The following is a 57,671-nucleotide window of genomic DNA, read 5'->3' as shown; positions in this document are numbered from 1 at the left end:
GGGCCGCATCGTCGAACGAGGCACGCATCAAGAACTACTGGCCCAGGATGGCCTCTACGCGCGCCTGTACAACCGCAATTTCGAAGACCTCACGAAGCTGGATGATGAGGTGGTAGACGCATTGGGTTAGCGTCGCCGCTCCTCCAGTTGTCGCCGGATAAAAGCGAGCTTATCGGGATTCATAACCAGGCGCAAGCCCTGTATATGCTCATCCACAACATCGAGCGTCAAGACCCATTCCAGATTCGACCCCATCCAGCCCAGCAGCGCCGGAGCGCCATTGATCTCATCGATAGTAGTAGTGATGTCGGGGGAGAGTTTGGGCGTGATGGCAATATAGAAGCGCGCGACAGACCGCTGGCCGAAGATGGGGCGTGGAACCGTCTGCACTTTGCCCCCTCCATCGGCCCAGGCCGTGACATCCCTGGCCAACAACTCGGTGAGGGCCGAGATATTGCCTGATCGACAGGCGGCAAGAAATCGATCTATCAGCCGGCGATGCGTTTCAGGTGAGGGATTGAAGCGATGTTGCCGCTCAGCAAGATGCTCGCTGGCGCGGTGAAAGATCTGGCGACAATTGGCCGGACTCTTATTGATGATCTCCGCAATCTCCTGGAACGAGTAATCAAAGACCTCGTGCAGCAAAAAGACGGCTCGCTCAGGCGGAGTGAGCGTCTCCAGCATTACCAGAAATGCCAGTGAAATAGATTCGTACTGCTCGACTTTTGCCAACGGCGCCAGGTCGTTGTCCTTCGTCAGCACCGGTTCGGGCAACCATTGACCGATGTACTGCTCGCGCTCAACACGCGCCGATTTGAGATAATCCAGGCACAGATGAACAACGATGGTGATGAGGAATGACTTCAAGGAGCGTACCTCGCTCGCTGCCGCATTGTGGTAACGCAAATATGCTTCCTGAACGATATCCTCGGCCTCGCTCGCGCTGCCCGTCATACGATAAGCAATCGAGAACAGCAGGGGCCGGTATGTTTCAAAGTTTTCCATAGTTCTCTTCCTCATTAGAACTCCATACCTATTGTAGCCCTTAAATAGCTTATGGTCAAAGGAAAGGGGCCTGGTGATTCTTCACAAGTTCGCGAGGGATTCTTCGCTTCGCTCAGCATGACATGCCGGGGAGGGGATTCTTCGCTTCACTCAGCATGACATGCTGGGGAGGGGATTCTTCGCTTCACTCAGCCGGATCGCTGCATCTGAGCTAACGGACTTCCAGGTAATCATCAGAAAAGTGTCACATTTACGAAAGTACACTCGTCTCCTTTCCGAAGCTCGATGAACAAGAAGAGCTTCTTCCTGTAACGATAAAAGACAGCAATAAAGAACATTGTTTAGAAAGGAAAAAACCATGAAGATCTTTGTTACCGGAGCTACACGCGTACTTGGGAATGCCGTCGTACCTCTATTGATTGCCAGAGGACACCATGTGCAGGCCTTGAGCCGCTCGCAGGAGAATAGGAGGGTACTGGAACGGATGGGGGCAGAGCCGGTAAGCGCCGATCTGTTCGATGTGGAGTCATTGAAACACGCTGTGGCCGGTTGTGACGCCATATTGCACCTGGCGACCAGGATTCCTCCAACTATGCAGATGGGTAAGCTATCGGCCTGGCAAGAAAATGATCGCATCCGGCGCGAGGGAACAAATAATCTGGTCGAGGCGGCGCTTGCGGTGGGCGGAGTGCATACCTTCATCTATCCCAGTTTTGCTTCCGTCTATCCAGATAGTGGTGATAGATGGATCGACGCCGAAACATCGCCTGTGCGGCCAACTCCCACACTGCGTTCTACGCTCGATGCCGAAGCCGCCGTCGCACGGTTCGCCGGAGAAGGACGTCGCGGCATCTCTTTGCGCATGGGAGGATTCTATGGTCTTGAATCGCCGACAACACTGGAACAGATCAACTATGCCCGCAAAGGGATCGCGACATTTCCAGGAAGCAGCGATGGCTACCTGTCACAAATATGGGTGCCGGATGCCGGCAGGGCCATCGTCGCAGCCCTCGAGCCATCCGTTCCTTCAGATGTTTACGATATCGTCGACGATGAACCGCTTACACGCAGCGAGGTTCTCACATTGATGGCCCAGGCCGTGGGACGCAAACGCCTGCTACATATTCCCGCCCCGATCATGCGAATGATGCTGGGCGTCATATATGACATGATGTGTCGCAGCCTGCGCATCTCAAATCGCCGCTTTAAAGAGGTAAGCGACTGGAAGCCTGAAGTGACTAACGCCAGGGAGGGGTGGGCAAGGATTGCGGGGGCCAAAAAGGAAGCCGCTCGTGTATGAGCGGCCTCAAAATCATTTTTCACCGGTGATTAACCCATAAGTCCGTCGGCTCAGATAAGATGTCTCAGATGAGTGAAGGGTGGTCGGGAGATTCTTCGCTGCGCTCAGCATGACAGGCCCGGAGACAGCTGGCTGTCTCCGGGCCTGTCATGCTGAGCGCAGCGAAGAATCTCTGGCACGCTCCCGAGCCGGCGCGAACTCACCTCGTCGTGGAGGCTTATGGGGAATCATCAGTTTCTGATCAGATCGCGTGAATGACAATCCTCCGTATATTTTCGTTCTGGAGGCTTATGGGAATCATCAGCTTCTTCTCTCTTGACAATTCTCTGACTTTCACGTAAAATTATGACTATCAAGTCAAATGGAATACTTGTCGTTCAAACTTTGTTATTATTGTCAGAAAATATCGTCTCGGTCAAAGATAGAAGATTACGGAGGCGCAATGATGCAACCCGTTACCGCACATCGCTCGCTCAAAGAGAAGCAACGCCAGGAACGCGAGGAGCTTATTCTTCAGGAGGCGGAAAAAGTATTGATGGAAAAAGGCTATTATGAAACGTCCATAGATGAAATCGCGGCCCGCGTGGGGATCGCCAAGGGAACAGTGTACCTGCACTTTCCCAGCAAAGAGGACCTGGTCGTCGCGATCTTTCAGCGCGATATGGAAAGGCTGCTGCAATTGATCAAAACGACGCTTGCCTCATCCTCTTTGACGCCTCGCGCAAAGGCTGAAGTTATCCTTGAACAATTATATGGCAGCCTCTTCACAAGGCGCATGCAGTTGTTCTACTCGATCACCAACTTTGCCGAACTCAAACAGAATATTCTAGAGAGGAAAGCCTGCGTGCGCGATTTATGGGAGGAAATCGGTGCTGATATGACCACGTTGTTTGAAGAGGGGAAGGCTGCGGGCGAGTTTGATAGCTCGATCCCAACGGCTGTTATGCTCAGCACATTCTTCAGTTTCATGTCGCCAAGAAGTTATTCACGCTTATTGAATGAGGAGCATATCCCGGCCAATGAACTGGCCAAACACCTTGCTCGCATCTACTTTAAAGGAATTACTGTCTAAGGAGATTACTTACTCATGAAAAATTCATCAGCGCAATCTGATGCCCTGGCTCTGACATCAAATAGCGCAAAGCAAGTAGAAGAATATGAGGCGCCACTCTTTTCCAGGCGCGATACGCTGCTGACCATGCTAGGTGTGCTGATGGTCATGCTGCTCGCCTCGCTGGATCAGACGATTGTCTCCACGGCTATGCCGCGAGTCATCGCTGATTTGCAAGGCTTTGATCGTTATACCTGGGTTTCAACGGCTTACCTGCTTACTTCAACTGTCGTCGTACCGATCTATGGTAAACTCTCTGATCTGATTGGTCGCAAACCCATTTTCCTGTTTGGCGTCGTCATCTTCCTGATCGGTTCAGCGCTTTCGGGCGCTTCCCAATCGATGAACGAGTTGATTGCGTTCCGTGCCTTCCAGGGTATCGGCGCGGGCGCTCTGATGCCGATTGCCATCGCCATTGTCGGCGACCTGTTCACTCCCCGCGAGCGCGGCAAATGGCAGGGCGTAACCGGCGGCGTCTGGGGACTGTCGGCAATTGTCGGCCCGACGCTTGGTGGCTGGATCACGCAGAACTCGACCTGGCGCTGGGTCTTCTACGTCAACCTGCCCATCGGCCTGGTAGCTCTACTGGTGCTGATCTTCCTGATGCCCACGCTGCGTGGCAAAGCGAAGCAGATCTCGATTGATTACACGGGTGCGGCTCTGCTCGTACTGGGAACAGTTCCGCTGCTGCTCAGCTTCACGTGGGCGGGAACGCAATACGACTGGCTCTCGCCGCAGATTATCGGCCTGTTCGCGGGTTCGGCGATTGTCCTGACCATCTTCGTCGTCTACCAGGCATGGCTGGAGAGACGCGGCGGGCAGCCGATTATCGAGCCAAGCCTGTTCAAAAACAGCATCTTCAGCGTCTCAACCGTGGTAACGATCATCTTTGGGATGGGACTGTTCGGCAGCATCTTCTTCATCCCGCTCTTCGTGCAGGGCGTGGTTGGTAGCTCCGCCACCAGCAGCGGCCTGATCCTGACGCCCTTGATGCTGACCTCAATTGTAGGCAGCATCATCTCCGGCCAGCTCGTTTCGCGCCTGGGCAAATACAAGTGGATCGCGATCTTCGGTATGGCGGTGAGCGTCATCGGCACGTATATGATGGTACGCCTGGATGTGCATTCGACGAACACGGACGTACTGGTCGCCATGCTGGTACTCGGTTTCGGCATGGGCTTCGGTATGGCGCTGTACACGTTGATTGTGCAGAATGCCCTGCCGAAGAAGATTGGCCAGGCGACCTCGGCGCTGGTCTTCTTCCGGCAGATCGGTGGCACGATTGGTCTCGCCGCCATGGGTTCGGTCATGACCTCTGCCTACCTGCCCGCGTTCCAGAACGCGCTGCCCGCGGCAGTCAAGCAGGCTGTCCCGGCAAAATTCCTGGCCGCGTTCAACAACCCGCAGATCTTGCTGTCGCCGGATGCACTGGCGCAGATGCAGTCCGCGGCGGCTAAGAGCGGTCCGCAGGCGGTGGCACTGCTCAACCAGGTAATCGAGGCAGTGAGAATCGGCCTGGCGCAGGGCATTCATAATGTCTTTGTGCTGAGCCTGGTCATCATGATCCTCGGCCTCATCTCAGTCTTCTTCATCAAGGAGATTGCGCTGAAAGGCAAGAAGAACGTCGCCAGCGACGTTGCCGAGGGCATGGAGAATACCGCTCCTGAGCCAGAGGGCGTCATAGCAACGATGGTGTGATCAATCGGTTGGATTGTACGAAATGGTGAGAAGAGGGTTGGTATGCCGTAGACTGGCATACCAACCCTCTTTTTTCATTGCAGTTTCGAAAAGCTCTCTCCACAAGACATTCCGCCGTTCACCTGCTACAATAGATTTAGCAGAAAATCTATTGTAGGAGTTCTTTGATGGGTCCCCTCGATTTCACGCGATTTCACAATGATGCCCGGCAGGGCGCAATACCTGGCATTCCTGCTTCCTGGTCTCGTTCCAGATATTTTACTTTTGCCAGGCCTGGTTGCTTTCTTGTCCTCGCTTGCATATTGATGATGCTTTTTGCAGCTTGCAACCTGGGAGGCTCCTCGTCGTCAAGCGGTACAAGCCAGAAAGCCTCTTTATCGACCAGCAATGGAACCATTACGTATAGCACCAGCTCTCAGGACGTGCTTATTCGCACATTTTACGGGGGGGGTAATCTTGGATCGCTTGAGATGAGTCCTGATATCAGCATCTATGGCGATGGTATGTTCATTCTTGGCCCCGGCTTGCAGATGCAGGAGGGCAGGATGGAGGCTACATCGCTGCAACAATTACTGAATACGGTGGTGGATAGCGATAACTTGCTTAAATTGAGCCAGCAGACGTTTTACGATGTACCTGATCAGAACGCGACTGTGCTTCTATTGTCTGTCAATGGGAAGCAATATCAATATATCTATGGCCCATTCGGAAATCTGCCGGAGAGTGAGAGCGCCCAGGCCCTGGCGGATTATAAGAGCCTGGGTAGTGCGATTACCAGTATTCAAAATGCCGTGCAGGGGCCGCTGCATCCCTACACCAGCCCGGATACGGCGCTGCTTGTTCACCAGGACTTCAGCCCAAACCTGTCACAGAATATTCCTACCTGGTCAATGAATGATTTTACGCTGTACCAGGCAGCTACATTTGAATGCGGCCTCATTCCGCAAGATATTACCAGTCCCAACGCCGATACGGGGTGTCTGATCTATACAGTGCCTCACAGCGCCATACTGCTAAGCGCGCAGCAGAGCGAGGCAATTTCCAGGCTCCTTAATGGCCAGCAAGAGGGAGATTTTCTGGAAAACGGACTCTACTATCAGATCATGCTACGGCCATTGCTGCCGGATGAGTTGCCGCAAGAACTGCTCGCGATGTATGGCAGCGGGACGCTGAACTACACCGGCGTGCCATTACATGAGGGGGCGGTTCCCACGCCGCCCCCAACGCCAACGCAGTGATGAGATAGGGTGTGCCTCACATATTCGCCCGCCAGCTTGCATGTGCAAAAATCTGAGGGATAACAGCCCTCGAACTCTGTCAGAGTTGCCTTTCACTGGCCCTCCTGCATCTCCCGCCTTGATCATTCTCCGGCCAGATTTGATATTACATTTCCCCAGGCGTGATATTCTGGTTGAGGTGAAGCTGCCTCTCCTGAATCGCCGCCGTCGCATCGCTGATTTGCGCGCGCTGGTTATGCTGAGGCACATCCTGAATATGCTGTGACATTAGTTATTTCTCTACCTATTTTGCTAGCTATCGCCGCTTTTGATAGAGATCCCTTTCCTTCTTCTCCTGGCATAGGATCAATCGGCCTGGGCGGCCTGCGGAACCTGTTCCGTCCCCTGGGTCTGTGCTGCCAGGCGGCGGGCGGCGATGTATTGCCAGACCAGCACGATGATGAGGACGACAAAGAGAACGAGCGCGCCATACTCATCCCCGCGGTCTTCGGGATCTTTGATTTCCAGCACCAGACCCAGGACTTTGATTGCCAGAGCGACAACGGCGAAGACAATGGGTATGACCGTGCGCGTATATTTGTTGCGCCCGATCAGGTACCAGACAAAGGCCACCAGCGCCAGCACTCCCAGCAGAACCTCGTCCACGATATGGGAAAGCTGATCGATTTCCGATGGCAGATCGGAGAAAAACGCCAGAGAACTGATGGCGACAACACCAACACCAAGCAGATTGTAGGCCCGATTGAGGGCATCTCGAACAGTGAGCATAGCATGTTCCTTTCTTCGATTGTGTGTTGTACAGTAAAGCACGCTAGAACCCTGCCTTACAACGAGGAGTTCTCTAATTGATGACGTTTTGCAAGCAAGATCGGTAACCAGTTTCGGATACGTAGCTGCTACGTTTGGGCAAGCTGCTGTTGGGTCCAGCCTCGCTCCTTGCGCGCCACCCGCTGTAGTTTATTCGGTGTGGCTTCCGCGGCTTTTCTGACCATGATTCCTCCATCAACTCACCCGTAGAAGGGTTCTACATGTTAAACGAAGCAGAGGGCCAAATTTTGCCTGCGAGTTCTGGGTAGCGAGCATGAAGAGGCTGAGGCCACCTACCGGCGCGCGCTGGCTCTGTCCGAACAGCACGCGGGACCAGATCACCCTGACGTCGCAGAAACCCTCGCCGATCTCACGGAGTTCTATATGGTACAGAGACGCTACGATGAGGCCGAGCCGCAGGGCAAAAGCCATGCCCTGCCCACAGAAGCCGCCGGCTAAAAATCATCAAAAGCTCAAAAGCACGCTTATTAGACACACCCTGAACGGTGTGCTATACTATACCCGGCGCACAATTTCCATTCAGGCCATCTAATCTCATGTATCGACGTGCGCTACAATCAGGAGCGGGTGCAGAATGACCGACGGATGCTGATAGGGAGCAGATCACGTCTACACGTCCTCCTCGCAAAAGTATACCTACCTCTATCCTTTATTCGCCCAATTTGGAAAGGACACATGACCAGAGATTTCAAGAAGCAGAGGCGAGACGACGTGCGACCGTCCTCTCGCAATTATTCCTCAGGCAGGTACGGAGATGAGCGGTCTCCTCGTCCTGCTCGACCTCGACTCAATCGCAGCGCGGTAGATCGTGGATGGGAGACTGGGGCACAACACAATCACGCGGACTACCGCCCACGCAGTAGAAACAACGACAATGCCGGGCAACCGGGCCGCGATTACGGGCGGCGCGACCGGCAATTTGATCGTTCTCCCGCTCAATATGGTCGCAACACGAATGGCCGCCGGCCATATGAAAACCGCCAGGGCAATTACCGGCAAGATGACCGCGCTCCCGAAAGCAATCGCGGTCCCCGTTCTCGCTCCTACGACTCTGGCAGGCGCAATTTTGACGAGCCTCGCTATGGCGAACGCCGCGGTTACCAGGACAGGACAGGCAGGCCGGGAGAACGCGGCGAGCGTCGCGATTACCGCGAGCATGCCGGGTACTCCGATAACCGGCCCAACTCGCGCGACCGGGACCATGACAGGGGCTACGAGCAACGAGGCTATCCCGGCGCTAACCGGCAGCGCAGGGAGTTTGACCGTAATGACCGCTCGCCACGTAGTTACGATAGGTATGATCGAAATTACCGGCCTGAGCATGGTGATTCGCGGCACGATACTCACAATCCACGCTGGCAGAGCCGCCCACAGGGGCAGCGCGAACATTACGCGCGGCAGCCGCGCAGGTATGCCAACGAGGCTACACCGGAAGACGAGCTGTATGAAGGCGATTACGAGTCCTTCAACACCTCTGAGGCCCCCAGGCATCGTGCCGAACAGCGGCGACCATATGAAGACAACACGGAGCAGGTGGAAGAGCAGCATGTGACACGCCTTCCCGATGGGCGCGTCTTGAAAGGGCCACGACGCATCCAGCGCAAGAACGCGGAATTCTGGACGGATGTCTCACAGGAAACGGGCGCCCTGGTCTCTCGTGTCGAGCCGAAAAGGACACAACCTGAGGTAGCGCGAGAAGAGGTTCCGCGCAAACGGGTAAAAGCGCTACCTGGAACACCTCCTAAAAAGAGCGCAAAGCCTAAAGCCGCGATGACTGCAAAACCACCTGCCCGTAAAGCGAGCCAGGTCGCGCGCGGCAGAAAATCCAGGGAAAAGAAGAGTTCTCCCATGGCAGGAGCGGACGTTCCAAAACCATCGCAGCGCGGCTTCAAGTGGCCGAAGTCGTAGTTGATAAGTAGTGCTTGCGGAATAGGGTTCGTGTTATGTCTCAGTCGGACAAAGCCAGGAACAACTCGATCATTAGAACGGTGCTAGGCCCTATTGCTCCCGACGAGCTCGGCATTACGCTGGGTCACGAGCATGTACTGATCGACCTGCGCGGCCTGTGGGATGATCCGCCCGCGAAACGAGCATACCTGGTCGATCAAGAGCCAACCCTGGAAAATCTGGGCGCGCTGCTGCGCAACCCATACGATTCGCGGCCCAACCTGTTGATCGACGATCCCGAGTTAAGCATACACGAACTACTCTATTACAAAGATGCAGGTGGAAATAGTCTCATCGATATGACCACCATCGGTATTAAGCCCGACCCGGAGGCGCTTTGTCGCATCGCTGAACGTACCGGCATCCACGTGATAGCGGGATGTGGCTACTACCGGCAGCCCTTGCTGCCAGAATCCTTGCATGAGCGCAGCACCGGGGAAATCGCGGATGATTTCCTGCGCTGGCTCAGCGAGGGCTTGTATGGCACAACGATACGCGCGGGACTGATGGGAGAATTAGGAACCAGTTCTCCCATCTATCCATTCGAGGAACGCCAGCTGCGGGCCGCGGCTCGCGTGCAGCGCCAGACAGGAGCCAGCATCAATGTTCATCCCTTGATATGGGGACACGAACACCTGCGCATCCTGGATATCCTGGAAGAGGAGGGCGCGGACCTGACCAGAGTCGCCATCAGTCATTGCGACGAGCTGGTCGAGCCGCAATGGCACGCGCGTATCGCCGAACGGGGGGCGGTACTCTCGTTCGACACATTTGGTTCGGAAACCTATTTTGATCGTAGCTTTGCGCAGGAGCCACGCGATACCCAGCGCATCGAGTGCCTGCTGCGCCTGCTGGAAAAAGGTTACGGGGCACAGGTGACACTGGCGCATGATATCTGCACGCGCATCCAGTTTCATCGCTATGGAGGTTGGGGCTGGGATCATTTGCTGCGCAATATTGTGCCACGCTTACGACACGCGGGCGTCTCCCAGCAAGAATTGGATATCATGCTGATCGAAACGCCGAAACGCTTGCTAACACTAGAGGTATAACTTCCATGCTCTATCCAGGCTATCTTCAACTATATGAAACGGGCGAACTGGCGGAACGGGCTGACACGGCCTGGGAGGTGCTGCGCCAGTGTACCATCTGCCCGCAAAATTGTCGCTGCAACCGTATCGCGGGCAAAACCGGCGTGTGCCGCTCAGGGACTGAAGCAATCGTGGCATCCTGGAATGTCCATCGCCGCGAGGAACCGCCGATCAGCGGCACGCGTGGCGCAGGCACCATTTTCTTCGGCTACTGCCAGGCGCGCTGTACGTATTGCCAGAATTTCTCATTGAGCCAGGGGGGATTAGGGCATCGCGTCGGACCCGAGCGACTGGCCGATATGATGATGTACCTGCAAAAGAAACGCTGCCACAACCTGGACCTGGTAACGCCGACGCATTTCGTGCCCCAGATACTTGCAGCCCTGGTCATCGCCTGCGGCAAGGGATTGCGCCTGCCGCTCGTCTACAACTGCGCCGGGTACGAGAACCTGGAGACACTGAAACTGCTGGATGGCGTAGTCGATATCTACCTGCCCGATTCCAAATATTCCGACAACAAACACGCGTTGCGCACCTCGAAAATGCCGCATTACGTCGAATCCAACCAGGCGACGTTGCGAGAGATGTATCGCCAGGTTGGCCCGTTGGAGGTTGATGAAGAGGGCATCGCGCGGCGCGGCCTGCTGATTCGCCACCTGGTGATGCCGGAAGACATTTCGGGCACGCGCGAGGTGTTGCGCTGGATAGCGGAAGAACTTGGTCCCGATACACCCGTCAGCCTGATGGATCAATACTTTCCCGCCTGGAAAGCCGTCAATGATCCCATTTTGAACCGCCGGCTCACCTGGGAAGAGTACCGGACAGCGATGGACGCGCTGGAAGAATTCAATTTGACGGAGGGATTCGTGCAGGAAGACCTGATGGAGCTGGATACCACGTCTATTGTATAAACAGGGCCACCACGTGCTATAATTTGAAGTGAATGAATATAAATAAATAGATAACGGTTCTTGAGAGGCGGCGTACGGTGTTGTACAGTCCGCTTTTCTTTCTCTTTTCGCCCTGTTCAAGCTCGCTGAATAGCTTTTCGGGTGGAGCACGCCCAACAGGACGGATAGATACATGTACCTGGGTGCCACAAGTTGCCCGGAATGGAGAGTAGTATTATGAATGACTCGGCCACTTTGAGCCGTCTTTTTGCCGGTATCGAGCCTGATCTTGAAAAGGTAGATCGCATGTTTGAGGAACGAGCTACCTCCGGACTCGATATTCTCAATTCTGCTTCGATGCATGCACTAGGCTCACCGGGCAAACGCCTGAGAACGGCCCTGACCCTGCTTTCAGGCAAATTGAATACCTACCATTTCGATAAACTGTTGCCTCTGAGCGTTGCCTTCGAGATGGTCCATTTAGCAACCCTCATTCATGACGATATCGTCGATAATGCGATGACACGGCGGGGCAAGCCCACCGTCAATTCCTTGTTTGGGAATAATATCGCGATCCTGCTTGGCGACTATTACTTTGCCAAAACAGCGGGCCTGATCGCCGATATCAATGATAACCGTATCGATCACCTCTTTTCTGATACGGTCGCGACCGTCTGCGAAGGCACAATTCTAGAGATGATGACCGCGGGCCGTATCGACCTGACGTTAGAAACATATTACGAGAAGATCAGTCACAAAACCGCGCGCCTGATTGCCGCCTGCTGCAAAGGCGGCGCCATCGTTAGCGAGGCGACCCTCGAAGAGATCCAACTGCTTGAAGACTATGGCATGAACCTCGGCATTGCCTTTCAGATCATCGACGACGTGCTGGACTATACGCAGGATCAATCAACCATTGGCAAACCCGCCGGTAATGATCTGCGACAGGGCATGGTTACGCTACCTTTGATTTACGCCCTGCAGGAACACCCCTACAACGGACATCATCAGACGGTCACGCGATTGCTTAACGGGCAGGTACACGATGAAGATGATATTCGCGCGGTCGTGAACTGGGTCGTTGAAGGCGGTAGCGTCGATCATGCCATCGCAGAGGCAGAATCTTACGCTGCTAAAGCGCGCGCCGCGCTCTATCATTTCCCACCCTCGCCCAATCGGCAGGTACTGGACGAGCTAATTGACTTCGTCGTGACGCGCCAGCATTAGCTTTATGCCGGAGGGCTCGCTACCGCCTCAAGTTCTAACAGAGTATCATTTTTTGAAGATAGCAAACAAGCCAAATCTTTTCCTGAACCCATTGAGGGATTGAAATCAGGCATTCCTAATATGCCAGTTGAGAAAGGCAATCAGGGATATCCGGGTTTGCTAGAATCTGAACCAGAGAGAATAAAAGCCCCGCAGAGCAGAAACTGAAAGGCAAGCATGACCACTGTGGATTTCGAGGAAAAATTTCGTGAAACGGGCGGCAAACGTCGCTATGTCCAGCGCCTTTTTGGGCGCATCGCGCATATCTATGACCTGATGAACCGGCTGATGAGTTTTGGGTTGGATAGGTATTGGCGCGCGCGTGCTGCCAGGTACCTGGCTCTTGGAACGGGACAATTAGGGCTGGACCTCGGTACGGGTACGGCTGATCTTGCCATCGCCGTCATTCGCCGCTCCGGGCCGGGTACGCGCATGATCGGCATGGATATCACACCCGAAATGCTCGAAGTGGGACGAAAGAAGCTGGCACGCCTGGGCTTGCAGGATCGCATCGAATTGCGCATTGGCGATGCCGAACATATTGATCTGCCCGATAACAGCGTGGATGGCTGCTGTTCCGCGTTTATGGTGCGGAACCTGAGCGATAGAGAGCAGGGATTTCGCGAGATGTTGCGCGTTGTACGTCCAGGCGGGCGCGTTGTATGCCTGGAAATCAGCCATCCTCCCGGCAAGCTCTTTGGTCGCCTGTTTCGCTTCTATTTTTACAGGCTCGCGCCCCTGTTCGGCACCATTATCGGAAAGGCTGTCGAGGAATATAACTACCTGCCGAATTCGCTTACCAATTTTCCCGACGCCCCGGCACTCAAGAGCATTATGGAGCAGGCCGGTTGGAGCGATGTACGCTTCTACCGGCTCACGCGAGGAATTGTGGCTATCCATGTAGGCACGAAGCTATAATCCACCTCTAAGGGTGCATGATCTGGCTGAGCACAGCAGCTATGATAAGGGCCACGATGAACAGAGCGAAAAAGATAGAGATATTGCGCATAAAGTTACTCTCCGTTGCCTGAGGAAGATTTTCCTGGCGTGGGAGTGCTGGCTGCTTTCCCTTATCGTCTCTCCCGGGGATCAACAAATCCGGCAATGGTTCAGCAACCGGATCAGGGCGTTGTAGCACAGGTTGAGCGCTCTGCCCATTTCTCGCATCGTTGAGTGGCTGCGAATTCACAGGGAAACTATAGACAAGGCGCTCTCTACTACTTCCTGCCGCGGGCATTTTATTAGCCGCGCGCGCGGCCAACAAATCCTGGCGCAGCTCCGAGGGGCGCTGGTAGCGCTGGCCGGGATTAGCACGCAAGCCTTTCGTCAAAATGGCATCGAACTCGGTGGAGAGATTGTTGTTGACCTGTCTGGCCGGAATAATATTCCCATTGATCGCATTTGGAATGCTTCCCGTGGCAACATGATATGCTGTGGCGAGCAGAGAGTACATATCGGTACGCACATCTATTACGCCGCGCACAAATTCTGAGGCAGTATAGGGAGACAGGAGCGCGCGATCCATGCCGGTGACGAACTGTATTGCACCGCCTGCCAGGACAACCGAGAAGTTGATCAACACGAATTGCGCGCTACTACGTGCCAGAATAATATGTTCGGGCCGGATGAGACCATGTACCGTAGGAGGATTTTGCTGGGCCAGAAGCTCGAGTACTTCTGTCATTTGCAAGCAACATTCGATGATTTCATCTTCCGGCACGCCGCGCCCACTGCGGTGCAGGCGCGAAAGCAAAGATTCACCCTCGATAGGCTCAAAAACAAAGAAGCTGCGGTCCTGGTCACTAAAGGCATCCCAAAGCGCCGGGATATGAGGATGACGACCTATAGATGCAAGTGACGTGGTAGCAGTTCGCAGTATCGATTGAGTCGTAGCCGAAGCTTTATCAGGAAGAACCAGCTCACAGATCATCACCTGCGATCCGTTGCGCTGGGCATCTTTGCCGATCCATGTTGCCTCGAATACCCCCGGTATCCAGTCCTGGCGCCTCAACATTTCCTGCAAGCGATAACGCCCGCCGCGTAAAAGTACGCCGGGCAACAATGGGCCTGCGTTTAATGGCCGTGTATTCGGTTTCATAACCGCCGGAACGTTCGGATTCGACTGTTGCTGCGCAATTGCCGCGGGCCGTGGAGTGTTCATCTGCTGGCGGTCTCGTGTGAAAGGATCGCTTGTTGAGAGTGGTGGCAAGGGCTGTGACTGCCGGCGACCCTGGTCATGTCGCAGCGTGCCCGTAGATGGGGACGATTCAAACGATGGCATCACTGGAGGAGTGAGTGGTACGCTATTGTTCATCGATAAAGCGTCTGTCCCCGGTACCCTTGCCGGTTGTGCTGATTGCCATGAATCAATTTCTTTTTTAAGCGGCGGATTTTTCTCGATCGGCTGTGGTGCCAGTGGTGGCAAGCCGCCGGATTGGCGCCACGGATTGGGCAAGTCGTCCGAGGGCTGCCTGACAGGCGATGGGCTGGCAGATTGCCGCCATGGATTAGGCGAATCGCCTGAAATCTGCCTTTCTCCTGACAATACGCCAGGTTGCGGATTCCCATGCTGAAAAGAATGAGGAGCGGGCCATGCTGAGCCTCCTGATTGGCCCGTCAAACGAATGACATAACCACAACTTGCGCAAGCACCCTTAGTTGCATCCAGTTCATTGCCACAACGCGGACATTTCATACTGCACCCCTCTTTGCGCCTACAAATACACGTTGAAATAGCTTCCGCCCCGTCCTCTAGCACATTTAGCTGCCGGGCCTACTTGCCTGCTAGAGAAACCAAAATCGATGGAAAAATGTGATGATCCGTTGGAAAAATCTGCCTTACAAGACAGTTCTCAAATCAAGCTCGAGGTCATTATCGTACCCCTGGTTCGCAAAATGTATGAACCTGCATGAATGTGCCCTCTTAAACGTATGGTAGTAGAGAACACAGGAAGGTGTCAATAATTTACCCCATAAATACTATACATAAGTATTACTTTTTGAGCTTACTGCCGATGGGGCCTAATCCAACCAGGAACACTTCTAACGCTTTGGCCAGTTCGTAGAGTTGGGTCGCCTCATACACTGAAATCTCGTGGCCCGCGTGAGCAACCTGGTAGAGCAGTTGAACAGAAGGATGCTTTGTTGATGCGGCGACCTCACCGGCGGCCGAACCAAGCAGCGAGGCCCGCATGGCCTCGACGCTCGCATTTACCTCGTCAAGATTGGCGATATCGATGAAGCTGGCAGCCTTCGGCTGGTTTTTGCCCTGGCTTCCATGACTGAGTTCCCACTGGCGCTTCGCCTGTTTGCCGGCAGCACAATAGCAGAATTCTGGGTGTGTCGAATCTGAATTTTGCAGGCCTGTATCATCACAAATTGGACAAATTGGCATAATGACCTCCAGCTGATTCAAGATTTAAAAGGCCCGAGGGCGACCACAAAGGTGTACCCATACATATCTGAGGTTCTACAGGGAAGACTGTTTCAAGATTTAAAAGGCCCGAGGGCGACCACAAGGGTGCGCCCATACTACTTGCTCCACTATATCATACCGTTCAAGAGGCTCCATCCCAGGAGGGCCGAGAATGGATTTTGACGAAATAAACCGATTGTGGCTCTCGTCACATGGCCTGCCTGCTCCTGTCATTCTGAGCGATAGCGAAGAATCTACGTTGCCCGACGGCTCGTGTCCCCCAGGCCATAGATTCTTCGCTATCGCTCAGAATGACAGGGAAACAGGGCTGGTTCGGGTTAGTCAAGTCCATACTCGTCAGTGGATGCGGTAAACCGGTGATCTAAAACGGCATTTCATACGTTGCTTTAAAGGATGAAGCAGGCTATGGTCGACCATAGCCTCCATCCCTTTTGTGGAACAACATAGAAGCAGGAAGGAAAGGAGGATGGTCTTCTCCTGACCCAACAAAGGATAAAGGAGATCACCAGACCTGTATGGCAAACCTGAAAGATCACGTCAATTCAGAAACCTCTTTTAAAAGCTTGATCACGAACCGCTTCTCTCGTCACCCTGAGCGCTATATCGAGATTTTCCGCGTATTTCGTAAATATGAGCTGCACCACGTAGCAGCCGAATTCGGCCTGGCTCACCGACATGAGGAAGAGGACGATGATCACCACTTGCTCAATGGCTATCATGATGAGGAAGAAGAGGATCATGCTGCTGGTCTAGCCAGCGCGCTCGAAGAACTCGGCCCGTGCTTTATTAAGTTGGGACAGTTGTTAAGTACGCGCCCGGATGTGATGCCCGCCAACTACATCGAGGCCCTTTCTCGCCTGCAAAGCACGGTAACACCGGTACCCGCCGGAAAGGTGACCGCGATTATCGAGAGTGAGCTTGGAGCACCCATCTCACAACTGTTCGCTGAATTCGACTGCGAGCCGCTGGCAACCGCTTCCATGGCCCAGGTACACCGCGCCATTCTGCTCGATGGTACCGAAGTAGCCGTCAAGGTACAGCGTCCCGGTGTGCGCCAGCGTATCGAGATCGACCTCGAAATCCTGCACGAGATGGCAAACTTCGCCTCAAAGTACACGCCCTTTGGCAAACGCTACGGCTTTCTGCAAATTGTGCGCGAACTGGAACGTAGTCTAAACCAGGAAATGGATTTCCGCCTGGAGGCCGATAATACGCGCCTGATTGGCAAGCAGGTAGCTGAATTCCAACTTCTGACGACTCCCACCGTCTTCAGCGAATACACCTCGCGGCGCGTGCTGACGCTGAGCTTCATTCATGGGCGGCACCTGGCAGACGTGAGCCGCGAAGAGCTTGACGCGCTCGATTCGCGCGCCATTGCCAAAGAACTGCTTTCCGCCTACCTCAAGCAGATGGTGATCGACGGCGTCTTCCACTGCGATCCTCATCCTGGCAATATTCTACTGGCAGATGATGGGCGCCTGGCGCTGATGGACTTCGGCATGGTCGGGCGATTCGACTCCGGCCAGAAGGACAATATCATCCTGCTGCTGCTGGCCTTCTCTGAACGCCTGGGGGAGCGCGTAGCGGATACGTACCTCGACATGATCGAAATTCCCAAAGATGTCGACCGGCGCGCATTCACCCAGGACGTATCGGCGCTCGTCAGCCGCTATCATGACATGAGCGGTGGGCGTATGGCTATAGGAACTGCATTGCTGGATTTGACGAAACTGGCCCAGGCTAATAACACCCCGGTGCCAACGGCGATGACGTTGCTGGGCAAAGCCATGCTCAACCTGGATGGAACCATTCGCGTGCTTTCACCGCAGCTTGATCCGGTACAGTTGATCCGAGACTATATGCTGAAGGTGATGGAAAAGCGCGTTATGGGGCAACTCTCGCCCGGTCGCGTCTTCGCCTGGGTCATCGACATGAAGCGCCTGGTGGAAAACTCCCCGCGCCGCACCGATATGATCCTGGATAAGCTATCAAACGACCAGCTCACGCTGCGCCTGGAAGTCGATCACCTGGATGATGCGATCAAAAGCATGAACCGCGCCGCGAATCGCCTCTCGCTCAGCATCATCGTAGCCGCGTTGATTATCGGGGGCAAGTTTGTGGTGGATACAGTGCAGAAGAGCAATCCTAAAAGGTAGTGAACCATGTCTTCTTATGGTATACTCACGGCAGGCGCAACGAGATAGACCTCTAATCAGAGCGAAAGGATTGCTTCTATGCGTCTTGCAGTGATTTCCGATATTCATGGGGAATGCTTCACGCTTGACCAGGTGCTTCAAGATATTCGGCAACAGGGCGTTGAGCAGATTGTATGTCTGGGCGATGCAATACAAGGGGGTTCACAGCCTGCCAAGACCGTGGCGCGGCTGCGCGAACTGAACTGTCCCGTCGTGATGGGCAACGCGGATGCCTGGCTAATCACAGGCCAGGAGACATCCGCGAGTGAAAAGACCAGCGAGCAACAGCGCACAGTGAGAGCCTGGTCACTCGCCCAACTCTCGGAAAGCGATATCGCCTTTATCCGGCAATTTCGCCCCACGATTGAGATCCCCCTGGAAGGTGGAAAGACCCTGCTCTGTTTTCATGGCTCGCCACGCTCTTTCGACGAGATCATCCTGCCCGATACACCAGGTGACCTGGTACGGCAGTACTTGAATGGGCATAATGCGACACTCTTCACCGGCGGACATACTCATACGCAGCAAATGCGGCGCCTGGGCAATTCCTGGTATTTCAATCCAGGTAGCGTGAGCCTGGCCTATAACTGGGAGTTCATGGACCTCGCATCAGGCCGTGTGCGGGTTGACCCCTGGGCCGATTACGCGATCGTCACCTCTGATGGAGATTGCCTGGGCATCACCTTCCGGCATGTTCCTTTTGATGTTCATGAGCTGGCCCGCATCATCCGCGCCAGTGGCAGGCCCTATGCTGAAGAGTCCATCTCCGCCTATCTATGGACGAAGTGAGCAACGAACTGTTGCTCACTTCGTGGATTACATCAAGCTGCACATATCATCAGTAGCTTCCTGATGCTACCTGCTCCATTCGCTGATCCACCATTCCGCATGAGGCATGCTACTTGATCGCACGGCTTGAATAACGGCCTCGAAATCAAATGGGAGACGATACAATTCAATACTCAATAAGCCGTTTCCAGCATCGATAATGGCATACTCGGCCCAGGCCGCATTGCGAATCTCTGCGAATGGCGACACGGGATCAATGGCTGAACCCACACTGCCCGGATTCACGATCAGCGCATCTTTGTAGCGCCTGAACATCTGCATATGGGTATGCCCACCGGCCATAATCGCGGCCTGCTGGCCCGCGAAAATCTGGTCCAGTTCATCTTCAGATGTTGTTGCGACGATACCTTCTCGATAAGAGCGCGGCGAGCCATGATAGCAGAGCAGCATCTTACCATCTACCAGCGGAATCTCAAGCGTGGGCTGGAAGCTCCGCAGGTACTCGCGGTCTGAGGAAGAAAGCTGCTGCGAGTCCCAGAACTCAACATCCTGCAAGTGCCGGCCCCAATTATCGGTTTTCTCCCTCAGTTGAGGCTCCAGAAGCCAATCGTCCGTATTGCCCATCACGACAGGACAACCGATCTCCCTCAAGCGCTCGATGACCTGCCTCGGTTGCGGGCCGCTGGCCGCTACATCTCCCAGGCAGACGATGGAATCTACCCTCTGTTTTGCTAGAGCGTCCAGAACGGCGTCCAGGGCAACTGCATTGCCATGAATATCAGATAGAAGAGCGAGGCGCATTGTTCTGTCCTTTCTTTTTGCCTATCCCCATAGCCAGCAATCTACCATGTTTCACGGTGAATATATTCTTCGTCGGGCTTTCTGCCGCGTTTGAGCGAGGGCGAGGGGATATCTTTTGCGCGGTGGCCGATAGGAATGACGCCGACGGGTGTTATATCATCGGGGATGCGGAGCAATTTACGTGCTTCGGCAAAATATTCGGCAGGGAATCCGGCAAAGCCCGCGCCAAGGCCTTCATCAACCGCGGCCAGCAAGAGGATCATCACGGCGCAGCCAATATCCATATGCCAATAGGGGACGCTTACCGATTTCAATGATAAAATTTATCGTCGGCCCCTGATACCAGATTATTGTGTCAAAGTCCATAATAGGACAAGGTGATCAGGCAAAACGCTGTTGTCCGCTTAAATAGTCTTTGAGCATTTCTTCGCAATCAAAAGCCAGGTGGCCGAAGACCTCTTCGGGAGTGCGCCAGCATGGTTGACCCTCACCGGAACCATGCAAGGCTCCATCGATGATTGCGCCCTTATAAGCAATGGCTATCGCGCGAAAACGCGGGTCACGGTCATGTCGCGAATAGACACCCACCAGCCCGGTTATTTTGACGTTGTAACCTGTCTCCTCGCGTACCTCGCGCAGCACGCACTGCTCGACCGTTTCGCGATAACGCACGATGCCGCCAGGAACAGTATAGCCGAGCCCATCGGAACGGTCTATCAATAATATTTTGCCGTCTTGCTCAATAATTATTCCGGCACCAAGCAGCGGAGAGATTTGTCCCAATGTAAATAAAGCGATGATGCGAAAGGCAAGGCCGGCCAGCCAGCCCTTGAGCTTTTCCTTCATGGGCGCTCGATTCTAAAGCTGTGTAACTTCATGTGACACCTCTTGTGTTGTTTTATTAGTAGCAAGGTTATGCCTGTTTGGGATTGAAACTTTATCATGAGAGCAATAAATGTAGAGATTATGATATTGAAACATGCCTCCAGTCAAGGAATTGATGCGTTAAGGGCATTCGCAACCTTCTCCGCGATACAGGCAAAGGTCTGCGCAACCGCAGACTCCGGCATTCTTATCACTACCGGCTGGCCCTTGTCACCGCTTATTGCTGTGGCAGGATCAAGCGGAATAGCTCCCAGCCGGGGCAATTCGTCCAGCAGGGCACGATATTCGGGGCTGGCCGGGAAAATCTCGACATGATTGCCGCAGTGCGGACAGACGAAGCCGCTCATATTCTGTACGAGACCAAGTACAGGGACTCCGGCGCTCTGAAACATGCCAAGACCTTTCGCGGTATCAATGCGCGCGATATCCTGCGGCGTGGTGACGAGGATGGCTCCATCCAGGTGCAGTTCGCGACACAGGGTGGCCTGCGGCTCGCCATTGCCAGGGGGAAGATCAATGATCAGGTAGTCGAGCGGTCCCCAATTCACTGTATAGAGAAGCTGGCGAATAAGCACTCCCAGCACATCGGGCATGGGAGCTACCGCCTGCTCCTCGCCAATGAAGAAGCCAACCGACATTACCTTGACGCCATAGCGCACCAAGGGTTGAAGCATCTGCTCAGAAGTCAGTTCTTCACGTTGTCCCAGGGGTAGCGTAGCGTTCCATCCCTGGCTGGCATTGCGTTTGCGCACGCCGAGCATCATCGGCACGCTAGGGCCATACGCGTCGCCATCCAGCAAACCAACGCGAGCGCCACGTTTTGCCAGCGCAACCGCCAGGTTGACACTGATGGTAGATTTCCCTACGCCACCCTTGCCACTGCCAACGACAATGACTTTTTCGATATGATCTATCCGAGGTCGTTGTACCTGTCCTTGCAAACCTGTTTCTCCAAACACAATTTATTTTCTAGCAAAAGGCTCTGAATGGTAGTATAAGAGTGAGCTATGCATTTGGCAAGTTTCCGAGACCTCAATCCGCTTACTCCAATCTTCTCTTATCCCTATCACACCCCCAAAATCGAAGATAACGGCTTCAATTGACATTATCCCTCCTTTTATCTGTAGCCAGCCGTTATAGCTCAACTCTACACCATACGACTTCCTATATTTTCAAACGGATCAGTTTTATGCTAAGAATTGTTGCTCGTATTTAAGAAGAGAACAAGCTTGGGAGAGAGATTGCAAAATTTTGAGCGAAACTTGACACCAGATGTCAGAATTTGTTTGTTATAATGGCGTTAGTAATAACAGAGCTTAACAGAAACATCAGATGAAAGAAGGCATGCAACCGTGGACCTGGCAACCTACTACACAGAGCAAAGCTCTATAACCAACCCGGCAGAATATGCTCATCTTTACGAGGACTTACCTTATGATATCGCCGGCCTCTGCAAAGTCGTGCAGGGACTGATTATCCATTATCGAGGCGCGGCGATGTTCAACTATACGATACCGGACGAACGTTTAGCTGAGATCGATACCCGCTACGTACCGAAGATGCTAGCACGCATACGCGAACTCGATGACCGTCCCTTGACCGGGGCGCGTTCTCCTGAAAAGCGGTTCGTAGGATGCTGTCGTGATTTCGCGACCCTGTTCTGCTCCATGGCGCGTTATCGCGGCATCCCTACCCGCACGCGCATCGGTTTTGCCGCTTACTTTACTCCTGGCTTCAACCACGATCACGAAATAGTGGAATGCTGGGATGCCAAAGAACAACGCTGGCGCCTGGTTGATCCGGAAATGAGCGAGCGACATATTCAAGAGAATCGGATACGCTTTGATGTACATGATGTGCCTCGCGACCAGTTCATCGTTGGTGGCCTGGCATGGCAATGGTGTCGAGCGGACAGGGCCAACCCCGACAAGTTCGGCGTCGAGCCTGATAGTTTTGCGAAGGGATGGTGGTTTATTGGCCACAAACTGATTCAAGACCTGGCCGCGCAAAACAAGATGGAACTGCTGCTTTGGGATACCTGGGGCATCATGCTCAAAGAGCTAACCGGTGAGGAAGACCTGGCGCTGCTGGATAAGCTGGCAGTAGTTACGCAGGCCGGCGCTGAAGGATTTGCCGAGCAACTTTCCACCTATGAAAATGTCGAAGGATTGAAGGTGTCGCCGCCCGTGATGTCCTACAGCCCCGTGGCTGAACCGCAGGAAGTGGAGTTCGCCTTATAGTGCTGGTACCCAACAAGAAAGAGCAACTGAGCCTGGATTGCGCAAAAACAACCTCTTCCTACATGTCATCAAGGGCGGTCCTGCCGGTGGAGGCTTCTCAACTGTCGAAGACTTATTCAATTTCTCCATTGCCCTGCAGGAACATAGATTGCTCACCAAGGAATATACTGATATCGTGCTAAGCGGAAAAGTGGCCTTACCTGAGCCTCAAAAGATACCTACTTGCCACGCCTATGGTTTTTTCGAGGAGATGATCAACGGTCACAGGATTGTTGGACACTCAGGAGGCGCCCCTGGCATCAATAGCCGCTTTCAAAGGAATCCCACCGGAAGAGTATCAATTTGTCCAGTTTATGTTTTACCATGGTAACAATAAGGTGAAGAGAAATCTGCGTACTGACCCTACAACGGCGCTTCTCGCAATGCATGTTGGTCTAAATGACTTCCTCAAGTACCACTATCAGCTTCAAAGGAGATGGTGGGTGAGCAGCAAAAGAATGCTTTCAGATCTGCATAGTTGGGACCCACAGCTTGCTGAGCTACTGGAGAAGTTTGTTACCACCAGTAATGTGCAGGCGAAATTTTATTTCTGGTCGTCTATCATCGATCATATCCTGGCTCCAATTGGAGGTCAACAGCCGATTGAAGAGAATAATTGCACCTGCGCGATATGCCGGAACGATCTGGCAATACTTTCGAGCGAAGATTAATTTGCAAGACGACAGCCAAGCTAGATATACTGATGGAAACAGAGAATAAATAACAGCTCAGGAGCAACTCGTGTACCGCCTACTCGCCATAGACCTTGATGGAACGCTACTTACACCGCAACCCAATAAAATTATCACACCCCGCACCCGCCAGGCGCTCTTCCGCGCTGCTGAAGCAGGCATTACCATAGTGATTGCCACGGGACAGAATCTGGCCGTCTTACGGAGCGTCTGTGGGGAACTGCCACTGCAAGGGCCGCAGATCATTGAAAATGGGGCCGTGATTGCCGATTTGCAGGGCAACATTTATCACGAAAAGCCTTTCCCCACCGAATATATTCTGCCCGTCCTCGACACGCTGCGCGGCCTCGGCTTCTACCGGGCCTATCACACCATTCATCGCGTCTATGTCGATAAAAATACTCCGCGCGCCCGCAACTGGTATCGCCCGCCGGTACCACCGGCCATTGAGGTTGAGGACGTGGCCAGCCTTTACCCATTGCAGTGCGTCAAACTGGTAGGCGTTGGAGAAGAGAGCAAGATACGGGGCAAGCGGCCAGAGCTTGAAAGGCTCTTCGAGGGCAAGCTCTATGTCACGCAATCCTCGTTCGACCTGATAGAATTCCTGCATCCATCCGTATCAAAAGGTAACGCTTTGAAAGTGATCGCGGCAGATTTGCATATTCCGCCCGAGGAGATTGTGGCTTTCGGAGATAATCATAACGATATCGGCATGCTGCAATTCGCCGGATTGGGTATTGCGATGGGCAACGCGCACGAAGAGGTTAAAAAACAGGCCGATTACGTTACCGCCAGCAATGCCGAGGAAGGCGTTGCGCAAGCGATTGAGGCACTGATTTTATCGAAGATCATCTAAAAAATGGAAATACCCACAAATGCCCGCGGGCATTTGTGGGTATTTCCATTTTTTAGATGATCTTCAGCTCTTTCCCCACCTTCTCGAAGATATCGAGTGCCTTCGTCAGTTCATCGCGGGTATGCAACGCCGTAACGATGGTGCGGACGCGGCACTTGTCGGCGGGAACGGTGGGATAGACGATACCCTGCGCGAACACGCCTTCTTCGAAGAGACGCCGGCTGAATTGCATTGCCAGGGCGCCTTCACCAACGATAACGGGCGTGATGGGGGTCTCGCTGCGCCCGGTATTGAAGCCGAGCTGTTCCAGGCCGCGCTTGAAGAAAGCGGTGTTCTCCCATAGGCGCTCGACCAGGCTGTTGTCCTCCTCAAGAATATCAATAGCCCCGATGCAGGTTGCTACCACAGAGGGCGGATGAGAAGTGCTGAAGAGAACCGGTCTGGCACGCTGCAAGAGGAAATCGCGCGCGTCTTTGCTACAGGCTACATAACCACCGAGCGCACCGATGGCCTTGGAAAGCGTACCTACCTGCAAGGCGACTCGGCCGTCCAGTCCGAAATGGTTGACGCTGCCGCGCCCATTCTTGCCCAGCACGCCGCTGGAGTGAGCATCGTCCACCATCACGAAAGCGCCATACTCCTCGGCCAGTTCGACAATCTCCGGCAGCGGGGCGATGTCGCCATCCATGCTGAAGACGCCATCAGTAACGACCATCACCTTGTTAGCACCTTTGGACTCTTCTAGCGCGCGGCGCAGACCAGCCATGTCCTTATGTGGATACACTTTGCGCGGCGCTTTGCACAGGCGAATACCGTCGATGATGCTGGCATGATTCAGCTCGTCGCTGATAATCATATCGCCTTCCTGCATCAGCGCCGAGATCACACCCAGGTTAGTGGCATAGCCGGACTGGAAGGTGAGTGAGGCCTCAGTATGCTTAAAACGCGCCAGTTTCTCTTCCAACTCGTTGTGCAGCGACATAGTGCCGGCGATGGTACGAACCGAGCCTGAGCCGACGCCATAGCGCTCAATCGCCGCAATCGCAAGTTCTTTCAGACGTGGATGGACGGTCAGGCCAAGATAGTTGTTCGAGGAAAGGGTGATGACCTCGTGCCCATCGATGATAACGGTGGCCTTCTGTTCCGTCTCCAATTCGCGTGGCAGGCTGAAGACGCCCTTCGCGCGCAGCCCGTCCAATTCGCCCTTTAAATATTGCTGTAGTTTGTCCATGCTTCCTCCTTGAACGGAGGGCGCAACAAATCGCGCCCTCACATGAATTACACTGCTAGATCAGTCAAAAGTCAGCACTATTTTGCCGCAGTCGCCAGATTTCATGATCTCCATGGCCTCGTGAATCTGCTCAAACGGGAGTGTATGCGTAATGACCTGCTTGAGGTCGAGTTGACCGCCTTCGAGAATTCTGCGCGTGCGATACCAGGTATCGAAGATGCGCCGCCCGGAGATGCCCAGCACGGTCGCGCCCTTGAAGATGATATCGTTCGCGAGATCCAGTTCGACCATGCGCGAGGGAATGCCAAGCAGAGAGACACGCCCGCCGCTGCGCAGCATCTTGAAGCCCTGCCGGATTGCCAATGGGTTGCCGGACATCTCCAGCACGACATCGACGCCCAACCCGCCAGTAACATCCAGCACTTTCTGCACCGGATCGACTTCGCGGGGATTGATGACATAGTCCGCGCCCATCTTCATGGCGATTTCCAGGCGCTTGTGATTCGGTTCTATAGCAAAGATGGTGCTGGAGCCTGAGACGCGGGATAACCCAACGGCCCACAGGCCAATGGGGCCACAGCCGATTACTGCCACGGTCTGATCGGCAATTTCGCCCGCGAATGTGGCATGCACGGCATTACCGAATGGTTCTTGAATAGAGGCGACCTTGTGATCGATCTCTTTGCCGGTTTTCCAGGCCACGCTTTCGGGAATAGCGATATACTGGGCAAACGCGCCATCGCGGTCTACGCCGATAATCTGCACATTCTGGCAGACATGTGCCTGACCGGTGCGACATTGATAACAGTGCCCGCAGGTAATATGGGTTTCCGCCGCGACAAAATCGCCGGGAACGAGCTGCGTTACCTCGTCGCCGACCTCGACGATCTCACCGGCAAACTCGTGACCAAAGATACGAGGGGTAGTCATGCGGCTCTGCGCCCACGCATCCCACTCATAGATATGCATGTCTGTGCCACAGATAGAGGCTGCTTTCACCTTCACCAGCACATCACGCGGGCCGATACGAGGAATGTCAACCAGGGCAACCGTTGCTCCAGGCGCCGCCTCCGCTTTGAGGGCCGCCATCATTGTACCTTCCATAAAGTTCTACACCTCCACAACGATATATTTTTTGACTGCCTTAATTATGCGACTTTGTGGGCCTTGATTGCAAGCGATGTTGTTTGTGATACCTGAACGCGTAGTACTTTGCCCATAAAAAACAGCCCTGGAAATCCAGGGCTACTTGCTAATTCATGAGGATATCTACGGGTATCCCGTAGCAGGTGCTCCCCATACAAGCAAGTTTCCGGTACGACCGTCAAGAACTATCTCAGTCGTATCTACCACAGGCGGCTGCTTAATATGTGCTGAAGGAGAAAGATGTAAGTTTGTTCCCAAGAATGGGCCATGGATCACTACATAGCAAACAGGAGCGTTGGCAGGCAAGCCAATATATTCCCCTCCCATGATATCACTGGCCTGGCTTGAGGTGACAAAAAGAATCTTGATGAAAGTTAAATGCGCCCCCTTGACAAGAGGCCCAACCGGAGAGCCAGTCTGTGAAACATATTGTTCGACGTCTTGCGCAGTAAATGTGGGCAGATTGGGTTTTGATAGATTAATATGCGGAGTAAGCGCTGGAAACCCAAAACCATGGTTATTTGATCGCGGCGGTGGTGGGTATACTGACTGTTGAGCAGCACTCTGCTTAGAGGCAAATAGGCTGCCTACTACTACCAGCAGAATCAGGACCAATCCTGCCATTGCAGCGGAGATTGTACGGCGCATGAACATCCTTCTCTCTTCATTTAAATTATGACTCTTTCCTTCAAGATTACATGGTGTTTAAACAAAATACAAGCGTTATTTCTCTGATGGTTATCCATAAATGAGCCAGGTGATGCAAGGCGGGACAGCGGGACAACTGCGCGGGGGATTCTTCGCTGCGCTCAGAATGACACGCCCAGACCATGGCATGCCTGGCTATGACACGCCCAGACCATGATACACCCAGGGGTGTCATTCTGAGCGCAGCGAAGAATCCCCCGTCACATCATGAGTAATCACCAGTTATTTTTGCTGCTTTCCATGCTATTGAGAACGCATCCCCTATCCCCCATGATGTACAATGCTACATGAGGACACATCCGAAAATCCAGTTCTTGCTGACATGATGAGGATTTTATCTATGTCGAATACGAACCAGCCACTGATCGAAGTGGGACAGATCATCCCTGCTTTCACCCTGCCGGGCGCGGATGGCATGCCGCATAGTCCGTGGGATTACAAACAACGCGAGCACCTGGTGCTGTTGATTACAAGAAGCTCGACCACAGGAGAAACGCGCGGCCTGCTACGGGCATTCGCGCAGCATTATGCGGAGTTTCGTGAGGAGGATTGCTCAATCCTGGCAATTTCACCCGATACGGTCATTACCAACCTGCAAACCCAGGAAGATTTGAAGCTGCCTTTCGCGCTTCTTGCCGACCCGGCAGGGGAAGTTATCTCCCGTTATACCTTCTGGGAAGGCAAAGCGGAGACCATTCGACCCAGCATCGTCCTGGCCGACCGATACAGCGCGCTCTATCAACAATGGATAGCCGATGATGAAGCCAGCTTACCATCAATTGAGGAACTGTTGGATGCGCTCCGCTATCTTAACCGGCTCTGCACGCCTTAGTTGTGAATTGGTTATGGCTATATGAAGCATTCGGGATGGGTAATAACGTCGCTCTTCCTACTGGGCGCGGTGTTCGGTACGGGCCTCGATGCCATCGACGTGTACAGCCATGTCGAGCGTTATAGTATGCCTGTTCTGTTCGGAATGGCATGGTGGGTGCCGCTCCTCTTTGGCGCTGCTGTCGTCGCCATCGGCTATTCTCACCCGCTGGTCGATCCGCTGATCGGCAATATTCGCCCTCCACGCAGGCTCACAATCAGCATTGGCGAATTATCGTGGTTGTTGCTCGCACAGCTGGTGGGAGCGAGTATGCTCGACTCGATTGCCAAAGCAGGATTGCTCATTCTCATCTTTCTCAACTTCTGGCTGCTCAGCGGGAGACGCTGGCAAAGTTTGTTGCTTGCGCTCGTGGTGGCTATTACAGGCACGCTCATTGAAATGACGCTGGTAGCAGCCGGAGCCTTTTCGTATTTACATCCTGACATGATCGGCGTTCCTTACTGGTTGCCCTGCATCTATGCGTGCGCATCGCTGGCAGTAGGAGACCTGGGAAGGAGCCTGGTGTCGCTCTCTTCGCGAGGTGTACTTTGAAACGATCCGATGACTCAACCTGGACTTTAGACACGCTGCTGGTGCATGGGGGTAAAAGCGTTGCCAATGCAAGCAATCCGATAGTCCCAACCACCCAGCCTATCTACGCCAGCACAACTTACCTGCAAGCCAACGCGGAAGCGCTTGACCAGGCCTTTACCGGTCGTCTCTCCAATGGAGAAGAGGCCTATGTCTATGCGCGGCAAGGGAATCCTAACGCCCAGGCGCTTGAGAATACGCTGGCCCGGGCGGAGAAAGGGGCCGGCGCTGTGGTGTTTGCCTCCGGCATGGCGGCCATTCATGCCGCTTTGCTGACAGCAGGGCTTGCGCCAGGAGCGAAGATTCTGGCCGCCCAGGACCTCTATGGTCCGACAATCGGCCTGATGCGCACCATCTTCAAACCGGTAGGTGTCGACGTACAACTGCGCGACCTCTGTTGCGCCCAGGCTGGGGATATCATCCGGGAAGAGCAGCCAGATGTTGTCTACGTAGAGACAATCTCGAATCCGTTAACACGCGTAACGGACCTCGCCGCAATCAGCGCCGCCGCTCATGAGGTTGGCGCGGTGAGCATCGTCGATAGCACCTTCACCACGCCCTATCTTGTCCAACCCATCACGCTCGGTTTCGACCTCGTTGTACACAGCGCAACGAAATATTTCGGCGGGCATGGTGATAGCACCGCCGGAGTCATCGTGAGCGCTCGCAATGCGCAGGTCGAGCAGCTGCGCGGCTATGCCACCATGCTGGGAGCGATGCTCAGTCCGTTCGAGTCGTTTCTGATTGCGCGTGGATTGAAGACGCTGACACTGCGCATGGAGCGGCATTGTACGAATGCCTTGCAGGTAGCGCAATTCTTGCAAGCGCATCCTGCCGTTGAGCGCGTCTATTATCCCGGACTGCCCAACCATCCACAGCATGAACTAGCTTCACAGATGCTTCGATCCCAAAGATTTGGCGGGCTGCTGGCATTTGAATTAAAGAGCCAGTCCCGCGACGCTGCTTACCGCTTCATGGACAGCCTGAAACTCTGTTTACCGGCCACAACGCTCGGCGATGTCTATACCGAGGTGAGCTACCCACCCATGTCTTCACACCGCAATCTGACACCCGCTGAGCGCCAGCATATCGGCATTTCAGATGGTTGTATCCGCTTATCTGCCGGCATCGAGGATGTAGGGGATATTATTAGTGACCTGGACCAGGCGCTGGAAAAGCTATCGGTGTGATTGTTGGGGGCCGATAAATCGGCGGTGTCCGCGATAAATCGGGACCTACGGCTTCGCCGTGGGATATGCATTCCATTGCCACGGCGAAGCCGTAGGGGCCGGGCAGTCTGTCTGGGGGACAGGCATACCGTACCCATCGCCGATTGATCGGCCCGCGTCCCTTGTCAGACTAAGTTGTTGAAATCCATATCGGCTTTCCCTGATCTACTTCCTACGATTGATCTCTGGACTTCTCCTCAGTATGAATATCCTGCTCCGGGATGGGTTTCGGTGGGGCCTGGCCCGCTATGTCGCCGCGACCACCTACACCCATGATGGGATCGCTATTGGTGGTTAAATCGCGCATAGACGGTCTGCCACGATCCGTAGTGGTAATGCCGCCCGGATTTGTGCCGCCCGTGGTTCCACCACCGGCGACCGTGCTGTTACTTGTGGCCGCGCCCCCAGGTGCTCTCCCACTGCCAAGCGCGGTATCAGGCTGGGTTCCAGTACCCATACCGCCCTCAGGCTCGCCCTCGCCTTTAGCGGTGCCCAGGTGCTCATCTCGAATCATCTTATTGTAATCGGCATTCTGCCCGCCCGGTTGTTGAAAGCCCTGATCATTCGATACCGCACCTGTATCCTGGTTGCTATTCCTATTTTTCTCCGAATCTGCCATGTACTCCCTTTCCTTTCTCAGTATAACATCGCATCATCTACTATCCTCTCAGGATTCACACGATTATGCCGGCAGGAAAGTACACAAAAAGAGCTTTGAGCGCGTGTCCTATAGCTTTTCTCATCGGAAACTATAAAACACGCGCTCAAAGCCTGGCAATCAGCAGATTGATATCAGACGCTACTAAGAATTCTTGCCGAAGTAGCTGCCGCGTTTGCGCGCTACTGAGGGCGAGAATCTTTCAGCTTCGGAAGCAAGGTCCCTACCCGTAATAATCATGTCATGCGCCCAGAGCAGGTCTTCTTTCAGCACATCCGAGCGGCCCATCTCCAGAGCATGCATGAGGCCGGAGATACATACCTCGCGGAAATGGCTGCCCGGCTGCTTCAACAGCAGTGAGGCAACGGAGGTATGCTCTTCCTCGTTAAAGTATTCACCGAGGAAATGTTTGAGGAAGCGCAATGCAAGTTCAGTATTGTCAATCAGCCCCATTTCAATCAAAACGTCAATACGACCTGGCCGGTCGCGAATGCGCTGGTCGATCTTCTCCGGATCGCTGGTGGTAGCCAGCAACAATGTGCCAGCGGGATTATCAGGCGCGCCTACGCCATCAAGCATATTGAGAACCTGCTGCAGGTCAGGAGGATTGACGATAAATGCCTCGAAGTCTTCGAGCAAGATGAGCGTTGGCAGACTGCACTTCGCCGCCACATTGAGTGCCTGGGCCAGATTTTGCCAGGGACTGCCATTGCGCCCCGGTGGAGTCGAAGAAACATAAAGGACAAGGCCGTCTTGCTTTGCATGAAACGCGCCCTCGGCCCTCAGAAGCGTTGTCTTGCCGGTGCCGGATGGTCCAAAGAGCAGGACCTTGCGCAGGCGCGGCATATGCAGGGCTTCGTACCGGCTCAAGACTGCTTTGTCAAAGATGTGGCGCTGCGCCTTTATCTGAAGTAATGTTCCTTCCGGTAGTACCAGATCATCATATGAGGCAGCTTTAATTGAATCTGCGAGGTCACTATCGCCGCCGATAATCTCTATACGGCCATAGTGATCCTTAATCCAGTAGGACTTGTGCTGGTCATCCAGGTGCTTGAGAAAGGCCAGCCAATCATCCTGGCGTCCCATGGGAATAGCGGCCAGCGCGGCAGTCTCGTTCCCATCGGTCTCGAAGTAGACGGAGAGGGCTTTCCAACCATCCTCGAAGATATAGTATATCCAGCTGTAGGGAGCGGCAGGTACGGTACCCGTATCACCAATTTCTGCCGGTTGGATCAGGTCCGCCTTCAAGATGGTATTGACTTCACCGATTGCAGCAATACCGGCAGCATATTCTGGCGCGGGCAGTCGTCTCCAATTTTTGAGCTGGCCGGGGCGCGCCTTCTCTTGCTCTCTGTCCACTTCCACAAGCCGGTTGAGGAGCATAGGATGATGTTCAATCTGCATCCTTCCCCCAATGGGTGAGGGGAAAATTAGCGGTTCACCCTCAAGCTGAAACTCGAACCAGAGTGTTCTTAGCGCCTGGGCTGCGATCTCGCGCTTCTGGGTGGGCACCGGTCTTGCCATTGCTTCACTACCTGACCGCGCGGCTTCAGCATCTTTTGGCTCATCTGTATCGATCGCGGGGGTTGGAGGAGACGCTTCTTGTGCAGTGGTTTTGAGCTGGTCTAAACTCTCCATCATGTATTTTCAGTCCGACTTCTATTGGTTCAAAATTGACAACGATAGTTTCTTACCTCATCGATGATACTCTTATACCGGGATTCTGTCAACAAGTGGTGAGACTGATGCAGGGCGATTGGAAAGGAAGAATAGGAAGGACAAGGGAGACTATCTTACGTGAAGAAATGAGGGATGCCTTCGCATCTCAGAACATGTTTACGGCCATCCCTCAAAAGGATAACAGCTACTTTGTATGCCTGACATATTTCCCAGGCACCTTATCTTTCGCATCGCCGCCTTCGGGTGCCGACATAACGTTCAGCAATTCGGCATTGGGGTCGATCACCAGGTTGTTGATTACCGAACGCACTCCTGGATAGTTCTTTGCTATTTCTCCGGCAACCGCTTTCTGCTGGCCGGTGTGGACGGCACCGCTCAGGCGCACGACTCCAAGACGCGGGTAGACGCCTATTGGCAGGTCGTGTGTGATCTGGTCCTGGCCCAACGCTCTCGCCAGCCCTGCCGCCAGCGTATCGTCGGCAACCAGGTTGTTGTTGATCTCCAACAAGCCCTGCACGCCCGATACCTGGTCGGTCACAATATCACGCTTCAGCGAACTGGAGATGTTACCGTCCAGGTAAAGGACACTATCCAACACATGAATATTGATGGCCTTCAGGTCAACATGTAATGGAGTAAAATCGAACAGAATGCCCTCTACCTCGCGCTGGAGTACATCATCAGGCCGGTAAGGTGGAAGGCTTTGCAGGACCTCTTCCGGAATCGTCACCATCACATGCCCGGCTTCTATTGAGCCGACGTACTTCTCCTGAAACAGAGTGTCCTGCCCGGGGCGGATATTGTGGGCCACGAGATAGGCCAGTTCCCCATTCCCTGGATGCACAGCAACGAGCAGCAGCGTGCCTTTACTTGAGGAACCGACAAGCTCTACGACACTCTTTCTTTCGAGGGATACTCCACTCACTCCTGAACTATCTGTGGAAGCGACATCGGCAAGACTGAGATCGAGCGTTATAGCCTCACCGGAAGCATTAACGACGTGCTCAAACGAAACAAGGTGAGTTTTGCCGAAGAAACGCCCCTGCCGCGCACCTATATGTGTCAGGCGCCGGGTAGCAGGGTCAAAAATGACCTGAACCAGCGAGCCATCCTCACCATCGGAACAAAATATCTGCGTGCCGAAAATAAACTTCTGCATTTCGGCGATTGAACCAGGTTTAATCATAACGACCACCTCGCACTACTGAATTTTATGATGGGCATAGAACTGTTACATACTATCTCCCTTATAGAGAGTGTAGCATGTTATGGTAATGCATGACAAGCGGGCGGAACAAAATATAGTCTTCACCTTGACACACATGTGAGAGAGCGATATTATGCAGACAGTCCAGAGATGCATCTTCCCCAAATTTATTTGCTGCTAGTAAGAGGAAAAATGATGAGTACACATGTATGCTATATCGAACAATTCCCACACCGGCTGCCACACGACAGAGAAGCCGTTCTGCTTCCTTGCGGCCACTACGCCTGTCCGCCACACACCATCACCTACTATGGTACGGGCGACGATGAGGAGCTGGTTGGAGATTATTGCCTGGTATGTTACGCAAAGAAATTTCCCCAGCATTGCCCTGATCGCTTGCTCCTGGCAGCGGTATTGCAAGAGGCTGAACATTAAAGCAGTTACATCTTCGCCAGTAACCGGTGCCTTAATAAATCATGGCCGATACGACACCTTCGATTTTCAATAATGCAGTAGCAAACGCTCAGGAAGCCATACGACTTAGCCTGGAAGGCAAGACGGAAGATGCCCAGGGGTTAGTGTTTTCTGCGCGCACAAAATTAAAAGGCGTGAGTGGAGACTTGCCTATCGCCGGTAGAGGTGAGGCAACAGATAGAGCCAATGGTGCGCGGTTCGCTACGTTGACATTTGCTGAAGCGAGGGCATGGGGATGGCTCGAAATGGCATCAGGTATATTGCAACTTGCGCGTTCCAGGCCTGGCGCGAGTATGGTACATTTCTCGCGTGCCTGGCGCATCTGGCGCTCCAACAAGGGCGCCGAGAACGCTGAGAACGTCGAAAAGCAGGAAGCAACGCGCGAACGCATCCGCGCCAGCCTCTGGCTGGCTGAGGCATGGGCACGCTTCTCCAGCGAGCGGGCCGAACGGTCGGCCAATGCTATTGACCGTGCCGCGCTGAATGAACTATCGCATATCGACGCCAATGATTTGCTAAAAGAAACAATCGAGCAACAATTGCAATTACCACCTGCTCCTGCCGGCACTCCAGCACATAGAGAAAGCGGGCACAGCATCCCGTATGTGATGCGATTTGTGGAACATTAGACGGACCCTACATGCTCATGGAGCATCTTCGGTATAGGAAGCGCTGGTCAGCTGTATGAGACAACGAAATCTTATACACTGGCGCTCCTTGCCAGTTCGGAATTGGATTGGGGAAAAATGAAACCCATGGCTTCGGGCGCGTAACGCTCGACAATGCTTTCGGTGATGGCATTGGCACGGCAGATTTCCCCGAACATGCTCGCGCTCGGCCTTGGTGCGCGCCTCTGCGTGCGAGGGTCGAGTTCGATCAGGCCGAAGCGAGCTCCCCAGCCTTCGCTCCATTCAAAGTTATCAACCAGTGTCCAGTGAAAATAGCCCCGCACAGGTATACCCTCGCGGATGGCTCGATGTACCATGGCAAGATGTTCAAGGATAGCCCTTGGACGGCGGTCATCGAGTGTATCGCTGAAGCCGTTCTCAGTAACGTAGAGCGGCTTGTTGCCTCGCGTGCGCCGGTAGACATCTTTCAAGACGCGATAGATACCCTCTGGATAAATTTCGCCGAAGTTTCCTTCTAAACCGGGGTCATTATGCAGCGCGCCAGGCTTCACGTAGCGACGAGCGAAAAAATCCGCCGGGCGTGTGGGGTCGAAGCGCACGATATCGCGGGTGTAATAGTTCACGCCATGGTAATCACGCGTGCCGGATGCATGTGGGACAGGTGACAGCATCATTTTCAGGGGAAACGGAAAGCGACCGGTCTCGGCTGCCTCTAATGCTGCCCAGTTGAAGAACTCGTCATGAGCACCCGCAACAAGCGTATCGAGCAGCGAAAAAATGCTGGCCGGATCGAACAGACGGTAATCGAGGCAATAGCCAATCTCGGATTGTGGCTGCGCGCGTCGGATGGCATAGAATGCCTCGACATGGGCCTGCACCAGGTTGCGCAGAACACGTAGAGCGAGACTAATATTATGCTCACCCGGGGGATACGAGCCAAGTACATATCCCATAAAAGCGTAGACGTTCGGTTCGTTGATCGTGAGCCAGAAGTCGCACAGGTCCTGCAACGACTGCACGACATAGGTAACATAGCGGATAAAATAAAAAATGTTACGCTCGTTGGCAAAACCACCACGGTCGGCAAACCACAATGGGTCGGTGAAGTGATGCAGGGTGACGAAAGGTTTCATGTGGCGACGGTGCAAATCCGCGAGCATCTGCCGGTAACGGTCTATGGCGGCGCTATTCCATTGTCCCTCTTGCGGCTCAATGCGACTCCACTCGATGCTCAGGCGCAGGGCATTGTTCTCCATCTGCTCGGCCCACTCAAAATCGCTTTCCGCGTTGTGCCACCAGTCGCAGGCATCTCCAGCATGTTCTCTGGTGAGAATATGGCCCTGTTGCTCCCAGCGATACCATTGATCGTTCGTATTTCCACCCTCACATTGATACGATGAAGATGCTGTTCCCCATAAAAAGCCGCGCGGGAACTGCAATGTTCGCTGGCCAGCCATAGAATCGCTCCTTGTTTACTTAATGGATAATGGATTACTGACTATTGTTATTGTAACACGAAGCAAGGGAAGAAGATGAAGAGAATCTAAGGGCGACCGCGAGGGTGCGCCCCTATCCGCCACGTGGTATTCGCCTGTGGCGGATAGGGGCGCACCCTCGCGGTCGCCCTGGTGAAACCATATTACGTTATTCCCTGATGCCACGCGGCGGCAGCGGGCGCACCAGAGGGCTCATCACGGGCAGGTTCTTTTTACTGCGCGGCAGGCGCTGGCGCACCAGGTAGTCCGGCGCAGTCGCCAGGTCGCCTTTGTCGAGTGTGACATCGGGGCCAAAGCGATTGAAGAACGAGAGCTCGAAGTTCGGCGTCTCACCCAATGCTCCGTGAGGACAGACCTCTACGCAGTCGCCACAGAAGATGCAGCGATCCAGCGCGAAGGCGTAGCGTTTCAGGTAACGCTCGGCCATCATCAAGGAACCGGTCGGGCAGACCTGCACGCACGCGCCACAGGAGACGCAGTCGGTATCATGCAGGCTGACGTTGAACGGCGTGGATACGATGGTGTCGAAGCCCTTGCCGAACATGCCATAACAGTCGGGGCCAATCACATCATGGCAGACCCGCACGCACTGCGTACAGTTGATGCACTTGTTGGGATCGCGCAGGATAAAGCTGTGCGACAGGTCCATATCATAATCATGATAGTCGGTTGGTTCGCCATCGTGGAAGCGGTTATCCGCCAGACCATGCTCGATACTATACTTTTGCAGGTCGCACTGCCCGGCAGCAGGGCACGCGCACTGCAAGCAACGAGCGGCTTCGCGCTCCGCCTGTTCCTGCATATAGCCCATCTCGATGATTCTGAAGTTGCGCTTGCGGTCTTCGTAGGGCAGCATCGGCATCTTCACTTTCGGCTCGACGGGCTTATAGGGGACGATATCAAAGAGATCTGGGTGACGCTCTTCCAGTTCCAGGCGTCGCGCCACTTCTTTCATATCCTCGCCACTGAGGTACGCGTGTATCGAGCGAGCACCGAGCTTGCCCTGTCCGACGCACTCAATGATGGTCTTCGCGCCCATCTGGGCATCACCACCGGCAAAGACACCTGCGCGGTCTGTCATGAAGTTATGCGGATTAGTCTGAATGGTACCATGCTTGGTAAACTTGACGCCGGACTTGTCCTCAAGCACATCTTGCTGGACGGCCTGGCCCACGGCAGGGATAACCGCGTTGCAGTTAATGACGAACTCCGAACCTTGCACCGGTACGGGCCGTCGCCGGCCACGCGCGTCGGGTTCGCCAGGCTTCGTTTTCACGCATTGAACGCCTTTGACCTTGCCATCCTCGACCAGGATTTTCTGGATCATGGTCTGGACTTGCAGGTCGGTGCCCTCGTTGATGCCGTCCTCAACCTCTTCAAAAGTCGCCGTGATATCCGAGCGCGTGCGGTAATAGAGCGTATGCACTTTCGCTCCCAGGCGCAGTGAGGTTCGAGTGCAGTCGTAGGCCGTGAATCCGCCGCCATAGACTACGACCTCATCGCCTTCCTTCACCGGCACCGGCTTGCCTTCAACCTTTTCGGAGAGATAGGAGATGGCGTTGACGAATCCTTCGGCATCTTCGCCTTCCATATTCAGCTTGTTGCTGGTCCAGGCTCCGATACCCAGGTAGATGGCATCAAAGCCCTGGGCAAACAGGTCATCGATGGTAAAATCGCGCCCGAGCCTGACGTTGTACTGCGCATCCACACCCAGCGACCAGACATGATCAATCTCGCGGTCCATCATGTCTTTCTGAAGACGGTATTCAGGGATGCCGTAGCGCAATTGACCACCCGGCTGCGGTTGCTGGTCAAAGACCTTGCAGTAGTGGCCTTTCAAGGCGAGGTAGTAGGCGCAGGTGAGTCCTGCCGGTCCCGCGCCAACAATGGCAACCTTCTTGCCCGTTGGCGGGTCCTTCACGAAAGGATGCGGCGGGTCGAGCAGGCAGGTTTCGGCGGCGTGACCATGCATGCGACAGATCGCTATCTCTTCCTCAACGAGTCCGCGGCGGCAGGCCTTCTGACAGGGAGCCGGGCAGGTCAACCCCAGGATATAAGGGAATGGCAGCACTTCCTTGACCAGTCGCGCCGCCTCTTTCATCGAACCTTTCGCTATCAGTTCCAGGTATCCCGGAATGTCGATATGCGTTGGGCAATCCGCCTGGCAGGGAGGCTGGCAGTAGGCATTGTGGTCGGAGAGCAACATCTCCAGGTTTGTACGCCGGATGTGGAACAACTCATCCGACTTTGTCGTCACAACCATGCCGGGAAGCGCCGGTGTCGTACACGACGGCAAGGGCTGTTTTACACCCTCGATATGCACCAGGCACATGCGACAGGTCGCGGTCGGCTCCAACTTTTCGTCATTACACATATTCGGGATATCGGTAATGCCGTTGTCGACCGCCACACTGAGCAAGGTCTGATTCTCGTAGGCCTGCACGGTCTTGCCGTCGATGGTGAGCGTGAAGGATGAGTGCCCAACGTCATTGCGCACCACCGGCTGCGGCGATGTCTGTATGGGAGAAAGATTATCTCGGATCGATACAGCCATAGAATTCCTCTTTAATAGGGGCGTCTTTTATGGATATAACGTATAATTGGGCAAGCATGGGAGCCGATTGATCGGCCCTACGGGGCTTCGCCGCGTTGCTTTCTATTACCCGATTAATTTGTTAAACTCCATTAAAACGTCCACGACTCCGCTTTATTTAGACGGGCACAGTATATTGTGCCTTCAGGGTAACACATGTTTGGTGATAAAACGGTGCGCGCGCACAGGAAGGCACGTACCGGTCGGACACTGCAACTCCTCGACATGCATGCGAAAATGTTCAGGCCAGTAGCGCCTGGCCGTCTTATAGGCATTTGGGGCTAGCACGCCAAACGCGCATAGCGAACCCGCAGGGATATATTCAGCAAATTCGTCCAGCATATCCAGGTCAGATTTGACGCCAAGATCGCTGATAATGCCTTCCAGGATGCCGGTTACACGTTTCATGCCGATGCGGCATGGCACGCACTTGCCGCAGGACTCTTTGCTCAAATAACTGCTGCGCTCCCTGGACCATCCTACCATACAGGTATTGGCAGGAAGCAATTCGAGAATGCCGGAACCCACAATAGCGCCTGCCTCTTCCAGCGCATCATAGTCAAACGGCGTATCGAGCAATGAAGGTGGCAGCGCGCCGCCTTCGGCCCCACCGACGATGATGGCCTGCAAATCGCTGTCCGGACGGCTGTATCCGGCATGACGCAAAATCTCACGTAGGGTCGCGCCAAAAGGAACTTCCACCAGCTTCGGCTCGCTATCGGGCACATAGTCATAGACCGTCAGCACTTTGGTACCGCTGGTCGTGGCTGTACCGATACTGGTAAATGCCTGCACACCATCACGAATGATGAGGGGAATGTTTGCCAGCGTCTCGATGCAATCGACGAGCGTTGGCTTATCCCAGAGGCCATACTGGGCGGGATATGGCGGTCGCTGCTCGGGCATACCACGGCGGCCCTTAATGACGGCAATCTGCACCGTTTCCTCTCCGCCCATGAAACCCTGATCGACGCCCAGCACATTGATGGTACAACTGAAGTCCATACCCAGGATATCGCGTCCCACAAGATTGGCTTCGAGAGCATCCGCCAGCGCCTGCTGGATGGCATCGATTCCTTCCTTGAAGAAGCTGCGTGTAAAAATATACGCTTCCCTTGCTCCAACAGCATAAGCGGCAAGCACTACGCCTTCGATAACCAGGTGCGGATTGCGTTGCATCATCGAACGCGCCGCCCACGAGCGCGGATCGGCGTCGTAGGCATTGCAGATAACGTAGCGGAAATCATCTTCCTGACGGCTCACGATGCGCATTTTTTCGCCGGTGAGCCGACCTGCGCCGCCGCGGCCACGCAACTTCGCATCGATCACCTGCTGGATGACCTGCTCAGGCGTTTGCTCGCGAATGGCTTTTTCGAGGGCGCTGTAGCCACCGGCCCGGCGATAGGAGTCGAGCGAGCGCAGGTCAGGCTCGCCGCGCCTCCGTAATACACGATAAGAAGAATCAAAATCAGGCATCTGGTTGCCTCACATGATTAATATTACCCCATTTGCCACGTGTAGCGGGCGACAGGCCACGGATGGGCTGATCATCGCGGCGTATGCCTTTGACAGCCGGGGCTGGCTTAAATTTCGGACTCATAGTAGCGATACCGAAGATATCGCTCAAATCGACGCCGCGCACCTGGACGATACGTTTTGCCGCCTGTAGAGGCATATAGCCATAGATATCCATAACGGCATCCAGAAGCGAAGGCAACGCGCCTGCCTCTTGCGGCCATGTTTCCAGTAACTCATCAACTTTACTGAGGTCTATTTCAGGCTCCAGGTAGTCTTTGACGGGCATGGCGACGCATGGAGCTACGGGCTTATTATGATACTCTACGGCATATTCAGACATACGTGTGGTATAAAAACCGGCTTTAGATGCCCCGGACGCGGGCGGTATAGGATGCGTGCTATACTTATCCGCGCCCTCGCGAATATAGGATTGGAACCATGGACGCTTTTTGAACGTATGCATCGGTTCATATTCGATGGTGATGGCACGCGGCGGGCACGCTTTTTCGCAGAGCAGGCAGGCCTCGCACTTCAGATTGTATTCGGTGCCAAGGCCCTCTTCCGCGATGAGCTGGATCAGACCACGGCTGCGCGGGGGCAGTTTTGGTTTTTCATAAGGATATAAGCGGGTCAGTTTGGGCCTGAACATGTGGCTGAAGGTCAGGCTCATGCCCTCAAGAATACCACGCATACACTACACCTCAATTTCCTTCTCGCCCTGAATCTTCAAACCCTGCTTGAGAATCTTCTCGCGCAGCTTGAGGATACCCTCAATGAGCGCCTCTGGACGAGGAGGGCAACCCGGCACATAGACATCGACCGGAACAATCGTATCAACGCCCTGGACGGTATAGTAACTGTCATAAAATTCGCCGCCTGAGTTGGCACATTGACCCATGCTCAGCACCCACTTCGGGTCTGGCATCTGCTCCCACAGCAGGCGCAGGCGCGGGCCCATCTTTACCGAAACGGTTCCGGCCACGATCATCAAGTCGGCCTGGCGCGGGCTGGATCGAAAGACCTCCGAGCCGAAACGCGAGAGATCATATTGGGGAGCAGAGGCCGAGGCGATCATCTCAATAGCGCAGCAGGCCAGCCCATATCCCAGCGGCCAGACTGACTTCGAGCGAGGCCAGTTTTGCGCCCATTGTATCATATCTGCCAGGCTGGTAAGCTGAACCGGCAGTTCCTGGTCTCCTGGCACGTACTCCTGGGGACCTCTTGCCATAATAATTGGTACGGCCTTGCGGCGTGTGGTTGAAAACACCGCGTCCCCATTGGCTTTATTTTCGCTGCTCATAATCTAAAACTCCTACGCAGTGGTTTAGCAGCACCACTGCTCAGTTATGCTTTAGCGCAAGCGCTGTTCGTATGGCCCTCGGGCTTAGAGAGCGAAGGCCAACAAGAAAAAGAGCTGTTTATGCACCTTTCATCTTGCCCCTATTATAGCACGAAGCCCCATGATTGACCACTCGACCAGAATATAAGAGGCAATAGGACTTCTGTACCTGGCGTGGATATCCTTTAGAACCGCTTGATACTTGATCTTTGTCCTTCATCAAGTACTACTAGACCTGAATTCAGAAGCATCATTTTTATTGTTTTTATCTCAAATCGTGTCATTCTGCTATTCTTTGCTTATTAAGGGCAGCTTCTCAGTTGAAAAAAAGCAAGCAGAGTCTATTGTATTTGTTGTGATTTTCATGTAACATATAAACGCAGCGGTTTGCAAACTCGTCGATACCTTTTCTCATCCCTATTATGGTTATCCGGTTATTTATCTGCCTACATTCGCTAAAAATGGAGCGTATCAGCTCAAAGCAAAAGTTGGAGGATTTGAATGTTTTGCATCCATTGTGGGGAGAAAAATCCTGATACGGCAATGTTTTGCCGCATGTGCGGCATGCCATTAGAGAAGCAGGTAGATTCCCCGGTATTATCATCACCCTTTCAGGTAAATGCACCAGTTCTACTGGAGGCAAATTCGCCTACCGGCCACGAGCAAATACCATTTTCAGATGTACCCACTATACAGGCCCAGTCCGGCATAGTAGATGCGCCCACTTTAACTGCTCGAGCCGGTTTTCCTTATGCCACCCCTCCATCAGGAAATGCTCAGAACGGGGAATCTGCCGGGCCAGGTCAGCTTTTCGAGCAATTTTCCTTCTCAGAACCCACTGTGCTGGCAGCTCAGCCCGATATTCAGGGCGCATCCCCCCTTCAAATTCAGCCCACTCCATCCAGTTCGGGTTACCTTTCGGATGGATTTCAATCACCCGGGTCGCCGGCTGCATACCCCTCTCTTTATCGACAGGAGCCGGCAAACCAGGGGTCAGGGGCGTTACCGGATATGCAAATACCGGCGCCATTTGTTCCTCCGTCTGCCATGCCTCCTACGTCTCCGACCGCGGGCGAGCCACGAGTGCGGGCAATTGCCCGGCCCTTGCCTGTCTGGGCATTTATTCTCAGCATCGTTGCAGGTGTGGCTGTCCTTGCGGCGCTATTCTTCACGGGCAGCGATTGGGCAGCAGGGGCAACGCGAGCAGGTATTGTTGGAGGCATTCTCGCCATACTCATCCTGCTGGCTGCAATCGTGCGTACACTGGCAGGCATGGCTGCCAGGAGCAATCCGAAACGCCGCTCCCAGTTCATCAGCGCCGGACTACTTGTGGCGATTCTCCTGGCCGTGAGCGGTTTTGGCCTCACCCAGCAAGCAACAATCCACCAGGTGCAAGGGCGCTTTTATGAGGGCCAGCAGCAATGGCAGAGTGCGATCAATGAATTTCAACTGGCCGGCGAGCATGCTCCCACCTCGGGCAATATCGCCCGTATCTATGATGAATGGGGAGAGCAGCTAAGCAATACACAACATTACTCCGCGGCCATTGACAAATTCAATATCGTACTAACTTCTTTCCAGGCAGCGACCGGTGAGGTAACGCGTGCCCAGGCAGATAGCATCACCGCGTACCTGAATTGGGGCAAACAGGCATCGCAGCAGCACGATTACAATGATGCGGTCACTCATTTCGGTGATTTGCTCAACCTGTCCTACTGCAATGCTAACTGCCAGGCAGAGGCCAGCGCGCTCTCCGCGACGGCATACTATGATCTGGCCGAAACACAGCTTACGGCCCAGCAATATGCCGACGCTGCCAATTCATTTCAGACGCTCGCTACCCTGTTCCCGAAATCTCCTGAAGCGCAGAAGGATCACGAAGATTTCGCCAAAGCGCTTTTTGGCGAGGGCAAGCAGCAACTTGTAAGCTCATGTTCAAGCGCCATCCCGACGTATCAGGAACTTGCTTCGAAGTTTGGTGACACGCCCGAGGGGCAGCAGGCCAGCATTGCGCTCAAAGCACCGCAGGAAGTGATAGGGCGCTTCACAACGCCTGTGCCAAAGGGTTCGGCGCTCACGCCTCTGGCCGTTTTAGCGCAAGGGCTTTACGCGAATATCCCCGACGCTCAATTTTTCCAGTTGATTGCCGGAGCGCCTACCGTAGTCATAAAGCCGGATGGCACATTTACCTTCAAGCCCGTAAAGCAGGGTACATACGATCTGGCCTGGGGAACAGATAATGTCGATGGTAGTCAAAGCTTCTACTTTTATTACAGGCCATCTGATAAATCGCTGGTCTATGTTGCAAACGTAGGCCCTCTCTGTCCTTACAATTTCGGCAGTATCAACGAGCCAATTCCCGTAGCGCCTTAAATGTTGTATGGGGGCAAGAGCTTGCCCCCATACAGGCGTTCCCATTCTAAAAAGCTGAGCAAGAGGAGGATAGGAGCAGTATACTATCACGCCCGAAAAAGTGATGTGGAACGACACTATACACTATGCAGCATTATCTGCACACTGGGAGATGGACGGAGTGCTACCATTGCTCGCGGTTCAATACGCTGGCCGGGAAGCAGGCTCAAGTGGTAGCGTTGCACTATCATTGCCAGCGCCAGATGTGACTCCATCATAGCGAAGTGCTGCCCAATACAGAGATGAGGTCCTCCGCCAAAGGGGAAGTAGGCGAAGCGATGGCGGGCAGCTACGCGCTCTGGCGTGAACCTCTGTGGGTCAAAGACCTCTGGCTGCTCCCAGAAATCGGGATGACGATGTGTGACGTAGGGATTGAGGAAGACCAGGCTGTTGGCCGGAATGTCAAGGCCGCCGATCACGTCACCGGTGATAGCCCGGCGTGGAATCGTGACCGCGGGAGGATAGAGCCGCAGCGTCTCCTCCAGAACCATGCGTGTATAAGGCAGCGAGCGGAGTTGATTGACGGTTGGAACCTGGCCCGCCAGGACGCTATCAACCTCCGCCTTGACGCGCTGCTGCTCCTCAGGATGTTGCGCGAGCAGGTACAAGGCCCAGGTCAGCGTATTGGCCGTTGTTTCATGTCCGGCAAAGAGCAGGGTGAATATTTCGTCACGCAACTGCCGGTCGCTCAATCCCTGCCCTGACTCCTCATCCTGCGCCTCGATCAACAATGAGAGCAGATCGTACTCTCTTGCCCGCGACTGGCGTCGCTCCTCAATCAGGCGCTGCACGATGGCATTGAGGGCGTGCAAGCGAGCCTGCATGCGCCGATTGCGCGGGGTTGGAACGCTGAGCGGCGGAAAAGGCAGGTAGAGATACTCTCCCAGCAGCGCCAGCAGGTCAGTAAACGCCTGGGCGATGGAATCGGTCTCATCAGAAAGGTCTACTCTGAAGAGGGTCTGGCCGAGAATGCCCAGCGCCAGCCTGAGCATCTCCTGGCTCATTTCTAGAGGCCGTTCCTGTTCAGCTGCTGTTTGCCAGCCTGCTAGCAGATTGGCAATGGTCCCGGTCATCAACGTTGCCAGGGCCTCTAGCCGGGTGCGATGAAAGGCTGGCTGCATCAGGCGGCGATGGTACAACCAGGAGGGGCCGGAAGAGGTTCCCAGACCTTCGCCAAAAAAGGGCCGCAGACCTTTGTACAAAAAGAGGTCGCGATCATAGTTCTGATGGTTCTCCTGCAAGATGTGCCGCACTCCATCCGGGTGAAAGACCAGGTACGTCGGCCAGAAAAGGAGGCGCGTGCGTACAACATCTCCGTAGCGGTGGGCCATACCGGTATAAAACGCCAGGGCATCACGTTGTAAAGCTCTGGCGCTACCCAGCAGGAGGTTGCCCCGTGTTCCCGGCGCTGTCCTGCTATGGGGGGTAGGGGCGGTCGAAACGCTCTTCACGGCGGCTTCAGCGGTCGATGTGGTCGTGTGTGGGTGAGTCATGACTTTCCTCCATGCCGGTATTGAGACTCAAAAAACACTGGTTGGACGGTAAGAAAAGACTGAAGCAAAGCAGACGGCGGCTTGAGATCCGCCGCTAATGGAGTGACAGAACCCTGTAACATGATTTTTGCTTCCTTTCGGATAAGACGAGAAAACTCGCATCGAATAGATGCATATGAAGCATGCTGTTTATCTTGTTGGAAACAGTGTACCTATTGCCAGGTTGGGTTAGCACCCGCCAAAGGATGGGAAAGAGGGTGGGATTTTGGATAGGGAGTTAACCGGGCGCGCCCATACAGGACATTTGACAGAAAGTCAAGATACCAGTTAGAATCCAATTAACGCAGCCGCGGGTACCAACAGAGATTTTTGATGCTTGAAACACCGGAGGAGCAATAAAAAGTGGGAACCTACACAATCGCGGTCCTGCCCGGCGATGGCATTGGGCCGGAGGTCATCGGGCAGGCGGTACAGGTACTGCACGTCGTCGCTGATCGCTTTGGGCATACTTTCAATATGACAGAGGCACTGGTGGGAGTAGCAGCTATCGAGGCCGAGGGCGATGCTATTTCTGATGCGACGATGGAGCTGTGCCAGCGCAGCGATGCGATACTGTTCGGGGCTGTGGGTGGAACGGCGCGCTTCGAGGGGCCAAACTCGAAAGTGCAGCCGGAACGGGCGCTGTTCCGCTTGCGCAAAGACCTCGAGCTTTTTGCTAACCTGCGCCCGGTACGCCCGCTCGATGCTTTGCTTGATGCTTCAACTATCAAATCAGAATTTCTGAAAGGGACCGATTTGCTGGTGGTACGCGAGTTGACGGGTGGGCTTTATTACGGCAAGCCGAGCGAGATTCGCGAAACCGGGCAAGGGCTTGAGGCGATTGATACGTTGATCTACACCGAGGCGGAGATTGAGCGTATCATGCGCACGGCTTTTGAACTGGCGCGCGGGCGGAGGAAGAAAGTGACCTCGGTGGATAAGGCTAATGTGCTCAGTTCCTCGCGGCTCTGGCGACGAACCGCCGGGCGTATCGCCGCCGATTATCCTGATGTATCGCTTGAACATTTGCTGGTAGATACATGCGCGATGCAGCTCATTCGACGACCGGCGGCGTTTGATGTGATCGTGACCGAGAATATGTTCGGGGACATCCTTACCGACGAGGCTTCTATGCTGGCAGGCTCGATGGGCATGCTTCCTTCGGCCAGCCTGGGTACAAGAGAGACGGCTTACGGGTTCTTCGGCCTTTACGAGCCAATCCACGGTACTGCTCCCGATATCACGGGGCAGGATAAAGCGAATCCGATTGCCGCCATTTTGACGAGCGCATTAATGCTGCGCTATTCATTTGGACTGCTGCAAGAGGCAGAGACGATTGAAGCCGCGGTGTCGCAGGTTATTGAGGCGGGTTACCGGACAGAGGATCTGGGCCAGGGTGGAAAGAAAACGGTGGGAACAAAGGAGATGGGCAGGTTGATCGCCGAGGCTATTGCCCGCTAACCCATCATTGGTTTGGGACAGGGGCCTAACGCGAGCAATTTTGCCCGCGCTGCCACAAGCTGTTCTTCGACGGCAGCTCTCTCTTTGCGACCTGGCTCCTGTCCTTCCTGCTGCATTTGCGAGAGCTTCGCCTCTAAAGTCGCGATTTCGTCCATGATTACATGGCGCTTTGCATACCAGCGGGTTACTGCACGTTCAACACCCATAACTTGCTCCTGGCTAACCAACCAACGGGGGACCGGAACGGGCGACCACAAGGGTCGCCCCTACACAGTTGCGCCGTAGACCAGCGTGTTGAGGAGATTGAGCATTTCTTCATCCTGGTATGGCTTGACCAGGTAACCGCTCGCTCCCAACTGCATGGCGCGCTGCTGGTGCTTGGTAGCGGCGCGCGAGGTCAATATGACGATGGGTAGCGTGCGATACTGCTCCTGCGCGCGTACAGTGGCCATCAATTCGTAGCCGTCCATGCGCGGCATTTCGATATCGAGTAGCACGGCAAGCGGTGTTTCACGAGTAATCATTTCGAGGGCCTCAACGCCGTCTCGCGCGAGCTGAACCTCCCAACCATGCTGTTTGAGCATGTTGCCTACCACACGGCGAACACTTGGGCTATCATCCACCACCAGTATATACTTACCACGCGGGGGTGTAGCAGCCTGTTTAGCCGGAGGTCTGGGCGCACTCGTTGTAGTCCCAATAACCTGGCGTTCAGCAGGTACCGGGGCCTGAATTGGCATGCTGGGTGCCGCTTGCTGCGCTGGCGACATGGCAGTGCTTTCTCGCCTTGTCACCTGGCCGGGCACATTAGCAGTGCTGGTCGTCACGCTTACACGCGGAGAAAGCAGTTCGCGCAACTCAAGAATGAGCACTACACGCCCATTACCGAGTACCGACCCGCCGGCAATACCATGCACGTGACGCAGGTGAGGGCCGAGATTCTTCATCACGATATCCATCTTGCCCTTGATAGCATCAACCATCAATGCCACACGCTGGCGGTCCGTGTGAACGAGTACGATGGGTCCTCTTTCATCAGGTTCTTTCTCCGGTAGTCCGAGCAACTGCGCGAGAGAATTTAGAGGATAGAGATCGTTCTGCACGAGGATCGCGGGTCGTCCACCGTAGGTCGAGTACTTGAAGTTATCAAGGCGACCAATAGACTCAACCATCACTGTCGGAATGGCGAATTGTTGCTCACCAACCAGTACCATCATGACGCTCTGAATCGCCAGGCTGGTCGGGAATTTCATTGTGAAAGCTGTCCCCTGGCCGGGCATCGATTCGACCTCAAGCGCGCCTCTGAGCCGCGAAACGCTATCTCGCACAACATCAAGACCTACACCTCGTCCGCTCTCCTCACTCAACACTTCCGCGGTTGAGAATCCGGGGCGGAAGATAAGTTCTACCAGGTCACTGTCGCTCAAGGCCTGATCAGCGCGGATAAAGCCACGCGCGATGGCTTCATTGCGTACCTTTTCAGGATCAATGCCTGTGCCATCATCACGCACCGTGATAATGACCTGGTTCCCCTCATATGCGGCAGATAGCTTGATCTGGCCGGCTGGGGGCTTGCCTTTCTGCACACGCACTTCGGGTGTTTCTATGGCATGGTTGACAGCATTGCGTATCAGGTGCAGGAGCGGTCCAGCGATTTCCTCGATGACGGTACGATCAACCTCAGTCTCCTGACCTTCAAGGACAAACTCGAACTCTTTGTGCTGCTTCAGCGCAACCGCACGGGCTGTGCGATAGAGGCGCGGGATCATTGTGGAAAGGGGCACCAGGCGAGCCTTCATCAAACGATCCTGGAACGTGGTACTGAGACGACTCTCACGCCTGAAGACGCTTTCACAATCGCGGATGATGGCTTCCATCTCACTGCTGAGGGTGGTCATATCCGAAATACCCTCGCTCAATCCGCGTGCAAGCTGGTGAAATTCGGTATAACGGTCAAGCTCCAACTCATCAAATTCGGCCAGGTATGAAGGTTCGACGCGCTTACCGGCACCCTTGCCATTGTCGCCATTGTGACTGAAGCTCTGGTCTCCTTCCCCAGGCATCACCTGCACCGAACGGCCACTCGGCAGTGTCGCGGCTTCAAAACGACTATCCAGCTTCTGACCCACATCGCGCAGGCGATTACTGCTGACCTCGGCGTCTGCTACCAGGCGCATGAGACGCTGCAGGCGCTCCTCAAGGGCACTACGGTTAACGAGTAACTCTCCAAAGAGGTTGACCAGTTCGTCAAGTTTTTGTAGTGGAACGCGCACGCTGAGGTCTGTGCGTGCCTGAGCCTGTGGCTCGGCTTCAGCCTGCGGCGTGCTGGCAACAACACCTGTAACCGCGGCAGCCTCCATCATGGAAGATTCCCTTTCCTCGATGGCAGCTGCAATCTCCTCGTCGACGTTACTTACCAGCGGAGACTGCTCACCAAGCACCTGCACATAACGGCCACGAAGCTCCTGTAGGGCATTCTCATGCTCGCTTGCACTTCCCTTACCATTTACGAGCGCATCCAACAATTCCGTCGTATCCAGAATAATGCTCACAACGGTTGGTGAAATTGAAATTGCCTCCTCTATGATGCTATCCAGGAGGTCTTCCAGAATATGGCACAGGTCCGCAATCATACGGAAGCCCATCATTCCGGCAGCGCCCTTGAGCGTGTGAGTAGCGCGCCGGATGGCCTGGATGGGATTGCGGTCAGCAGGCGCATTTTCAAGTTCAGCCACATGTACGCTAATCGTCTGCAGGTGCTCTTCAGCTTCCAGGCGGAAGAGTTCAGCCGCTTCCTCACCAAAGTCGTTCATTACAGAGGAAGCAGCAGATGGTGATGATGCAGGCGATAGCGGCGGCGGCATTACCATCGGAGCCGGAGCGGGTGGCACGAATGCGGCAGGCTGTGGCGAGCCAGGAAACGCTACTTCGGTGGCATCTTCCATTTCCCCGGTAAGCTGGCTGAGGAACTCGCGGCGTACTTCAATTTCTATCTCGCTGCGCAGCCGGGCTTTTATTTCTTCCAATGTTTCCTGATGCCCAGAACCGGCAACAGTTTCCTGCAATTGACGCCTGGCCTCGAACTCTTCGCGCACCTCGTTGCGTATCTGCTGTTCTAATTCGGCGCGAGCGGCCAGTGTGAACGGGCGAGCCTCATATTCCTGGCGCAGTTCTTCGCGCAACCGCTCTTCTATCTCGGCGCGGATAGCAGCAAGGTCACCACGACGCTCAAATGTGACACGTTCCCGCAAGCCTTCGTTTTCGGGCGGAATTTGCATCTCCCAGTGCGTCCAACCGGGATCATGGGCGAACAGGGACGCAGAGGAACCGGATTGCAGTTGCTCGAAAATGCTTCCGCATGTCTGTATAGACGCATGTAACTGCTGCAAAGCTATTTGCATCTGCTCATCCGTCAACTCTACGCCGCTCGTCATTTGCACAAGCAACTCAAGCACTTTCTTGAGCTTGTTGTTTGCTACCCACATGACTGAAAGTGGGAGATAACGCCGGACCTGCTCAGGACTATTGCGCAGATTGAGGCCCATAGCTTTCCCGGCCCATTCCTCCATGCGATCGAGCGCATCTTTGGAGCCATCTAGAAAGCCACGAAATTCTGCGCGCTGGGCTTCAATAACTGATACGGCCAGGCGCAGCTGGGTTAATGTGCGCTTCAATGAAGAAGCCTGTTCATCCAGCACCTGCACTTCAGCCTGCATCTCATTGTAAACCGTGGCAATCGGACCCTGGTCTACGTCCGTCGGGGTCAAGGAAGACGATCCCGCCGTGGGCATGATAGACCTGTTCCCCACGCCTGTTCCAGTAACCGGCGAGAGTGGAGATGTTGGTTGCGCAGCTTCCCTCTTACCGGTAGATCCTGCGGCGTCATGCCCCCAGTCATCTTGCAGTGACGCCCGTGGTGTAACCGGAGGGTTATCGAGGGGGGCGGAAGGCTGGCGTGATGAAGCAACAAGTAGCTCCAATGCTCCTGGCTGTGCAGGCGCTGTTGGTACTTGCGGTTGTTCCTGGATGAATTCCTGGGTTGGTGTTTGAAGCGGTGAGGAATCCCGCTTTGCAGGCATATCAGCGTAAGCAACCGGCGCAGGCTCTTCCGGCCATGCCACTGCCTCTCCTGCAACCACTTCAGGAGTGCGGAAAGAAGCCAGCACTTCCTCAAGTGAAGGCATCGATACGCCGGGAGCCACTGATGCCGCAATGCCTTGAAGTTGTTCTTCCGATCCTGTGCCGGCGGCACTAGTATTTCCGGCGCGAGCAGCAGCTTCGATCGCTACACGATACTGGGTATAATCGGCGTCATCCTCCGCAATCACGGCATCCTGGTCAATTCCTTGATTTATGCCATCTACAAGGCGATGCAGGCGCGCGAGAGAACGCTGCAAAAGCGCTATCGTTGGTTGATCAAGCTCGGCTACCCCATCTATCACATCGCCGAGAATATCCTCCATCCCATGTGCGACATGCGATAAACCGGGGAAATCCATCATTGAAGCGGAACCACCGATGGTATGAGTGCGGCGATATGTCTCCTCAAGAGCATCCATGTCGCCGGGCATCTCTGCCAGGCGCGCCAGGTTGGTCTCGATTTCAGGCAAATACGAATTCACCTCTTCAATAAAGGAGGCGAGAACAGATGATTTATCAAATGTATTCGACATACTTCGCGCACCCACTTCTCTAGTTTCATTGTCAAGCCGTGTAAAGGATCTTCTCCTGGTTCCCGTTATGATTACAACTGCATCCATATGTCCGGGAATAGGCCTGAAAATTTCTCTCTATAGACCGCGCTGGCCGGATAGGCGAGGTGACCACAAAGGCCCCTCGCATTTCACATCCATCCGTTTCTATCACACGCTTGATTGAAACTCGGGAGGGCAACCACAAAGGTCACCCCTACTGTCCAAATCCATTGTTAGGGAATGGAACCTGGTCCTGTCCAAATGATGCTTGACCCTGTTGAGGAGTTCTCCAACGCGGGCGAGGCGTTACGACCGATTGCCCCTGCTGCTGTTGCATGCCTGGATTCTGACCGGCAGGCGGAAATAGTGGCTGGCTTTGATTGCCATCATTTCGCATGCCGGAGCCGGAATCGGGTACGGGACCAAATTGCTGCTGGGCATCGAACCCGGGCTGGCTATCGAAACTACCCATCCTGTCAAAAGACGGATAAGATCCGAACGGCTGGCCGGGAAGGCCCTGCGGCTGGGGCTGGCTCCCGAATTGGGGTCCTCGCTGTCCCGCCATACCTGCCTGGTAGCTCCCAAATTGCTGACCATTAGGAGATGGTGCCTGCTGCCCATTTGATTGGGGAGGAGTCGGGAAACCCGGCGGATTGGAGAATTCCTGCTGATTATTAAACGCGAATTGGAAGGGCCCGGAATGTCCCGCCTCTGGCGCCTGCGGAACCGGCAGGAAATCGGAGGAAAAGCCCTGGTTCCAATCTCTATTCACATCCATATCTTGTTGGAAGTAATGCTCTCCGCTGGTGCTGGCGGCGGTCAAGGCCGGTACGCCGGATGACATGGCTGGGAATACCTCAACCATCTCGTTGTTGCGCTCCGGTAGGCGGAAGGTGGAGACCGAGGCACGCAATTGATCGACCAGTTCGGAAAGATAGCTAACGCTCATCGCAGCTTCCTGGGTTCCGGCATTGGTCTGCCTGGTGATCTCGGAAATCTGACCCATAGCGACAGCGACACTTTCGGAGACACTGGCCTGCTCGACAGCGGCCCGTGCAATACTCTCAATCATTTGCGCCTGGCGTTCTACAGCAGCATAAATCGAGTTGAGCGCGCGTCCGGCGTCGTCAGCAAGTTGCGAACCCTTGACCACTTCCTGCGTGCTATCTTCCATTGCGACGACCGCTTCAAACGTATCGCCCTGAATACTCTTGACCAGTGTGGCAATACGCTTCGTTGATTCGGTTGAGCGTTCAGCAAGCAGGCGGATTTCATCGGCGACTACAGCAAATCCTCGTCCATGCTCACCTGCCATGGCGGACTGGATGGCAGCGTTGAGCGCAAGCAGGTTTGTCTGATCGGCGATATCTTCGATGATACGCACGATTTCACCGATTTCATTCGAGCGCTCGCCAAGTCGCTTGATCTTCTTAGAAGTTTCCTGGACGTTCTCGCGAATAACCGTCATACCCTGGATTGATTGACGTACCGCTTGCTGACCGGAATCGGCGTTACGCAACGCTTCCTGCGCTGCTTCGGTACTCAACTGAGCATTGCGGGCCACATTCTGGATAAAGACGGCCAGGGCTTCTACTGCCTGGGTAGTCTGCGAAATCTGCGTCACCTGTGTTTCAGAGGCCTGCGCCAGTTCAGCCGAGCGATCCAGGATACGACGGGTAGCATTCGTCACCTGTACGGCAGTCGCCTGCACGCGTCCAACGACCTTCGCAAGCTCTTCGATCATGTAGTTGAAGGAATCGGCCAGTACACCCAGGGTATCTGGCGTCACTTCGGCCTGTACGCGCAGGTCACCATCACCAACGGCGCTGACTTCCTGTAGCAATTTCTCAATCTGCGCCTGCAAAGCTGCCGCATCGCTGCCACTACCACCGGAGGCGACAGCGCCTGAGACAAAGCCCTGGCTATCAAGAAGCGTGTTGAGAGACATCGCCAGCATAGCGAATTCATCATCACCGGTGACCGTAGCACGAACGGTACGGTCTCCCCCAGCATAGCTGCGGCAGATATCTATCAGCGCCAGAAGACGGTCCTGGATTTTGCGCTTAATAAAATAATTCACCACCAGGACACCCAGCAATACCCCTACAGCACAGAGCGCATCCACATACACAAATACCGGTGAACTGCTATGGGCCAGTATGCCGAGGACAATAATTAGAGCGACCGGAATGGCAACTGAAACGATAAGCCCTGTAAACAAGAGCGAGCTAATTGTCATTCCGCCAGTATTGCGATCATTCATCCGCCAGGCCTCCTCTCAGTGAAGCAGCGTTGAAATAGAGACACCATTACAGGTATCCGACGAACACGGTGGCATATGTAGCAGCTTACGACCACCTCAACTATTCAGACCGAAACGAGTTTCAATTAAGAATAGTGCTGCATTTTTTCAGAGAACAGCAGACGAGCCGCATCTAAAATGACGATAGCTCGCTTGCCTAAATTGACACTCCCCACAGCATAGGGAGCGATCCAATACGGAACATTATTCTGACGCGAAACAGCGGCAATAGTGGAAGGAGCAATAGGAAGCATATCACTCACGCTGTCTACCACCAGGCAAATCACCATCTCATTACATTCAACCGATAATAAGCGCGTCCGTGGATTATACGGGAGCCGTTCAAGCCCTAGAAACGCACGCAGATCGACGACAGAGGCAATAGAGCCACGCAAATTTATGACGCCGCTGACCCAGGATGCAACATTGGGAACAGGTGTCACATCTGCCAGGCGCTCAACGCCCTCGATGTGCTCTGCTTTCAGTGCAAACTCCTGCCCAAGCAAGGTGAAGACAAGATACTGGTCACCCGCCTCAACCGGCTCAGCAGCGACCATTGCAAGATCCGCAGCCGCGTTAGGATTACCGGGTAGGGTTTCCACGACGAAAGGAAGCGATGGCAAGCCCGCAGAACTTCCACTCCGGCGTGCCACATCAGAGGCGGGCGAACTCAAGGCCGATGAATCGGCGTTGGGATCGGTAAATCGGCCCCTACGGGGTGTTGAACCGGCTGGCTGCGACCATTGCCTTGCATCAGGCTGCAACATGCTAAGCTCCTCATCGTTATGTCAGTCGACGGACATTACTAACCAGCTCGTCTTCGCTAAAAGGCTTCGTCATGTACATATCAGCGCCCTGTCGCAACCCCCAGGATTTGTCAAGAGGCGTGTTCTTGCTGGTCAATAAAATAATCGGTATGTGCTTACTTGCTTCCAGGCTTTTGAGTCTGCGACACAGTTGAAATCCATTTTGTTTGGGCAAGACTACGTCCAGTACGATACATTGCGGGCGTTCCCTGAAGACTTTTTCAAGGGCCTCATCGCCATCAAGGGCGGTGACTACCTCAAAGCCGTTATTGCGCAGAGGAGCCGCAATCATCGTCAACTCTGTCCAACTATCATCAACTACGAGTACCTTCTGCCCTGGCATTTCAGTATACCTTTCCTTTGTAGAGGTGCAACCCATTGCACCAGACACTAGGAAAGAATGGCTATTTTTGGGGGACCTCTATCCACGTCGTCTGAGGCGGGTTCGCATACCTTCCTGTTGTGGGGGCATGCGTGCTTGCCAATCCACAAGATGTTTCTTGACCGTGTGGATCAATTCAGCCGTGTCGAAGGGCTTCGTAAGATATTCGGTTGATCCGGCAAGCCGACCCCGCATCTTGTCGAATAAACCATCTTTCCCACTGAGCATAATAATAGGTATTGTGCGAAACTGCAAGTTTTTGCGTATTATCTGGCAAATATGGTACCCATCCATACGAGGCAACTGGATATCGAGGAGGATGAGGGCAGGCATTTCATCCGCCACTGAGGTGAGAGCGCTCAGTCCATCGCCGGCAGTAATGACCCGGATATGCTCACGCTGTAGCGTCATTTGCACAATTTTCCGCACAGTGGGACTATCGTCAACCACTAATACCGTCGGTTCGATCATCTTCACATTAACCTCCTTTGCGTCTCAGATGACCAGGGTAGATCATTCTGACCCTGTGATACGCCGGATACACCGGGCAAGGGCACGCCAGGGCCTGCCTGGAACGTCCCTTCATTGCGCCGGTTTCGCGCCTGCTGCATATGTTGATTCGCACGATAGAGCTGGTACTGTTGAATTTCCTGGTCAATTTCGCTGAGGAACGTTTTCCAAACGACGTTGAGCTGGCGACCGGTATGAGAATTGCCGACTTCATCGTTCAATAAGGTTGCGAAAACGGTACGCAAGAACGTGGCAAGGCCCAGTACCGCTTCCCAATAAAATTCCTCTAGCTTTTCCCCCTTGACCAATTTGTTCAGGTTCAGGATTTCCGTACAGTCAAGCTGACCATTCACAAAATTCGCGGTTTCGAGGATAGCATACTGCTGCTTTGATAGCAACTGTAAAGGTTGCGAGAAACGGCGTTCCAGGTAACGCACGATCTCTGGCACAGGTAATTGACCTCGCCCGCGTAGAGCTTTCGCATATTTGCCATGATGGATAAGCAAGCCATTAATACATTGGGAAAGGGTCTTTATCAATCCAAGAAGATGTTGTTCAGGGGTAAGGTTTTGTCGCTGCTGTGCCAGGGTATGCTGGCACATGATAATGATATTAGAAAGATCCTGCTGCAATTCTGCTTCGAGAGCGGTATCGACAACTTCGATCAGGCGCAGTTCAAGCAGATGAGTCATGATACGGGCGATACGGGCTTCCGGCATCATCAGCACGAGCGCCATTGCCTGCAAAGAGATTTCTCCATTGGAGAGGCAAAGCACCTCTATGTGCTCCTGGCTCAACCCCAGGTTGCGGACATCTTTGTTGACCTCCGGCAGCCAACGCGCGACCGATGTACGGGTGAGAGTTGTTTGCCTCATCTCTTCCCATTCGTCGGCCTGACGCAAAGCTTCTAACAAGACGGTATCAACATCCAGAGGTTCCATCCTGCTCTCCATCGCAATGAGCTGGCGGTGGAACGAGAAGCGCCCGTTCACCCAGCGCAATGCATGGCTAATCGTTTGTGTAATGGCAAATTCAAGGCGACGTTGCATTTCGTCGCGGCTCATCCAGTTGTTTTCAACGAGCAGCGCCAGCGCTACCTGCATGTTGCCCTTTGCCATTTCACGCACGGATTGGGCGCGCGGCGGGTCCAGCTTATTGATCAGGCAGAGCATGCCAAGCAGATCATACTGCGTGGATTCATTTTCACGCACCGCCATGATCTGACCCTTACGCAGGCCGATAGAGATGGTTTCTGGCCCGGAATGTACGAATAATGTTCCAGTTTTACCACTCAACGCGAGCATCTTCAGGATCGATTGGAGCCCAAGCGTTTGCAGGTCTCCATCCATAATTTGATCTTGCAGCTCCATTATCCTCTACTCCCTCTCCCTTGAAAGCCATACAAACCATAGGCTCAGGTATTGTAACTTTTTGGAATGACTGTTATCATGACAGGCAATTCCTCAATACAAGTGTCTTCTCTCCCATCATGGAGTTTACGACATTACGAGCAAAGAGTATATAAAAATTCGGGTCATGATATTAAAATTTTATTAAGATTTCCACTTGTTGAGTTAAACTTTTTGATATATACCCCGATGCATCATACTCTTCGTTGCACTCAGAATGCCATGCCCCGGATACACCCGGGTGTATCCGGGGCATGGCATTCTGAGTGCAACGAAGAATCTCTTGAGTCCCTACTCCACATCTTAGCCGATCTCCCTTTCAGGTAAGGAACCGAGATTCTTCACTTCGCTCAGAATGACATGTGTATCATTCGATAGCGAATTTGTAAAAGCCGCTGCGCCACCTGGCACATTTCCCGTTCCCTGCTCTCCAGGTACTATTTCAGGTCTCTCATTCCAGGGCATGCCTGTTTGTTGCAGAGTCCG

General features: G+C 54.1%; 51 protein-coding genes (2 of these 51 only partly in view). 22 read left to right on the top strand and 29 right to left on the bottom strand.

Annotated elements, in window-relative coordinates:
* Positions 1–130: the 3' end of an ABC transporter ATP-binding protein gene (locus VFA09_22605; protein ID HZU70080.1), read on the top strand. It extends 1,772 nt beyond the left edge of the window; 130 of the gene's 1,902 nt are visible here — the last part of the coding sequence; its start codon lies off the left edge, out of view; its stop codon occupies positions 128–130.
* Here VFA09_22605 and VFA09_22600 read toward each other — a convergent pair.
* Complete coding sequence (locus VFA09_22600; protein HZU70079.1) at positions 127–1,005, bottom strand: RNA polymerase sigma-70 factor; 879 nt, start codon at positions 1,003–1,005, stop codon at positions 127–129. The two genes, VFA09_22605 and VFA09_22600, sit on opposite strands and share 4 nt — an antisense overlap.
* Positions 1,006–1,363: 358 nt before the next feature.
* On the opposite strand from VFA09_22600, the gene VFA09_22595 reads away from it, so the two are divergent.
* From VFA09_22595 to VFA09_22580, 4 genes are all read left to right on the top strand, one after another.
* Positions 1,364–2,305, top strand: a complete 942-nt coding sequence (locus VFA09_22595) for an NAD(P)-dependent oxidoreductase (GenBank protein ID HZU70078.1) — start codon at positions 1,364–1,366, stop codon at positions 2,303–2,305.
* Positions 2,306–2,747: 442 nt separating this feature from the next.
* Positions 2,748–3,377 (top strand): TetR/AcrR family transcriptional regulator, encoded by a 630-nt coding sequence (locus VFA09_22590; protein HZU70077.1) that lies wholly within the window; start codon positions 2,748–2,750, stop codon positions 3,375–3,377.
* Positions 3,378–3,392: 15 nt separating this feature from the next.
* Positions 3,393–5,114, top strand: a complete 1,722-nt coding sequence (locus tag VFA09_22585; protein ID HZU70076.1) for an MDR family MFS transporter — start codon at positions 3,393–3,395, stop codon at positions 5,112–5,114.
* A gap of 167 nt (positions 5,115–5,281) precedes the next feature.
* On the top strand, positions 5,282–6,352 hold the full coding sequence (locus VFA09_22580; GenBank protein ID HZU70075.1) for a hypothetical protein: 1,071 nt from the start codon (positions 5,282–5,284) through the stop codon (positions 6,350–6,352).
* A gap of 145 nt (positions 6,353–6,497) precedes the next feature.
* Here the strand turns inward: VFA09_22580 and VFA09_22575 are convergent, their stop codons facing one another.
* Entirely contained in the window at positions 6,498–6,620 is a 123-nt protein-coding gene (locus VFA09_22575) for a hypothetical protein (GenBank protein ID HZU70074.1), read from the bottom strand.
* A gap of 77 nt (positions 6,621–6,697) precedes the next feature.
* On the bottom strand, positions 6,698–7,120 hold the full coding sequence (locus VFA09_22570; GenBank protein HZU70073.1) for a hypothetical protein: 423 nt from the start codon (positions 7,118–7,120) through the stop codon (positions 6,698–6,700).
* Positions 7,121–7,855: 735 nt separating this feature from the next.
* On the opposite strand from VFA09_22570, the gene VFA09_22565 reads away from it, so the two are divergent.
* The 5 genes from VFA09_22565 (at position 7,856) to VFA09_22545 (ending at position 13,292) form a co-directional block, all read left to right on the top strand.
* Positions 7,856–9,088 carry a hypothetical protein gene (locus VFA09_22565; GenBank protein HZU70072.1) on the top strand — a complete coding sequence of 411 codons (1,233 nt, stop codon included), beginning with the start codon at positions 7,856–7,858 and terminating at the stop codon, positions 9,086–9,088.
* Between the two features lie 35 nt (positions 9,089–9,123).
* Entirely contained in the window at positions 9,124–10,179 is a 1,056-nt protein-coding gene (locus tag VFA09_22560) for a hypothetical protein (protein HZU70071.1), read from the top strand.
* A gap of 5 nt (positions 10,180–10,184) precedes the next feature.
* Complete coding sequence (locus VFA09_22555; GenBank protein ID HZU70070.1) at positions 10,185–11,129, top strand: radical SAM protein; 945 nt, start codon at positions 10,185–10,187, stop codon at positions 11,127–11,129.
* 216 nt (positions 11,130–11,345) lie between these two features.
* A complete protein-coding gene (locus VFA09_22550; GenBank protein ID HZU70069.1) occupies positions 11,346–12,335 on the top strand; it encodes a polyprenyl synthetase family protein in 990 nt (329 codons plus the stop codon).
* A gap of 216 nt (positions 12,336–12,551) precedes the next feature.
* Complete coding sequence (locus tag VFA09_22545) at positions 12,552–13,292, top strand: class I SAM-dependent methyltransferase (protein ID HZU70068.1); 741 nt, start codon at positions 12,552–12,554, stop codon at positions 13,290–13,292.
* Between the two features lie 7 nt (positions 13,293–13,299).
* On the opposite strand, the gene VFA09_22540 is transcribed toward VFA09_22545, so the two are convergent.
* On the bottom strand, positions 13,300–15,069 hold the full coding sequence (locus tag VFA09_22540) for a protein kinase (protein ID HZU70067.1): 1,770 nt from the start codon (positions 15,067–15,069) through the stop codon (positions 13,300–13,302).
* A 297-nt stretch (positions 15,070–15,366) separates the two neighbouring features.
* The gene (locus VFA09_22535; protein ID HZU70066.1) at positions 15,367–15,768 is read right to left on the bottom strand and encodes a hypothetical protein; all 402 of its coding nucleotides are present in this window, start codon (positions 15,766–15,768) and stop codon (positions 15,367–15,369) included.
* A gap of 557 nt (positions 15,769–16,325) precedes the next feature.
* Here VFA09_22535 and VFA09_22530 point away from each other — a divergent pair.
* The gene (locus tag VFA09_22530; protein HZU70065.1) at positions 16,326–17,966 is read left to right on the top strand and encodes an AarF/UbiB family protein; all 1,641 of its coding nucleotides are present in this window, start codon (positions 16,326–16,328) and stop codon (positions 17,964–17,966) included.
* 78 nt (positions 17,967–18,044) lie between these two features.
* Positions 18,045–18,794 carry a metallophosphoesterase family protein gene (locus VFA09_22525; GenBank protein ID HZU70064.1) on the top strand — a complete coding sequence of 250 codons (750 nt, stop codon included), beginning with the start codon at positions 18,045–18,047 and terminating at the stop codon, positions 18,792–18,794.
* A gap of 66 nt (positions 18,795–18,860) precedes the next feature.
* Here the strand turns inward: VFA09_22525 and VFA09_22520 are convergent, their stop codons facing one another.
* From VFA09_22520 to VFA09_22505, 4 genes are all read right to left on the bottom strand, one after another.
* Positions 18,861–19,595, bottom strand: a complete 735-nt coding sequence (locus tag VFA09_22520) for a metallophosphoesterase family protein (protein ID HZU70063.1) — start codon at positions 19,593–19,595, stop codon at positions 18,861–18,863.
* A 41-nt stretch (positions 19,596–19,636) separates the two neighbouring features.
* Positions 19,637–19,879, bottom strand: coding sequence for a nitroreductase family protein (locus tag VFA09_22515; protein HZU70062.1), 243 nt, complete (start codon positions 19,877–19,879; stop codon positions 19,637–19,639).
* A gap of 97 nt (positions 19,880–19,976) precedes the next feature.
* Complete coding sequence (locus tag VFA09_22510; GenBank protein HZU70061.1) at positions 19,977–20,441, bottom strand: NUDIX hydrolase; 465 nt, start codon at positions 20,439–20,441, stop codon at positions 19,977–19,979.
* A 143-nt stretch (positions 20,442–20,584) separates the two neighbouring features.
* Complete coding sequence (locus VFA09_22505; GenBank protein ID HZU70060.1) at positions 20,585–21,439, bottom strand: P-loop NTPase; 855 nt, start codon at positions 21,437–21,439, stop codon at positions 20,585–20,587.
* Between the two features lie 393 nt (positions 21,440–21,832).
* Between VFA09_22505 and VFA09_22500 the strand changes: the two genes are divergently transcribed.
* The 3 genes from VFA09_22500 (at position 21,833) to VFA09_22490 (ending at position 24,307) form a co-directional block, all read left to right on the top strand.
* Positions 21,833–22,720 carry a transglutaminase domain-containing protein gene (locus VFA09_22500; GenBank protein ID HZU70059.1) on the top strand — a complete coding sequence of 296 codons (888 nt, stop codon included), beginning with the start codon at positions 21,833–21,835 and terminating at the stop codon, positions 22,718–22,720.
* Positions 22,721–23,202: 482 nt separating this feature from the next.
* Entirely contained in the window at positions 23,203–23,430 is a 228-nt protein-coding gene (locus tag VFA09_22495) for a hypothetical protein (GenBank protein ID HZU70058.1), read from the top strand.
* A gap of 70 nt (positions 23,431–23,500) precedes the next feature.
* On the top strand, positions 23,501–24,307 hold the full coding sequence (locus VFA09_22490; GenBank protein HZU70057.1) for a Cof-type HAD-IIB family hydrolase: 807 nt from the start codon (positions 23,501–23,503) through the stop codon (positions 24,305–24,307).
* 52 nt (positions 24,308–24,359) lie between these two features.
* Here VFA09_22490 and VFA09_22485 read toward each other — a convergent pair whose 3' ends face one another.
* The 3 genes from VFA09_22485 to VFA09_22475 all read right to left on the bottom strand — a co-directional run bounded on the left by VFA09_22485 (position 24,360) and on the right by VFA09_22475 (position 27,332).
* Complete coding sequence (locus VFA09_22485) at positions 24,360–25,538, bottom strand: glycine C-acetyltransferase (protein HZU70056.1); 1,179 nt, start codon at positions 25,536–25,538, stop codon at positions 24,360–24,362.
* A 60-nt stretch (positions 25,539–25,598) separates the two neighbouring features.
* The gene (tdh, locus tag VFA09_22480; GenBank protein ID HZU70055.1) at positions 25,599–26,642 is read right to left on the bottom strand and encodes an L-threonine 3-dehydrogenase; all 1,044 of its coding nucleotides are present in this window, start codon (positions 26,640–26,642) and stop codon (positions 25,599–25,601) included.
* 165 nt (positions 26,643–26,807) lie between these two features.
* Positions 26,808–27,332, bottom strand: coding sequence for a hypothetical protein (locus VFA09_22475; GenBank protein HZU70054.1), 525 nt, complete (start codon positions 27,330–27,332; stop codon positions 26,808–26,810).
* A gap of 400 nt (positions 27,333–27,732) precedes the next feature.
* Between VFA09_22475 and VFA09_22470 the strand changes: the two genes are divergently transcribed.
* The 3 genes from VFA09_22470 to VFA09_22460 are packed head-to-tail and all read left to right on the top strand — an operon-like array spanning position 27,733 to position 30,044.
* The gene (locus VFA09_22470) at positions 27,733–28,224 is read left to right on the top strand and encodes a redoxin domain-containing protein (GenBank protein ID HZU70053.1); all 492 of its coding nucleotides are present in this window, start codon (positions 27,733–27,735) and stop codon (positions 28,222–28,224) included.
* A 21-nt stretch (positions 28,225–28,245) separates the two neighbouring features.
* The gene (locus VFA09_22465; protein HZU70052.1) at positions 28,246–28,815 is read left to right on the top strand and encodes a hypothetical protein; all 570 of its coding nucleotides are present in this window, start codon (positions 28,246–28,248) and stop codon (positions 28,813–28,815) included.
* Entirely contained in the window at positions 28,812–30,044 is a 1,233-nt protein-coding gene (locus VFA09_22460; GenBank protein HZU70051.1) for a PLP-dependent aspartate aminotransferase family protein, read from the top strand. Before VFA09_22465 ends, VFA09_22460 begins: the two co-directional genes overlap by 4 nt.
* Positions 30,045–30,255: 211 nt before the next feature.
* Here the strand turns inward: VFA09_22460 and VFA09_22455 are convergent, their stop codons facing one another.
* From VFA09_22455 to VFA09_22445, 3 genes are all read right to left on the bottom strand, one after another.
* Positions 30,256–30,702 carry a hypothetical protein gene (locus VFA09_22455; GenBank protein HZU70050.1) on the bottom strand — a complete coding sequence of 149 codons (447 nt, stop codon included), beginning with the start codon at positions 30,700–30,702 and terminating at the stop codon, positions 30,256–30,258.
* Between the two features lie 183 nt (positions 30,703–30,885).
* Entirely contained in the window at positions 30,886–32,382 is a 1,497-nt protein-coding gene (locus VFA09_22450; GenBank protein ID HZU70049.1) for an AAA family ATPase, read from the bottom strand.
* A 223-nt stretch (positions 32,383–32,605) separates the two neighbouring features.
* Positions 32,606–33,607, bottom strand: a complete 1,002-nt coding sequence (locus VFA09_22445) for a BON domain-containing protein (GenBank protein ID HZU70048.1) — start codon at positions 33,605–33,607, stop codon at positions 32,606–32,608.
* A 216-nt stretch (positions 33,608–33,823) separates the two neighbouring features.
* Between VFA09_22445 and VFA09_22440 the strand changes: the two genes are divergently transcribed.
* Positions 33,824–34,063 carry a hypothetical protein gene (locus VFA09_22440; protein ID HZU70047.1) on the top strand — a complete coding sequence of 80 codons (240 nt, stop codon included), beginning with the start codon at positions 33,824–33,826 and terminating at the stop codon, positions 34,061–34,063.
* 41 nt (positions 34,064–34,104) lie between these two features.
* Positions 34,105–34,731: a hypothetical protein gene (locus VFA09_22435; protein HZU70046.1), complete on the top strand. Its 627-nt coding sequence runs from the start codon at positions 34,105–34,107 to the stop codon at positions 34,729–34,731.
* A gap of 71 nt (positions 34,732–34,802) precedes the next feature.
* Here VFA09_22435 and VFA09_22430 read toward each other — a convergent pair whose 3' ends face one another.
* The 5 genes from VFA09_22430 to VFA09_22410 form a co-directional block, all read right to left on the bottom strand.
* Complete coding sequence (locus VFA09_22430; protein HZU70045.1) at positions 34,803–36,188, bottom strand: glycoside hydrolase family 1 protein; 1,386 nt, start codon at positions 36,186–36,188, stop codon at positions 34,803–34,805.
* A 187-nt stretch (positions 36,189–36,375) separates the two neighbouring features.
* Positions 36,376–38,781 carry an FAD-dependent oxidoreductase gene (locus VFA09_22425; GenBank protein HZU70044.1) on the bottom strand — a complete coding sequence of 802 codons (2,406 nt, stop codon included), beginning with the start codon at positions 38,779–38,781 and terminating at the stop codon, positions 36,376–36,378.
* Positions 38,782–38,964: 183 nt separating this feature from the next.
* On the bottom strand, positions 38,965–40,296 hold the full coding sequence (locus VFA09_22420; protein HZU70043.1) for an NADH-ubiquinone oxidoreductase-F iron-sulfur binding region domain-containing protein: 1,332 nt from the start codon (positions 40,294–40,296) through the stop codon (positions 38,965–38,967).
* Entirely contained in the window at positions 40,289–41,029 is a 741-nt protein-coding gene (locus tag VFA09_22415; protein HZU70042.1) for a hypothetical protein, read from the bottom strand. Before VFA09_22415 ends, VFA09_22420 begins: the two co-directional genes overlap by 8 nt.
* A gap of 3 nt (positions 41,030–41,032) precedes the next feature.
* Entirely contained in the window at positions 41,033–41,638 is a 606-nt protein-coding gene (locus VFA09_22410) for an NADH-quinone oxidoreductase subunit B family protein (protein ID HZU70041.1), read from the bottom strand.
* 540 nt (positions 41,639–42,178) lie between these two features.
* Here VFA09_22410 and VFA09_22405 point away from each other — a divergent pair.
* A complete protein-coding gene (locus tag VFA09_22405; protein HZU70040.1) occupies positions 42,179–44,050 on the top strand; it encodes a zinc-ribbon domain-containing protein in 1,872 nt (623 codons plus the stop codon).
* 116 nt (positions 44,051–44,166) lie between these two features.
* On the opposite strand, the gene VFA09_22400 is transcribed toward VFA09_22405, so the two are convergent.
* On the bottom strand, positions 44,167–45,582 hold the full coding sequence (locus VFA09_22400; protein ID HZU70039.1) for a cytochrome P450: 1,416 nt from the start codon (positions 45,580–45,582) through the stop codon (positions 44,167–44,169).
* A gap of 402 nt (positions 45,583–45,984) precedes the next feature.
* Between VFA09_22400 and leuB the strand changes: the two genes are divergently transcribed.
* A complete protein-coding gene (gene leuB, locus VFA09_22395; GenBank protein ID HZU70038.1) occupies positions 45,985–47,082 on the top strand; it encodes a 3-isopropylmalate dehydrogenase in 1,098 nt (365 codons plus the stop codon).
* Here leuB and VFA09_22390 read toward each other — a convergent pair.
* The 8 genes from VFA09_22390 to VFA09_22355 all read right to left on the bottom strand — a co-directional run.
* Positions 47,079–47,288, bottom strand: coding sequence for a hypothetical protein (locus tag VFA09_22390; protein ID HZU70037.1), 210 nt, complete (start codon positions 47,286–47,288; stop codon positions 47,079–47,081). The two genes, leuB and VFA09_22390, sit on opposite strands and share 4 nt — an antisense overlap.
* A 60-nt stretch (positions 47,289–47,348) precedes the next feature.
* Positions 47,349–51,755, bottom strand: coding sequence for an Hpt domain-containing protein (locus VFA09_22385; protein HZU70036.1), 4,407 nt, complete (start codon positions 51,753–51,755; stop codon positions 47,349–47,351).
* A 235-nt stretch (positions 51,756–51,990) separates the two neighbouring features.
* A complete protein-coding gene (locus VFA09_22380; protein HZU70035.1) occupies positions 51,991–54,039 on the bottom strand; it encodes a methyl-accepting chemotaxis protein in 2,049 nt (682 codons plus the stop codon).
* 125 nt (positions 54,040–54,164) lie between these two features.
* The gene (locus tag VFA09_22375) at positions 54,165–54,845 is read right to left on the bottom strand and encodes a chemotaxis protein CheW (GenBank protein HZU70034.1); all 681 of its coding nucleotides are present in this window, start codon (positions 54,843–54,845) and stop codon (positions 54,165–54,167) included.
* 16 nt (positions 54,846–54,861) lie between these two features.
* Complete coding sequence (locus VFA09_22370; protein ID HZU70033.1) at positions 54,862–55,227, bottom strand: response regulator; 366 nt, start codon at positions 55,225–55,227, stop codon at positions 54,862–54,864.
* A gap of 78 nt (positions 55,228–55,305) precedes the next feature.
* Positions 55,306–55,737 (bottom strand): response regulator, encoded by a 432-nt coding sequence (locus VFA09_22365; GenBank protein HZU70032.1) that lies wholly within the window; start codon positions 55,735–55,737, stop codon positions 55,306–55,308.
* Between the two features lie 2 nt (positions 55,738–55,739).
* The gene (locus VFA09_22360) at positions 55,740–57,146 is read right to left on the bottom strand and encodes a DUF4388 domain-containing protein (GenBank protein HZU70031.1); all 1,407 of its coding nucleotides are present in this window, start codon (positions 57,144–57,146) and stop codon (positions 55,740–55,742) included.
* 342 nt (positions 57,147–57,488) lie between these two features.
* Positions 57,489–57,671, bottom strand: partial view of a response regulator transcription factor gene (locus VFA09_22355; protein ID HZU70030.1) — the end only. Its footprint extends 717 nt past the window's final position; 183 of the gene's 900 nt are visible here — the last part of the coding sequence; the start codon falls outside the window, past its right edge — the gene reads right to left on this strand; its stop codon occupies positions 57,489–57,491.

Source organism: Ktedonobacteraceae bacterium, from assembly GCA_035653615.1.
GTDB lineage: Bacteria > Chloroflexota > Ktedonobacteria > Ktedonobacterales > Ktedonobacteraceae > DASRBN01.
The sequence above is the reverse complement of the archived record's forward strand: the minus strand, read 5'-3'. Positions and strand labels throughout refer to the sequence as shown.

Coding starts and splice junctions, on each gene's coding strand:
- VFA09_22600 (HZU70079.1), bottom strand. CDS start 1,005: ATGGAAAACTTTGAAACATACCGGCCCCTGCTGTTCTCGATTGCTTAT.
- VFA09_22595 (HZU70078.1), top strand. CDS start 1,364: ATGAAGATCTTTGTTACCGGAGCTACACGCGTACTTGGGAATGCCGTC.
- VFA09_22590 (HZU70077.1), top strand. CDS start 2,748: ATGATGCAACCCGTTACCGCACATCGCTCGCTCAAAGAGAAGCAACGC.
- VFA09_22585 (HZU70076.1), top strand. CDS start 3,393: ATGAAAAATTCATCAGCGCAATCTGATGCCCTGGCTCTGACATCAAAT.
- VFA09_22580 (HZU70075.1), top strand. CDS start 5,282: ATGGGTCCCCTCGATTTCACGCGATTTCACAATGATGCCCGGCAGGGC.
- VFA09_22575 (HZU70074.1), bottom strand. CDS start 6,620: ATGTCACAGCATATTCAGGATGTGCCTCAGCATAACCAGCGCGCGCAA.
- VFA09_22570 (HZU70073.1), bottom strand. CDS start 7,120: ATGCTCACTGTTCGAGATGCCCTCAATCGGGCCTACAATCTGCTTGGT.
- VFA09_22565 (HZU70072.1), top strand. CDS start 7,856: ATGACCAGAGATTTCAAGAAGCAGAGGCGAGACGACGTGCGACCGTCC.
- VFA09_22560 (HZU70071.1), top strand. CDS start 9,124: ATGTCTCAGTCGGACAAAGCCAGGAACAACTCGATCATTAGAACGGTG.
- VFA09_22555 (HZU70070.1), top strand. CDS start 10,185: ATGCTCTATCCAGGCTATCTTCAACTATATGAAACGGGCGAACTGGCG.
- VFA09_22550 (HZU70069.1), top strand. CDS start 11,346: ATGAATGACTCGGCCACTTTGAGCCGTCTTTTTGCCGGTATCGAGCCT.
- VFA09_22545 (HZU70068.1), top strand. CDS start 12,552: ATGACCACTGTGGATTTCGAGGAAAAATTTCGTGAAACGGGCGGCAAA.
- VFA09_22540 (HZU70067.1), bottom strand. CDS start 15,069: ATGAAATGTCCGCGTTGTGGCAATGAACTGGATGCAACTAAGGGTGCT.
- VFA09_22535 (HZU70066.1), bottom strand. CDS start 15,768: ATGCCAATTTGTCCAATTTGTGATGATACAGGCCTGCAAAATTCAGAT.
- VFA09_22530 (HZU70065.1), top strand. CDS start 16,326: ATGGCAAACCTGAAAGATCACGTCAATTCAGAAACCTCTTTTAAAAGC.
- VFA09_22525 (HZU70064.1), top strand. CDS start 18,045: ATGCGTCTTGCAGTGATTTCCGATATTCATGGGGAATGCTTCACGCTT.
- VFA09_22520 (HZU70063.1), bottom strand. CDS start 19,595: ATGCGCCTCGCTCTTCTATCTGATATTCATGGCAATGCAGTTGCCCTG.
- VFA09_22515 (HZU70062.1), bottom strand. CDS start 19,879: ATGGATATTGGCTGCGCCGTGATGATCCTCTTGCTGGCCGCGGTTGAT.
- VFA09_22510 (HZU70061.1), bottom strand. CDS start 20,441: ATGAAGGAAAAGCTCAAGGGCTGGCTGGCCGGCCTTGCCTTTCGCATC.
- VFA09_22485 (HZU70056.1), bottom strand. CDS start 25,538: ATGGACAAACTACAGCAATATTTAAAGGGCGAATTGGACGGGCTGCGC.
- tdh (HZU70055.1), bottom strand. CDS start 26,642: ATGGAAGGTACAATGATGGCGGCCCTCAAAGCGGAGGCGGCGCCTGGA.
- VFA09_22475 (HZU70054.1), bottom strand. CDS start 27,332: ATGCGCCGTACAATCTCCGCTGCAATGGCAGGATTGGTCCTGATTCTG.
- VFA09_22470 (HZU70053.1), top strand. CDS start 27,733: ATGTCGAATACGAACCAGCCACTGATCGAAGTGGGACAGATCATCCCT.
- VFA09_22465 (HZU70052.1), top strand. CDS start 28,246: ATGAAGCATTCGGGATGGGTAATAACGTCGCTCTTCCTACTGGGCGCG.
- VFA09_22455 (HZU70050.1), bottom strand. CDS start 30,702: ATGGCAGATTCGGAGAAAAATAGGAATAGCAACCAGGATACAGGTGCG.
- VFA09_22450 (HZU70049.1), bottom strand. CDS start 32,382: ATGATGGAGAGTTTAGACCAGCTCAAAACCACTGCACAAGAAGCGTCT.
- VFA09_22445 (HZU70048.1), bottom strand. CDS start 33,607: ATGATTAAACCTGGTTCAATCGCCGAAATGCAGAAGTTTATTTTCGGC.
- VFA09_22440 (HZU70047.1), top strand. CDS start 33,824: ATGAGTACACATGTATGCTATATCGAACAATTCCCACACCGGCTGCCA.
- VFA09_22435 (HZU70046.1), top strand. CDS start 34,105: ATGGCCGATACGACACCTTCGATTTTCAATAATGCAGTAGCAAACGCT.
- VFA09_22430 (HZU70045.1), bottom strand. CDS start 36,188: ATGGCTGGCCAGCGAACATTGCAGTTCCCGCGCGGCTTTTTATGGGGA.
- VFA09_22425 (HZU70044.1), bottom strand. CDS start 38,781: ATGGCTGTATCGATCCGAGATAATCTTTCTCCCATACAGACATCGCCG.
- VFA09_22420 (HZU70043.1), bottom strand. CDS start 40,296: ATGCCTGATTTTGATTCTTCTTATCGTGTATTACGGAGGCGCGGCGAG.
- VFA09_22415 (HZU70042.1), bottom strand. CDS start 41,029: ATGCGTGGTATTCTTGAGGGCATGAGCCTGACCTTCAGCCACATGTTC.
- VFA09_22410 (HZU70041.1), bottom strand. CDS start 41,638: ATGAGCAGCGAAAATAAAGCCAATGGGGACGCGGTGTTTTCAACCACA.
- VFA09_22405 (HZU70040.1), top strand. CDS start 42,179: ATGTTTTGCATCCATTGTGGGGAGAAAAATCCTGATACGGCAATGTTT.
- VFA09_22400 (HZU70039.1), bottom strand. CDS start 45,582: ATGACTCACCCACACACGACCACATCGACCGCTGAAGCCGCCGTGAAG.
- VFA09_22390 (HZU70037.1), bottom strand. CDS start 47,288: ATGGGTGTTGAACGTGCAGTAACCCGCTGGTATGCAAAGCGCCATGTA.
- VFA09_22385 (HZU70036.1), bottom strand. CDS start 51,755: ATGTCGAATACATTTGATAAATCATCTGTTCTCGCCTCCTTTATTGAA.
- VFA09_22380 (HZU70035.1), bottom strand. CDS start 54,039: ATGAATGATCGCAATACTGGCGGAATGACAATTAGCTCGCTCTTGTTT.
- VFA09_22375 (HZU70034.1), bottom strand. CDS start 54,845: ATGTTGCAGCCTGATGCAAGGCAATGGTCGCAGCCAGCCGGTTCAACA.
- VFA09_22370 (HZU70033.1), bottom strand. CDS start 55,227: ATGCCAGGGCAGAAGGTACTCGTAGTTGATGATAGTTGGACAGAGTTG.
- VFA09_22365 (HZU70032.1), bottom strand. CDS start 55,737: ATGATCGAACCGACGGTATTAGTGGTTGACGATAGTCCCACTGTGCGG.
- VFA09_22360 (HZU70031.1), bottom strand. CDS start 57,146: ATGGAGCTGCAAGATCAAATTATGGATGGAGACCTGCAAACGCTTGGG.